Raw genomic sequence first — 56,916 nt, forward strand, 5'->3', positions numbered from 1 at the left:
CCGGGGGAGAACCGGCAGGTTGGGTTACAGGCGCGCGCGCAGGCTGGCGCCGAAGTAGCGGTCGGCATCGCGCGGGATCTGCAGGCGTTGTCCATCGGAAACGTTCAGCAGGACGTAGCTTTCATCGGTGATGTTGCGGACGTAGAACGTCAGGCGGTACTTGTCGTCGGCATCGGACAGGCCGAGCGAGGCGTTCCACTGTCCGTAGGCGTCGATCGGCCCGGATTCGCCGAGGTCCGAATACTGCTTGGAGACGTGGCGATAGTCGGTGTTGAGGTAAACGACCATGTTGCCGACGGGCCGCTCGTAGTCCGCACCCAGCGTATAGGTGAACTTCGGTGCCAGCGGCAGGCGGGTGCCGTCGCGGGCGTCCGGTGCATTGGTCAGCGGGTTCGGATTGAAACGCTTGACCTTGGCATCGGCATAGGCCGCGCTGGCGCGCAGGGTCAGGCCGGTGACCGGAACTGCCGTGAAGTCTGCCTCGAAGCCCTGGCTCTTGACCGTACCGGCATTGGTCAGGTTGGTGACCACTGCGCCATTGAGGAGCACGAAGTTGTTGGCCTGGAAACCGTCGTACTGGACCGTGAAGCCAGCAAGGTTAAGCTGGACCTTGTTGTTCAGGAACTGCGACTTGAGGCCGACCTCGAAGGCGTCGGAAGTTTCTTCGTCGATGGGCACCGCGTTGGTCGGCGCCGTGTGGTTGAAGAAGACGTTGAAGGCCGGGCCCTTGTAGCCGCGCGTATAGCTGCCGTAGAGCATGATGTCGCGGCTCGGGGTGAACTGTACGACGGCCTTGCCCGAAAGGTTGCTGTTGGAGCTCGATCCGCTCGAAACGTTGGTGCCGTTACCGCCGCCTGCAATCGTGCCGCCTGCCGGGTTGCCGGAAACGCCGGGTCCGGTTGCCGGAAGGCCGGTCGTCGCGTTCACGCCGGGCGCGCGAATATGGGTGAAGCTGAGTTCGTCCCAGGTGTAGCGCAGGCCGCCGGTAATCGCGAACATGTCGCTCAGGCGATAGGTCGCCTGGCCGAATACGGCATAGTTAGACGAGTTGACGTCGCTTGCCGAGCTGGCGGTCGGGAAGAGCGTATTGACCGTGTCATCCAGGTTGCAGGGCTGTCCGCCGGTGATGGGGTCGACCGGCAGGGTCGAGCTGGCGCAGGTGATGTCGCGGCGCGTGAAGTCCTGCTTGTTGTCCGAATGCCAGAGGAAGCCGCCGACCTGATAGTAGAACGGGCGCGACTGATCCGAGGCGATGCGGGCTTCGAAGGACATCTGCTGCGTCTTGACCACGCCGTTGTCGTGAAGCTGGGCCGTGCCGACGAGGGCGCGGGGCAGGAAGTCGCCCTCGCGGATTTCCTCGTTCCACCAGTTGCGGTAACCGGAGACGAAGCTCAGCGTGTGCGTGTCGGACAGGTCGATGTCGCCCGATGCGGTGAAGCTGTACTGCTTGTCGCGCGTGCGGGTGACAAGGTTGTGGTTCACGTAGCGCTGGTCCTCGCCCAGCGCGACGCCACCGGGAAGGCCGAGTTCGGCATCGAGCACGGTGCCGCGGCTTGCGCCGGTGACATCGGCGCAGCAATCATCGTCTGCATGGAAGTAGTCGGCGATGAAGCGCAGGCGGGCGATTGAACCGGAATAGTCGACGATGCCGCGAGCACCCCAGTGCTCGTAACCGTTCACCTTCTTGTTCTTGCCGCCGTTGATATTGGTGATGTTACCGTCATAGGTGCCGTAGAAGCCTGTGACACGGGCGCTCCAATCGCGCCCGAGCGGGCCGGATATGGACGAGCGCAGGCGGTATTCGTCGCCTTCGTACCACTCCGCCTTGGCTTCGGCCTTCAGTGTGTCGGTACCGCCCTTGGAGACGATGTTGACGAGACCGGCCGATGCGTTCTTGCCGAATAGCGTGCCCTGCGGGCCGCGCAGGACCTCGAGGCGGTCGGCATCGACGAGATCCATGAAGGCCTGGCCCGAACGGCTGAGGACAACGCCGTCGACGACAGTCGAGACGCTGGGCTCGGCGGCGATCGAGAAGGTAATGGTGCCCACACCGCGCATGACGATTGCGCTGTTGGCGCTTGTCGTGCCCTTGCGGAAGGTGACCGAGGGAACGATCCGCGTGATGTTCTCGAGGCTGGTCGCGCCGGTCTGTTCGAGCCGGTCGCCCGAGACAGCGGAAATGGCGATCGGAACGCTCTGCGCGTTTTCCTTCACCTTCTGCGCCGTGACGATGATTTCCTCGACTTCCTGCGCAGAGGCAAGGCTGGGGCAAAGCATCGCCATCGCACTTGTGGAAGCGGCGAGCGCCCACACGAACTTATGCCTGGAAACGTACATAGTTACTCCCCTCCCAATACGGGCTCGACTTGGTTTTCATTCGCTTCCATGCCGCCGTTGCGGAGCCTTCCGGAAGCGGGCCTTCATTGGCCCTTGCATTGCCAGTGTGTCCCCGGTATGTCAAGCGGTGTCATACGCAAACGCAGAAGCACAGGAAGTGCCGCGTCGGGCAGGGCGCAATTAGAGAGGAAATGCATTGGAAGTGCGTGTTCTGAACGCTGAAGACGGTTTCGACCTCGAGTATCGGGGGCGGGTGGTTCTGCGTCATAGACTCGCATGTCCAGCGCTGGACATTTCGCGCGGGAAGCCCAGTGTCGAAATGTACCGAGGCAATTTCTCGATTTCGGACGAGCCATCGGGTCGTGTAACTCCTGCACAATGGCGCAGGGTCGATGGGGGTGTTGAATTCCTTGAGGGTGGCGTGCCTTGCGCATCTCTGCGCATCGACGGCGCGGCCTTGCAGGTCGAGGCGCTCGTGCCGGGTTGCGACCGCATGACCATCAGGTTCCATGCGCAGCCCGGGGAGGCGGTCTGGGGCGGCGGCGAGCAGATGAGCTATCTCGCGCTCAACGGTTGCAGCTTCCCGATGTGGACCAGCGAACCGGGTGTGGGACGAGACAAGTCCACAGAACTGACCCGCATCATGGACGAGCAGGGCATGGCTGGCGGGGACTACTGGAATACCAATTATCCCCAGCCGACGTTCCTGACTTCGCGCTGGCTGGCCGTTCATCTCGATGCCGCCTGCTACAATGTCCTCGATTTCCGCGATCCCACCGCGCACTGCGTGGAGGTGTGGAGCGGAAGCGCGCGCTTCGAACTGTTCGGCGCCAGCGGGCCGCTGGAACTGGTCTCGATGCTTTCGGAAAGGTTCGGTCGTCAGCCGCCCTTGCCCGACTGGGCGATTGGCGGGGCCATCGTGGGGCTCAAGTCCGGGGCAAGCAGCTTCGACCGTCTGGAGCGGTTTGTCGAGGCGGGTGCGGCTGTCTCCGGGCTGTGGTGCGAGGACTGGGCCGGGATCCGCGAGACGAGCTTTGGCCGTCGCCTGTTCTGGGACTGGGTCGGGTCGGAGCGCAGCGAGGCGCGATATCCTGATCTCAGGGCATCGATCGCGGGGCTTGCCGAGCGCGGCATTCGCTTCCTTGCTTATGCCAACCCCTATCTCGCCGTCGACGGTACTCTTTACGAAGAGGCCCGGCAGGGCGGGCACTTCTGTCTGCGGCAGGACAGCGACGAGGTCTACCTGGTCGACTTCGGCGAGTTCGACTGCGGCGTGCTGGATTTCACCCGTGAATCGACGCGCGACTGGTTCGCCGAACGCATTCTGGGACGCGAGATGCTGGATATCGGTATTTCCGGCTGGATGGCGGACTTCGGTGAATACCTGCCGACCGATGTGCGGCTCGCCGACGGATCCGATGCCATGGAAGCCCATAACCGCTGGCCGGTCCTGTGGGCTCAGGTGAATGCCCAGGCTCTGGCTTCGCGTGGCAAGACAGGCGATGCACTGTTCTTCATGCGGGCCGGCTATTCCGGCGTGCAGGCCTATTGCCCCCTGTTGTGGGCCGGCGACCAGTGCGTCGATTTCACGCGGCATGACGGCATCGGGACGGTTGTGACCGCCGCGCTTTCATCGGGGCTGGTCGGCAATGCCTACAGCCATTCCGACTGCGGGGGCTACACATCGCTCCACGGCAATGTCCGCAACGTCGAACTGATGCAGCGCTGGTGCGAGCTTTCGGCCTTCGCGCCGGTCATGCGCAGCCACGAGGGAAACCGTCCCGACGACAACCTCCAGTTCGATTCCACGCCCGAATTGCTGAACTGCTTCGCGCGCTGGAGCAGGGTGCATGCGCACCTTGCTCCCTATGTCCGCCATTTGTGTCACGAGGCGCAAGGGGACGGCTTGCCCGCACAGCGGCCCCTGTTCCTTCATTATCCCGATGATCCTGAATTGTTTACGGTGCAGGATCAGTTCCTCTACGGTGCCGACATGGTCGTGGCTCCCGTGATCGAGGAAGGGGCCGAGGCGCGCCGGGTGATCCTGCCGGGAAGCGGTGTCTGGAGACATTGCTGGACGGGTGAGGATTTCGCGCCGGGTGTTGTCGAGGTTTCCGCTCCCGTCGGGCAGCCGCCTGTGTTCTATCGGCCGGACAGTGCCTTCGCGCAGCTGTTCGCCGGATTGAAAGAGGTGTTGAGGGGATGAGTGAGCGGGCGAATATCAGGGACGTTGCCGCGATGGCCGGGGTCGCCGTCAAGACGGTCAGCCGCGTCCTGAACGGGCATCCTTATGTGAGCGCGGATACGCGTGCGCGGGTCGAGGAAGCCATGCAGAAGCTCGACTTCCGCCCGAGCGTCGCCGCCCGCATCCTGTCCGGCTCGAAGTCCAACCAGATCGCCCTGATCTACGACAATCACAGCCCTTTCTACATGTTCCAAATTCAGACCGGATGCTGGGAACAGTGCAAGCAGCACAACATCCGACTGCTTGCCCAGCCGGTCGACGTGACCGATCCGACCGTCGGCGAGCAGGTGCGCGGTCTTGTGACCGAAACGCATGTCGACGGGATTATCCTGTCCTCGCCGGTGACCGACTGCGAGCCGGTCCTGCGCGCGCTCGAGGCGCTTGACCTGCCTTTCGTGCGGATCTCTCCGGGCACCAACCACGCGCTCACCAGCTCGGTGTTCATGGATGACACGCAGGCTGCCGACGACATGACGACCTACCTGATCAATCAGGGCCATCGTCGCATCGGCTTCATCAAGGGGCACCAGAGCCACATGGCCTCCGAAGACCGCCTCTTCGGATATCGCCGGGCACTGGACCGTGTCGGTATCCAGTTTGAACCCTCGCTCGTCTTCGAAGGCGAGTTCGATTTCGAGAGCGGCGTGCGGGCAGCGCAGTATCTGCTCGACCTGCCCGAAGTGCCGACGGCCATCTTCGCATCGAACGACGACATGGCCGCCGGCGTCCTTGCCGAAGCGCACAGCCGCGGGATCGAGATTCCGACTGAGCTGTCGGTCACCGGGTTCGACGATACGACCCTGGCGCGAACGGTATGGCCACCGCTCACCACCATTCACCAGCCCATGGCGGAGCTGGCCCAGACCGCGACCGAGATTCTCATCGCCGGTAACGAGATTACCCATCGCCGCTTGCCCCATTCCCTTATCGAGCGCGCATCCGTCGCGCCGCCTCTCAGGAAGACCATATGAGCCAATTGCCTGCCGTCCCTGCTGTCCGTCCTCTCGGCGCCAGCGGCATCGAAGTGTCCTCGATCGCCTGGGGCATGTGGCGCCTTGCCGAGGGCGGGCGCTCCGTCGCGGAAGCGGCCCGCCTCGTGAACGCGGCTCTCGATGCGGGGATAACCCTGCTTGATACGGCCGACATCTACGGCTTCGACGGCGCGGCCGGTTTCGGTGATGCCGAGGCGCTACTGGGCGAAGTGCTGGCCCAGGACCCGTCGCTGCGCTCGCGCATGGTGCTGGCGACCAAGGGCGGCATCTTCCCGCCGCTGCCTTACGATCAGAGCACTGCCTATCTCAACGATGCCATCGATGCATCGCTGCGCCGCCTGAAGGTCGAACAGGTCGACCTCTGGCAGGTCCATCGTCCCGACATCCTGACCCATCCGCAGGAAGTGGCACGGGCGCTTGAGGATGCCGTTGCGGCAGGCAAGATCCGCACGCTGGGCGTTTCGAATTTCACGATCCACCAGATTGCCGCGCTGGATTCGTTTCTTGGCACCAAGCTGGTTTCGACCCAGCCGGAGATCAGCCCTCTGCGCATCAACTGTTTCGAGAACGGTGAACTCGATCAGGCGATGATGATGGGCCTGCTGCCGCTGGCCTGGTCGCCGCTGGGCGGCGGGCGCCTCGCCAATCCGCAGAGCGAGCGTGACAAGGCGGTCGTCGCGGCGCTTGGCACGGTGGCCGATGCCCACGGCGTGTCAACGACGGTGGCGGCCTACAGCTGGCTCATGGCGCACCCGGCAGGCATCGTGCCGATCATAGGATCGCAGCAGGTTGAGCGGATCGTCGAAGGAACGGCGGCACTGAAGGTCCGCTGGACCAGACAGGAGTGGTACGGCGTTTTGGTTGCGGCCCGGGGCGTGCCTTTGCCCTGAGCCGAAGGCTCCCGCTGCAGCGGGTCTGAACGAGTGTAACGGCAAGTAGTGCTGGACAGAAAAACGTGCGCCCTGCCCGGGTGTCCCGGTGAACGCGCGCGTCCGAAAGAAGTGAGAGGAGATCGAAATGTCAGACCGGAAATGTGAAATCGCGTGGTTCTCCGCTTTGTGCGACGACGATTACGAATTTCTCGGGGTTCCTGATCCCCATCTCCAGTCGAGCTGGGAGCATTGCCGCAATATCGTCATGCGCGCCGAGGAAGGCGGCTTCGACAATATCCTGCTTCCCTCTGGCTATCAGCTGGGTCTCGACACTACGGCCTTCGCCGCAGCGGTGGCAACGCAGGTGCGGCGCATGAAGCTGCTCTGGGCCACCCGCATCGGCGAGGACTGGCCACCCCAGCTTGCGCGCCGCATCGCGACGCTCGATCGCATCCTCGGCCCCAATGCTTCGGGCACCGGCGGTCGCCTCAACGTCAACATCATTTCCTCGGACATGCCTGGCGAGAAGCTGGAAAGCGCGCCGCGCTATGCCCGCGCGACCGAAGTGATGAAGATCGTGCGCACGCTCCTTAATGGCCAGCACCTCGACCACGAGGGCGAGTTCTACAAGCTCAAGCTGGATCCGCCGCGCATCGGTACCCTCTCGGGCAAGTGCCCGGCGTTCTACTTCGGCGGCCTGAGCGAGGACGCGCGTGAATGCGCCGCCGAAGGCTGCGACGTCTACCTGATGTGGCCGGATACGATGGACAAGGTGCGCGAAACCATCGCCGACATGAAGGCGCGTGCCGCGCGGTTTGGCCGCAGTCTCAAGTTCGGATATCGTGTGCACGTCATCGTCCGCGAAACCGAAGATGAGGCCCGCCACTATGCCGATCGCCTGCTGTCCAAGCTGGATGACGAAGCGGGCAAGGCCATTCGCGAGAAGTCGCTCGATGCCAAGAACTACGGTGTCCAGCGTCAGGCGGAACTGCGCAGCGCTGCAGGCGGAGACGGCTTCGTCGAAGACAACCTGTGGACCGGCATCGGCCGTGCCCGTTCGGGTTGCGGCGCAGCGATCGTCGGTACGCCCGATCAGGTCCTTGCCAAGCTTCGCGCCTATCAGGACGAAGGGATCGAGGCGTTCATCCTCTCCGGCTATCCCCATGCGCAGGAGGCGGACCTGTTCGCACGTCATGTCCTGCCGCATATCCAGCACGGCCCGCTCGAAGCCTGACAGAGGGAAGCCAACGAGGTGAGCGAAGAGCTCTTCGACATTGCCGTTATCGGCGGCGGAGTGAACGGCTGCGGTATCGCGCGCGATGCCGCCGGCCGCGGCGCACGGGTCCTGCTGCTGGAAGCGCGCGACCTGGCAAGCGGGACGTCATCGGCATCGACCAAGCTCATCCACGGCGGTCTGCGCTATCTTGAGCATTACGAGTTCGGCCTTGTCCGGGAATCGCTCAGCGAGCGCGAGCGACTCTGGGCGATAGCGCCGCACATCATCTGGCCGCTGCGCTTCATCCTGCCGCACGTGAAGGGACTGCGGCCCCGCTGGCTGCTGCGCCTCGGACTGTTCGTCTATGACCATCTCGGCGGACGCAAGCGTCTGCCGGCAACGCGCTCGGTCGATCTGTCGAGGCATCCGGGCGGCAAGCCGCTCAAGGACGAATTCAACCACGCTTACGTTTATTCCGATTGCTGGGTGGACGATGCCCGGCTGGTGGTCCTCAATGCGCGAGATGCGGCAGACCATGGCGCGGAGGTCCATACGCGCGCCCGGGTCGAGGTGCTGTGCCGTGAAGGGGAAGGCTGGCGCATCGAAGCAGACGGCAAGACTTTCCGGGCACGAGCGGTCGTCAATGCGGCCGGTCCCGCAGTTCTTGACCTCCTGGGCCAGGCCGGTGAACAGTCCGAACGGCGCATGCGGCTCGTGCGTGGGTCGCACATCGTCGTTCCGCGCAAGTTCGAGCACGAATTCGCTTATTTCTTCCAGCTTCCGGACGGGCGGATATTCTTCGCCATCCCCTACGAGCAGGACTTCACGCTGATCGGCACGACCGACCGTGACCATCACGGAAGTCTCGAGGACGTTCGGGCCAGCGAGGAGGAGATCGCCTACTTGTGCGAGGGGGCGAGCCACTACTTCCGCGAACCGGTGACACCCGGCGATGTCGTGTGGACCTATTCGGGCGTGCGGCCGCTCATCGACGACGGTTCGGGCAAGCCCGAAGCAGCGACACGCGGCTATACCCTGGAACTGACCGACAGGGCCGAGGGGGCGCCGCTGCTCTCGGTAATGGGCGGCAAGATCACGACCTACCGGCATCTGGCGCAGGAAGCCGTCGACCTGCTGGGCGGGCGAATGCCGCAATTGGCGGACAGGCACTGGACCGACAAGGCGCCGCTACCCGGCGGGAACTTCTCTGCCGATGAATTGCCCGGAATGTTCGAAGACTACGCGGCCCGCTATCCGTTTCTCGAGCCTGCCTGGCTGCATCGTCTCCTGCGCAATTACGGGACGCTGATCTCCGACATCTTCGGCAATGCGAGGACGCTCGCCGACTGTGGCATGCACTTCGGACACGGGCTGACCGAATGCGAGGTTCGATACCTAGTACAGTTCGAATGGTGTCGCAGCGCGGATGACCTGCTCTGGCGCCGCACCAAGCTGGGCCTGCGTTTGACCTCGGAGCAGACCGAGAAATTACAGCAATATCTTGCGGAACTGACGCCTGCTTGAGTTTGGCTTGCGCTCGCCCATGCAGGCATTGGGACACGGGCTGCGACGGATTGAATTTAAGGGAGAGACACGGTGCAAGAGCGCCCCATTCTGGTCCTCGATGAAGGAACGACCTCGACCAGAGCCATATTGTACTCTGCCGACGGCAAGATACTGGGCGTGTCCCAGTCTGAACTGACACAGCACTATCCCGCGCCCGGCTACGTCGAGCACGATGCGAACGAGATCTGGGAGAAGACACTCGCGTGCGCCCAGGAAATGGTCGCGCGGGCAGGGGGCGCGGACCGGATTGCTGCCATCGGCATCACCAACCAGCGTGAAACTGTCGTTGCCTGGGATCGCCAGAGCGGCAATCCGGTCACGCGAGCGATCGTTTGGCAGGACCGTCGCACCGCGGACCGCTGCCAGGAACTGCGCGAGGCTGGCCACGAGAAGATGATCGGCGCACGGACCGGGCTCATGCTCGATCCGTATTTTTCCGCGACCAAGATGAGCTGGATCCTCGAACACGTGCCAGCGGCTCGCGAACTCGGGGACAGGCTGGCCTTCGGGACCGTCGAGAGCTGGTTGGTGTGGAAGCTTACCCGGGGTCTGCATATCACCGATGCCAGCAATGCCAGCCGGACCATGCTCATGCCATTGGAAGGCGTGGGCTGGGATGACGAACTGCTGGCGCTTCATGGTATATCGCGCGCCAGCTTGCCCGAAATCGTCGACAATGCCGGAGAATTCGAGAGGACGAGCCCCGAGCTGTTCGGGGGATCGATTGCCATCTGCGGGCTCGCCGGAGACCAGCAGGCGGCGACGATCGGGCAGAACTGCCTCTCCCCCGGCGATGTGAAGGCCACGCTGGGAACAGGCGCCTTCGTCCTTGCCAATACCGGCACGACGCCAAGGCTCTCGAGCCACAGACTGGTGAGCACTGTGCTCGCCCAGATCGGCGGGCAGCGCAGCTTTGCACTGGAAGGGTCGGTCTTCGTTGCAGGCAGTCTGGTCAAGTGGCTGCGCGATGAGCTGTGCATGGTCGGAACTGCCTGCGAAACGGAAAGTCTCGCCCGCTCGATCGCGGACAGCGGGGGCGTGTGCATTCTGCCCGCCCTGTCGGGTCTTGGCGCCCCGCACTGGCGCGCCGAAGCGCGCGGGGTCATTGCGGGACTGACTCATGGTACGGGGCGGGCGCATATCGTGCGTGCTGCGCTGGAGGCCATGGCGCACCAGATGCATGACCTGAAAGTGGCTTTCGATGGTGATGGTGCCGCATGGCTGAACCTGCGTCTCGACGGGGGCATGAGCGCTAACGACTGGATCGCGCAGGATCTTGCCGACATCCTTGATCTTCAGGTTGAAAGGCCGCTCGATGTGGAAACGACCGCGTTGGGAGCGGCCATGTTGGCGAGCGTGGGCTGCGGTATCTACGGCGGGCTGGAAGAGGCCGCGAGGATGCGTCCCGAAGTGACGGTCTTCAGGCCGGCCATGAAGTCCGAGATGCGCCGGACGCGCCTTGGCCTGTGGCACGACGTGCTTTCCTCCGAACTGGGCAAGGGCGTGTGATCGGTCGGGGCGCACTCCGGCGGTAGAATTGACATCGCCGCGGCAAGGGTCGAGTTTCTTCCCAGCGACAAAAGTCGCCGGAAATGCAGGAGAGACGACATGACCCTGCAGGCCGAAGAAGCGCCTGACCTGGGTGCTGCAAAGATCGGCGCGATCGCGCACCTCTATCGCGGAGAGGTGTACCGGTCGGCAGTCTGGCGAACCCGGCTGGATACCACCACGAATTGGTCGGTGGTGACCTTGGGGATTGCACTTTCCATCACTTTCGCCTCGCCCGACGCTTCGCCTCTGCCGCTATTGTTGGCAGGCATCCTGATCCTGTTCTTCTTGCTGCTCGAAGCGCGCCGTTATCGTTACTTCAATGTCTGGCGGGCCCGTTGCCGCTGGATGGAGACGCACTTCTTCGCCAGTTTTCTCAACGGCGATGATGCGCGGCACGAGGGGGACTGGCAGCAGACGCTTGCCCGTGACTACCTGCGCCCGCGCTATCATATCCCGCTGCAGGTCGCGATCGGCAGGCGGATAAGGCGCAACTACTTCTGGATCCTGCTCATCCAGACGACGGCCTTTGTCAGCAAGATCGTCGTCCATCCGACTCCGATCGAGCATGTGTCCCAACTCGCGCAGCGGTCAGCCATCGGACCCGTTCCTGGTGAACTCGTGCTGGGGCTGGGCGCGCTCTACTGTCTCGCCTGGGGTTGCATTGCGGTCTGGAGCTGGCGCGACGACAAGCGGCGCGCGGCGCACCGCGAAGACCACGTCGGGATGGGGTGAGCCGGATCGTCTAGCGGGCTTCTACCGCAAGGCGACGGCCTGTTACCAGCGTCTGGATGATGAAAAGGATCATCAGGATCGTTCCGACGGCGCCAACAAAGACATCGAAGCCCGATGTGGTGCCGAACACGCCCTTGCCGCTGCCCAGCACCATCATCATGAGCGTGAGGCCGATCAGCATGAAGCGCAGTTCGGTCGGCCCGGCAGAGAGGTAGGACAGCTTGAACTCGCCAATCACCCGCGCTGCCAGATAGGCGTGGATCGAGAGCAGGAGATAACCCACCAGCGCCACGGTCGCGATGTCCATGGCGATGTAGGGACTGGCCCCAAGACCCCAGACGATCAGCACGGTGGTCAGCCCGTCGCAGCTGTGATCGATGAAATAGCCGTATGCCGGTCTTTCGATCTTGCGGAAGCGGGCAAGGCTGCCGTCCATCGAATCCCCGAACCATTGCACCACGTAGCCGGCAATCGAAAGCCACAGCCACTGCCATGCCCAGTTGCTGGCGGCGTAGCCGGCGAAGGTCATGACTGCGCCGACAATGCCCAGCGCTGTTAGAATATCGGGCGTGATCCAGCTCGGCATGCGCGCGCAAAGCCATTGCAGGATGCGCCGCTCCGAGCGCGCCAGCAGGTTTTGCTGGATGCGCACCATCGGGCCGGCATGGGTCTCGGGATTTGAACTCATTCAGGTAACTTTCTGGGAGGCTCGCGGCCTCATTCTACGTCGTTTGCGCTGCAGCCTAGCGGTTTCTCTCCACTGCGCAATGCAGGCGCTGGCATCTGGACAGGAAATTCGGGCTTCTCAACCGGCTCAGAAGGACTGGCTGGCGAGGCGGCGGACAAGCTTGCTGACCATCAGTTGGCCGTGGGCTGAGCCCATGGCGACCGAAAGCAGTGTGCCCGGGAACGCGGCATCGTGCGCACCCAGGAAATGTGAGGCAGGTCTTGCGCCTCCCAGAAGGTGGAAGGCCAGGCCATAGACTTCGCTGCGACGTTTCCATTGCACCGAAGATCTGGGCGGGTTGGTCCATTGCCTGCCGCAGCGCGATGGAGGGTCGCGGACAACGCGGTTGGAGGTCACAGCTGCGCCTGACCGTCGGGCCAGTAAGGATACTGCGTGGTCCCCATTTCTTGCCGCAGTTTGCTGATGCGCCTTTCGTAGTGAGAGACGAGGTCGAAACGCGATCCGCAATGCTGGGGCGCTTCGTCATCCACTTTGCGCATGAGTGCAATTTGGTGATGATACAGAAGCTGATTGAGGTCCAAGACTGCTCTCCTTCATGCGGGAGCGCGATGGTCTCTCAGTCACCGATTTGCATAACGGGGCCGGCGATAAATCTACTGTAATCTAAAAGCGCTGCGATGGCTAGTGGAGCATAAAATTTCGTTGTCTTGAAATTTGAGAAAGAAAGCTCTATATGGCTTTCGCTACGTCGCTCCATGGCGAGATAATTTCCAGCTTCGGCTGCAATCTCGATTTCCTTTTCAGCTTCCTGGCAATCATTTCCCGGATTGCATTCAAGCATCGGGGCTGGGCAACGCTTTTTCAGGATTTATTGAAGTGGCCAAAGAAGAATTACTGACAATGGAAGGTTCGGTCGAGGAAGTACTTCCCGATGGACGTTTCGCCGTACTTCTGGACAATGAGCATCGGATCATCGCCTACACGGCGGGCAAGATGCGCAAGTTCAGGATCCGCACGGTGGCCGGAGACCGCGTTCACGTTGAAATGACGCCTTACGATCTCAGCAAGGGACGTATCGTGTTCCGTGAGCGTTCTCCCGGACAACCGGGGCCGGGCAAGGGACGTGGCAATTTCAAGAGGTAACCAGATAACAATAAGGGATGCGGCTGCGGCCGCTGTCAGAGGAATTGATGATCAATACCATTTCGGACGCATTTGGGCGTCCCCACAAGAAGAACGGCAGCGAAAAGCTGCCCTTTTCCATCAAGCATACGCTTGAGAAGACGCGCAGCTCACTTTCCGCGCAGGAGCTGAAGCTCCTCGTCGCGGCCATGGTGGACTGACACGCTTTACAGGTCGGGCGCTGCCCGGCCTGGGATTTCCATGAAATTCAATTAGCTGCATCGCAGGAGAGGCAAAGCGCCTGTCTCCTGCGTTGTCAGTTTTCGGCGATCCGGGCTTCCTGCGAATCCTCTTCGGATTGCGCGGTTTCCCTGGCTTCAAGTTGGGCACGTTCCCTGGCGGACCGTGTGGCCTCAAGCTTGCGGATCCTGTCGGACATCGCCTGCCAGGCGGCAGCCGAGCGCAACTCGCGTTCGCGAACGTTGTCGAGGCTGGATTGGTCGGCGGCGATTGTCGCAGCGCGGACTCTTTCGTCGCAGAAGGTGCGGGTCAGGCTCATATGAGGGTCTCTCCGCCAGATTTCACAAAGTATGAGAATGTCAGGGCTGTCCGGGGACAGCCCTGCACTTCGCGCGATCAGGCCTCGCGAAGGTTCGTTGCCGAAGCCTTGCCGTTGCGGCCGACTTCAACTTCGTAGGAAATGCGCTGGTTCTTTTCGAGCGTGTGCATACCTGCTGCCTGAACCGCAGACACGTGGACGAAGCTGTCATCGCCGCCATTGTCGGGGGAAATGAAGCCGAAGCCCTTGTCAGTGTTGAAGAATTTTACGGTCCCGATGGGCATTGGTGTTTCCTTTCAAGAAACGATGTTCCCGGCGCACAACGCGTGCAACCGGATCACGTCAAATCGTCAGAGAAAGGGAAATCGTCTCAGATGGGAAAATTGCCAAGGCAGGTGCCGGCTCAAAAACCAGAATTGTCGAAACCCGTCGCAAATTCGACGTGCGGTTTTGTAGCATGGAACGCTCAACAATACCATAAAATTCTCGCACGAAAATTATCGGATTAAATCTTCACAACGTTGGTTTGAAATCGCAACAATTTCGCATCGGTAATTTATATTTCACGATGATTTGGATGATAATAATATTAAAATGAAGTATTGTTTCCATGCCTTCCAGTGGCGTGGGGCTTTGCCTTGGCTCGACCGCCGCGCTAGACATGGGGCATGGCAGGATGCGGATGCGAACCTACTGCGGTTGAAACACGGGCCCAGCAACGCGTGCTGTGGCTGGCCCTTGCCCTGAATGCCGCGATGTTCGTGGCTGAAGTGACCACCGGCCTGCTGATAGGTTCGACAGCCGTTCTGGCCGACGGTCTCGACATGCTTTCCGACGCAACTGTCTATGCGATTGCGCTTGCGGCAATTGGACGTAGCCCGCGTTTCAAGATCAATGCGGCGACGCTGAGCGGTGTCCTGCTGCTGTCTCTCGGCGTCGGCCTGCTCTGGGAAGTCGTGCGCCGCTTCCAGGTGGGCGAAGCGCCCGAAGGCCTGTGGATGATGGCCGTTTCCCTTCCCGCACTTGCCGTGAACGTGATCGTCCTGCGCCTCCTCGCCCATCAGCGCAATAGCGAGGTGCATCTGCGTGCCGCCTGGATCTTTACGAGGGCGGACGTCGTGGCCAACGTGGCCGTGATCCTTTCGGGGCTGGCCGTCGTGGTGACGGGCATACGCTACTTCGATCTCGTCGTTGGCGCGGGAATCGGTCTTTACGTCATTCGCGAAGCGCTAGCGATCCTGAAGGATGCGCGGGCGGAAAGAGCCTCCACCACCTGACCTGCGTGCGCCGAAGTCGAGACCTGCTCGATTTCGGATGAACGATCCCGCGGCCCGGGCATTTAACAATGCGGACAACGTGGAGTATGCCCTCCTTATGGAGCACCAGGCCCTTGTTTTTGCACTGATCGGCGTTCTCGGGATCGGGGCGCAGTGGATCGCGTGGCGCACGGGGTGGCCGGCAATTGCGCTGATGCTTTTCGCTGGTGTCATCGCAGGTCCGGTCACCGGCCTCATCTTGCCGGAGCAGACCTTCGGGGAACTGCTGGAGCCGATGATCTCCGTCGCGGTTGCGCTGATCCTGTTCGAGGGCGGTCTCAACCTCAATTTTCGGGAATTGCGCAAGACCGAGGGCGCGGTGACGCGTTTAGTCCTGATCGGCGTGCCGGTCGGCTGGGGTCTCGGCGCCATTGCCTGCTACTACCTTGCCGGACTGGTCTGGCCCGTGGCCATCCTTTTTGCCGGCATTCTCGTCGTGACGGGGCCCACGGTCGTCCTGCCGCTGCTGCGACAGAGCAATGTCGCACCGCGCCCGCGGGCCATCCTCAAGTGGGAAGCGATCGTCAACGATCCGATCGGGGCGCTCTGCGCAGTCATCACTTACGAGTACCTGCGGCGGGCAGAAGCCGGGGGGACGCTGATCGCCGTCGTCGTCTCGCTGTTGGCTGCCGCTGTTGTGGCCGGATTGATCGGCTATGCGGTGGCGCGTCTGATCGCCTGGTCCTTCCCGCGCGGCCAAGTGCCGGAATACCTCAAGGCTCCGGTGCTGCTGGTGGCCGTGATCAGCACTTTCGTGCTGTCGAACGCCATCCAGCAGGAGACCGGCCTGCTAGCGGTAACGGTCATGGGCGTTGCGATCGCGAACATGCGGCTCGACAGCCTGCGGGACATTCATCCTTTCAAGGAGAACGTCACGGTCCTGCTGATTTCCGGCGTTTTCGTGCTGCTTTCGGCATCGCTGGATCTGGAAGTGCTGCGCCCGTTCGAGTGGCGCTTCATCGCCTTCCTCATTGCCCTGCTTTTCATCGTGCGGCCGGTGACGGTGCTGCTCAGCCTGGCCTTCAGCCGGTTGCCCTGGAACGAGCGCCTGCTGCTGGCATGGATCGCTCCGCGCGGTGTCGTCGCCGTGGCGATCGCCGGCCTTTTCGCCCTGCGCCTTGGCAAACTGGGCTATGCCGATGGCAGCATTCTGGTGGCATTGTCTTTCGCCGTGGTCGTCGCGACCATCGTTGCCCACGGGTTCAGCGTCCGGCATGTCGCGCGCTGGCTGAAGGTGACGGGCGTGCAGCGCAAGGGATTGCTGATCGTCGGCAGTACCCCGTGGAGCCTGGCTCTGGCCGAGCAGGTGCGCTCGCTCGAATTGCCGGTCACGATTTGCGACACGAGCTGGCAGCGCCTTTCTGCCACCCGGCAGGCAGGCATTCCCACCTATCACGGTGAGATACTTGCGGAGTCCACCGAGGAACGGCTCGATCTCACGCAGTTCCAGGTTCTGGTCGCGATCTCGCAGAACGAGGCCTACAACGCGCTGGTCTGCAACGAGTTCGCACCCGATTTCGGGCGGGATTCCGTCTATCAGCTGGGCGGGATGGGCGACGACGAGGATCACCGCAGCCTTCCTGAAGCCCTGCAGGGCCGCGCGATGTTCGCGTCAGGGCTCGGTGTAGAGGACATCATCGCGCGTGAGCAGGCGGGATGGACTTTCCGCAAGACCAAGATCAGCGATCGGTTCGATTTCTCGGACGCCCGCGCGGTGTTGCCAGAAGGAGGGGATATGCTGTTCCTATACCGCAAGGATGGGAAGATCCGCTTTTTCACCCATGCTTCACGTCCGGCGGCCGAGCCGGGTGACGTTATCGTGTCCTACGCCCCTTCGCGCCATCCGGAAGCATCGCCTTCCGGTCAGACAACACAGACAGAAGAGGCAAGCGCATGATGCTCCCGCGTGTCAGGGTCGGCAGACCGGCTCGGTTTTTTACTGCGGCTCTGGTCCTGCCGCTTTCGGCTTGTAGCGGTTCCGACCAGCCTGGCTTGCCCGAAGAGACAGGTTCTGCGGCCATCGAGGCGCCCGGCATTGCGGTGCAGGACAGCTCCCCTGTCGTGGACGTCGCGCCGAAGAAATCGATCCTTCGCCCCGACGTTGGCCCCTTGCCGGATACCGCGCCTTCGCTGCAGCCCGTGACGGTTACAGTACGCTTTCCCGATCAAGGGAAAGAGCCGGACGAAACGGGGCTGGCCGCCATCGACGAGCTTATCGACAATCCGACTTTCAAGGCAGGCGGCGCCGTCACGATCTGGGGACATACCGATTCCCGTGGCAGCGACGAGGCCAACCTCGCAGCTTCGAAGAAGCGGGCGGAGGCCGTGCGCGATCATCTGGAGAGGAAGGGTGTGGATGGCGGACGCCTGACGGTCATCCCTCTTGGGGAAAGCCGACCGATTGCGCCCAATCGCAAGCTTGACGGATCGGATGATCCAAAGGGGCGTGCGCGCAACCGGAGGGTGGAGATCCGCGTCGAGCCTCCCGTCAAGGATGTCGAGGAAGGCACCGGCGATCCTGCGACCATGGGCCCCAAACTGTCGCCCGAATAGCTTGTCCGGCTTGGCGCCATGATCCAGTCATTGCTTCATCGTGCTTGATTGCGGGATCTGCATCTGCGTGCTTCCCGACGTACCTGGTTGAGAGCACTAGTTAACGTTGAGACCAACCGCAATTTCACAGAGTTCGATTCTTGACTGTTTTTTCCTTCTAAATTTCCATAAATAAGTAATGTAATCAGTTATATCGATCCTATTACAGAATTGTAATCCGCGAATTTACCAAAGTTTATTTACCTAAAGAAGACACTCGTAGGACAAGAACTCGAGGTGTCTGCTTATGATACGTAGGTTCAAGTCCAGATATGGCGCGGTCCCCGTGCTGCTGCTCGCCGCTCTGTCCCCCTTTCAGCTGGCTTATGCCCAAACGGTTACCGGAACGATCGACGCCACGATAACCCTTGTGGCGGCTTGTGCAGTCAATGGCGATACGGCGACAAGCAATGTCGATTTCGGATCGCTCGATTTCGGGTCGGTCAGTACCTTTTTTACATCAACCGACGCCCAGGTCGACGGCAATGGATCCGGAAACATTTCGGTGCAATGCTCTCCCGGCTCCGATGCCACGATAACCATCGACAGCGGCGCGAACGACGCTGCGGTAGCCGGCGGCGGCAGGGCCCTGGCCAATGGCTCGGTCTACATACCTTACGACATCTATTCCGATGCCGGGTTCAGTACCGTCCTCAACAATGGATCGACGCTGTCCGTCACCGGCGACGGTACCGCACAGACGGTGCCGATCTATGGCCGCGCGGTGGGTGTCACCGGGCTCTCGCCGGGCACCTACACCGATACGATTTCGGTGACGCTGACCTTCTGAAGCGGGAGAGCGGAGCATGGGATATCGATGGCACCGCGCATCACGAATGGGGGCCGGACTGGCGGCCGTTCTATCCACTCCGGCCATGGCGGACACCACCACCACTTTCCAGGTTTCGGCCACGGTCGTCTCGGGCTGCGAGATCAACGGTGCCCTTGCATCGAACGGCGAAGTGCTCGGGCGATACGGCCAGCTCGATTTCGGAACCCATTCGTCGCTCTCCACCGATACCGCATCTGCAGCCATTGCCGCTGATGCCGGGCTGACGTTGAGCTGCACGCCCGGTATTGCGCTGTCGATGGCGTTGGGGGCAGGCCAGCATGGGTCTGCCACGCGCAACATGCAGGCAGCCGGGAGCAGCGATCTGCTACCCTACCGGCTTTACCGGGACCCTGCCTTCTCGAACGAGATGCAGATCGATCAGGCTTATGCGATCACATTCGCCGATCCGGAAGCAATCGCTTTGCCCATCTACGGAAGGGTGGTGTTGAGCGGCGACAAACCGCCGGACACCTACTCCGACACTGTCGTCCTGACGCTGAGCTGGTGATGGCCATGGGAGAGGCAAAATCACCAAAAGGCTTTGCGGCATTCCTCGTTGCGTCAGCCCTTGCGGTTCTGCCGCTGCGGGCCCCGGCCGCGACCGTCATGATCTGGCCGATCGATCCGGTCATTGGTGAGGGACGCGGTGGTACCGAACTCTGGCTGGAGAATCGTGGGGCGGCCGATGTCGTCCTGCAGATCCGTGTCATGCGCTGGACGCAGGAAGCGGGAAGCGACGTCCATTCCGATCAGGATGAAGTCCTGGCCAGCCCGCCGATGGTCAAGGTCGGTCCGGGCGTGCGCCAGCTCGTCCGCCTAGTGGCTGGTGAGCCGCTGCCACGGGACAGGGAGAGAGCTTACCGGGTCATCGTCGATGAAATCCCTGCCGTCGCCGACCGGCCCGAGGAAATGCAGACCGCAACCGCGCTGCGCTTTCGCATGCGCTATTCTATCCCGCTTTTCTTGGCCCCGGAGAAGGGCAAGGACAAGCGGGAACCCGCCATGCCGCAGGTGAGCTGTCGTCTGATCGATCAGGGGCGGACGGTGCAGCTGGCCAACTCCGGGTCGATGCACGCCAGACTGGCTGACGCCGTACTCGATGCGGGTCAGGAAACCGTGCCGATCGCGCCGGGGCTTCTTGGCTATGTACTGGCAGGCAGCACCATGGAGTGGGCCGTTCCGGGCAAGCCGGCTACGACCGGTGCATTGCGTGCCAAGGTCAACGGCGATGCGAAGCAGGTGGCGCTTGGTGCCTGCAAGCCGATTTAGATGGCGGGCGCCGAAGTTCCTGCTGGCGCTGGTCGCGGGTTTCTCCGCGTTCACTCCGACGTCGGCCCATGCCGATGATGCGCCCGCGCAGATGACACGCGGTGCAGATGTTTCGCCGGCCCTGCAGCTGCGGCTCGAACTGGTGGTGAATGGCCGGACAGCGAACCGTCTGATCCCCGTCACCTTGCAGGATGGACATCTTTCTGTGGCCGCGCGGGATTTGCGCGAGGCGGGCATTGACCGCGATTGGTCGATCGATTCCACGGTCGATCTTTCGGCTCAGGCGGGAATGACTGCCAAGTATACCGAAGCGGACCAGAAGCTCCTGCTGACGGTGCCGCCGCAGTGGCTTGAGGGCAGCCGTCTGGCCATTGCCGCCAAGCGCAGTCGTATCCTTCCGAAGAGCGATTTCGGCGTTCTGATCAATTACGATCTCTACGTCGCGCATTCGGGGCAGGACACCCATGGCTCGCTGTGGAGCGAACAGCGCCTGTTCGGGGGGCTGGGCATTCTCAGCAATACCGGGAGTATTTGGTTCGATACGTCCGGTGGGGCAAAGCGCTACCTGCGATATGAGACGCGCTGGACATACGTCGATGACGGGGCGATCCGGACATATGAAGCGGGGGATCTGGTTACCCGCACGCTACCTTGGACGAACCCGGTCAGGATGGCGGGCGCGCAGGTTTCGCGCGATTTCAGCGTCAGGCCAGACGTCGTCACATACCCGCTTCCCGGTTTCGCCGGTACGGCGGCGGTACCGAGCGCGCTGGAGCTTTTCGTCAACGGCTACCGCGCGGCAGCGACGACGGTGGAGCCGGGGCCATTCGTGGTCGACGAACTGCCGTACGTGAACGGCGCAGGTGAAGCGACCGTCGTCACTACCGATGCGCAAGGCAGGCAGGTGCAGACGTCCGCATCCTTCTATGTCGCGACCACCTTGTTGCGGCCGGGACTGGCCGATTATGCGTTCTCTCTGGGCAGGCTGCGCCGGGACTTCGGAACGAGCCGTACAGGCTACGGCGAATGGGCCGCTTCAGCATCCGGGCGGTTCGGCCTTACCCGGTTCATGACTATCGAGGCATCGCTAGAGGCTGCCGGCGATCACCGTCTGCTTGGCTTCGGCGGCGTACTGAAACTTGGCAATCTGGGCGTTGTCGATGCCTCGGCCAGTGCCAGTCGCCAGTACGGGCGTGACGGCAGCCAAGTGGCACTGGGCTACCAATACACCGGGCGCGGCTTTAACCTGATGGCCAGAGCCGTGCGGCGGAGCCCGGATTATACCGACCTCTCGAGTGTTGCAGCCAGGGACTATCGTTTGCCTTCCCGCCAGTGGCAGGCGCAGGCGAACGTCATACTGGGCAGGGAACTGGGCAACCTGGCTGCGAGCTATGTCGAAACGCGTCAGGGGGATCAGCGCTTCCGGCTCGCGAACCTGTCCTATTACAAGTCTCTCTGGGGCCGCAGCAGCCTGCATCTGTCTGCAGTGCGTGACATCGAGCGTGGGACGACCAGCGCCATGGCGCAATGGGTGGTTCCGCTTGGGCGACAAGGAAGCGCAGTCGCCGGGATCGAGAGGACGCCGCGCGGCAATGCGCGCGCCGTGCTTGACTACGGCAGGGCGGTGCCGAGCGAAGGGGGGCTGGGGTGGTCGGCCGGCGCCTCCCATGCGAGCGGCGAGCGCGATCGCTATCGCGGGGACCTCACGTGGCGCAACAGTGCCCTGCAAGTGCAGGCTGGGGCATTCGGTACGGGGACGCAGACGACCGGTTGGGGCGAGCTTTCCGGTTCTCTGGTGATGATGGATGGCGGCATCTTCGCGGCCAATCGCATCAATGACGCCTTTGCCCTCGTTTCCACCGACGGGGTGGCGGGCGTGCCCGTTCATTACGAAAACCAGAAGGTCGGCACGACCGACGCCAAGGGGCACCTGCTCATTGCGCGCGTTCCGTCATACTATGCCGCCAGCTTTGCCATCGATGCGCGCGACCTGCCAGCCGATGTGCAGGTGCCGTTCACGCGACAGCGTTCCGCCGTGAAGAACGGCAGCGGCCGTCTCCTGCATTTCCCGGTTTCAAGGAGCAGGGCTGCCCATGTTCTGCTGGTCGGGGAGGACGGCGCACCGCTTCCGGCAGGATCGAAGGTCACCTCGGCAAGTGGAGAGGAGACCTGGGTCGGTTTCGATGGCCGGGCCTACCTTGAGAATCTGCAAGACGACAATCGGCTCTCTGTCATGAAGGCGGACGGCACACGCTGTCAGGTGGCGTTCGAATACCTTGCCAAGGACCCCGGGGTGGACCGCGTGGGACCATTGCCATGTCGATAGACGCCTTGCGCCCTTCAAGGCGGATCGGCCTTGCGCTGTTTGCCTTCCTGTTCTGGTTTGTCGTTCCGAACCCGGCGCGCGCTGCCTGCTCGGCAGCGTCGGGTTCGGTCAACCTCGGTAGCGCGAGTTCCTTTACTGTCGCGGCCAGCGCACAGACGGCAGGCGGAGCGACCGGGTTCTCGTGCACCGGAAGCCTCCTTTCGATCGCCTCTACCAATACGATCACGGCGACGATCGCCAGCGCGACCAACAGTCAGGGCACGCAGCCGCGACTTCACGATGCCGCGACCGGGGATTACATTCGCTACGATATCTGCAAGGACTCCTCTTGCAGTGCGACTTATGCGGTGGGCGGCTCGATTACATGGAGCAGTACGACGTTCCTCGGCATCCTCGGCCTGTTCAACGCGACCGGCGGTACCCTGCCGATCCATATTCGCACGCAGCCCGGAACCCAGGTGGCCGCAGGGACCTATACCGGCACGATCTCCATCGACTGGACGTGGCACCTGTGTTCGGCCGGCGCAGCCACGCTATGCATTTACGACGATGGAGCGACTTCGAGCACGGTCATCGTGGGCATGACGGTCAGTGCAGACTGCACCCTGTCCGCGCCCACTGCCGATTTCGGAAGCGCGGCCTTTGTCGGCAGTTTCGATCCGGTCGCCCAGACCATCACCATCCGCTGCAGCAAGGATGCGTCCTATACCGTGGGCATCGATGACGGGCAGAACTACTCTGGCAGCCGGCGCCTTGGAAATGCCGGTAACTACATCGCCTACGAGATCTACTACCCGCAAGGTTCAACCGGCCGCTGGGGACACCTGGGCACGGAACGTCGCAGCAGTGCGGAGGCGACGACCAATGCCGGGACTTATACCGGAACCACGGATCAGACCTATACCTACCGAGCGGAAATCCTGAGCGGCCAGTCGACCCCGCCTCCCGGGACCTACACGGACACCTTGACCATCGATGTGCAGTTCTAGCCTGTTCGGGTCAATCTGAAGGACAGGCCGGTTTCGCTTGCCATTGATAGGCTTCGACCGTTTCCCCGCGCGGCATGTAGGTCACTTCGAATTGCCTGCCGTCCCGCTCAATCTGCAGGGTCAAAGTCGCATTCTGATCCGCTTGCATGGCGTCCTGCGGAAAGCGATTGCGTATCCTGTCGCCGTTGCGCAGCCCGGCTGCCTCTGCCGCCGATCCCGGCTTCAGGCCGCTGACAATGCGATCCGGAGTTGTCAGGATCAGCGGATCGAACCCGAGATCGAAACGGCGCAAGGGTTTCGTCACACGTTCGAAGCACGGGCCGAAAGCGTCAGAGGGTGGCAGCACGCCAGCTCCGCCCAGCATCGCATCGAACTGCGACAGGCCCTGCGTCCCCAGTTCCTGGCCCATCAGCTCTTTCCAAAGCGCCATGTCCATGGGGTGACCGGCGCGGCGCACGGCCAGCATCTTGCGGACGATGTCGTCCAAGGAGCGTTTGCCCTGCGAAGCGGCCCTTATCTGGGCATCCACCGTTGCGAAATAGAGGGAACCGCGATCATAGGGCAGCACACGTATCCGGGTGTCCTTCCAAAAGCCGGCGGGTATCTCGTCGTTGGGCGTGTCGATCAGGGCATTGGTGTAGTAGCGCGCCGCCGTGGCGTTGAGATCGTCAAGGAAGGCCTGCCTGCCGATCAGTCCGGCCCGGTAAGGCAACATGCGCTGGTAATGGACGGCCAGCCCTTCACCGAACCAGGAGAGCGCAAGTCCGCCGGGAGCATCCATCGAGTTGCTTAGGGAGTTGATCCATGAATGGACCATCTCGTGTGCTAGCAGGCTTTCCAGATCCTCCAGCGTCGTCTTGTCACTGAAGGTGAAGGCAAAGCTGTCGGTCAGTCCGATGCCGCTGCCGGGGTTCAGTCGGTTGGTACGCGCAAAGACCCCGAAGCTGGCCGGCCGCTGATCGAAGAAGTCCCCGTAGAATTGCTGCAGGCGGGCAGCCCAGCCCATCAGCTCGGTACCGTCGAAGCCGAATTGTCCCTGCCAGGTGCCGAAGAATGCGCCGCGGGAGAACGTGCCGACCTTTCCCGCCATGTAATAGCTCGATGCGATCTCCTCGACGCTCCATGGCTTGCTGGAGCGACTGTCTCCCGGGCCGAGGCTGGACACACCTTTGGCTCCGGCGCCGGCGCGCGAAAGGTCCCAGTGCACGGACACGTTTCGCGCAATCTCGTCTGCCGGCAGGGCCAGGAAGGCATTACCGCCTCCTGACAGACCCCCATCGCTGGCGCGCAGCTCGTATTGCGGTCGCGCCTGTTCCGGCTGCTGGGGATCGATGAGGACGCGATAGGCAATTGTCACAGGACCTGAGATCGCGCGCTGCGCCAGCCACGTGCGCTGCGTGTTGTCTGCGTCCAGCTTGCTGTCATGCGCTACGACAGGGACAAGGCCGCGCGCGTCGCTGAAGGCAAGCGCTGCGATCGCGTTGGCCGAGGTCTCTACCGTGTTCGCGGTGACTGCCATGCTTGCCAGCGCCGCGTCCTGCGGCGGATCCTCGAACCGGATGGCAACGTCGAGCCGGGTCAAGGCACCGTTCTCGTCCGCGATTGGCGCAAGCCAGATCGAGAGATCCGGTGCCTCCGCAGCACGGACCGTGCAAACGGGCGTTGCGGTCAGCAGACCGGCGGTGAGTGCGACGAGGCTGTAGCTAAGCGATTTCATCGAGGCAGGCTATCAGGCCGGGTGGCCAACGGTCTGTGCAAACTGCTCCCCGATTCTCTCGACCTGTGCATGAATTATGCGCACATCACGCGGGTAGCGAGGGCAGGGGCAGACGGTGTGTGCACTTGAGTTCCGACAGCGTCGCGGTTGAGCGTACGTCCTCGACGCCGGGCAGGCGCAGCAGGGTGCGGAATGTAAAATTCTGGTACCAGCCGATGTTGGGTGCGAGCACCTTGAGCATGACGTCGAGTTCGCCGAACAGGGTGTAGGCTTCGAGAATTTCCGGGATTGCCTCTATGGCATGGACGAAGCGGTCGCGATCTTCGTCCGAAAGCCGGGACATCTTGAGCTGGGCGAAGATGAACATGCTTTCGCCGAACTTTTCGCGATCGAGAATCGCGACGGTGTGCCGGACGTATCCTTCATCCTTCAGGCGTTGCATGCGCCGCCAGCAGGGTGACTGCGATAGCCCGACGCGGTCGGCGATTTCGCTCGAAGATTCCGACGCATCGATCTGCAGGCGATCGAGGATTTTGATGTCGAGCCGGTCCAATTCGCCAGGCAAGATTATGCTCCCTGAAGGTCTTTGTTGACTTGAACATGCCATGGATCGGGCGGGAAGCGCAACAAAGCGTGAAATATTCCCGTGATAGGCGCTATCACCGATGCTCGGAGACGAAACTACCAGGACCAGAGAGGCGGCCCGGACTATGAAACGCAGCGAACTGGCGGTCTTTGATGCCGAAGACGTGCGCGACCTGCTCGATTACCCTTCGTGCATCGGCGTCGTTCGTGAAGCCATGAAGGCCCTTTCGCGTGGGGAGACGCGGCAACTGCTGCGAACGATGATCCATATGGGCGAAGGGCGAACTTTCGCGCAGATGCCCGGTGCCCTGTCGGATGACGGTATGTTCGGGGCCAAGATGATCAGCGTGTTCGCCGAGCCGGACAATCCCGGCGTGCGTCGCCATCGCGGCCTCGTGACCATGTTCGAGCCGGTCGAGGGCAAGCCAGTCTGTGTCGCCGATGCTGAAGAGATCACCCATATTCGCACTGCGGCGGCCACGGCGGTGGCGACCCAGGCGCTGGCCCGCAGCGATTCCAGGGTGCTCCTGTTAATGGGAACGGGTGGGCAGGTTCATTCCCATCTTCAGGCCATGCCGCTGGTTCGTGATTTCGAGCGAATCCTGATTTGGGGACGTGACGAGCGAAAGGTGGGCGCCGTGATCGACGACTGGTCCTCGCGCTTGCCTGTGGAACCGGCGGGCGAGGCCGAGGCCGCCGTGGGCGAGGCGGACGTGATCTGCACGTTGACTGGAGCGCGCTCGCCCATTTTGTTGGGTGAGTGGCTGCAGCCCGGCACTCACGTCAACATCGTGGGGTCCAGTGGCCCGGGCCCCGTCGAAGTCGACAGCGCGCTTGTCGCGGCTTCCCGCTTCATCGCCGATAGCCGGGCATCGGCGCTGGATGCAGCAGCGGAATTTCTCGTCGCCAGGGCTGCCGGTCTGGTCGGGGATGACCACATTGTCGCGGAAATCGGCGAAGTCCTCCTTGGCCTGGTCCCGGGCCGACGCAACGATCGGGAGATCACGGCCTACAAGTCGCTTGGCCATGCCGTGCAGGATCTCGCAGCCGCTGCCCACATCTATACGTCTCACACAAAACGGAACTCGATCTGATGAAATTCAACCGTCCCGCCGCACTGCGCCTGCTTGCCTGTTCCGTTATTGCCCTGAGCGCGGGTGCCCTCCATGCAGAGGAGCAGCGCTTTGCCGTCATCGATAACGGCGAAAACGTGGGGCACGTTTATGCCGACATCGATGGCAAGACCATTTCCATCGACCACGACGTCAAAAGCAATGGGCGCGGGCCCACCATGCACGAGACGATCGTGCTGGACGACAAGGGATTGCCGCAAGGCTGGACGCTCCTGGGCACCTCGACATTCGGCAACGAAGTAGACGAGCGTTTTGCGGCGAAGGGCAAGCGCCTGACCTGGACGGATACGACCGGCAAGGGCGCCATGCAGGTCAAGGAGCCGACGCTCTATGTCGCGCAGGAAGGCAGCCCTTTCTCGTTGGGTATCTATGCCCGCGCGCTGCTGGCCGATGCGGACCATACCTTGCAGGCGGCCCCGGGGGGCGCGCTGTCGCTTGAGGAAGAAGCGCCTGTCACCCTGGGGGGCACCCAATACCGGTCCTACCTGGTCAAGGGTATCGGCCTGACGCCGGACGCGATCCTCCTCGACCATCAGGATCAGTTGGTCGCTGCCTATTCGCCAACTCACGTTACCGTGCGGGAAGACCTTGCGTCGTCCGCGCAGGAGCTGGGCACGATCGCGGCCACGCGGTCGGCCGAGCGATTTGCGGCGATCCAGAAGAAGGTGGCCCACAATTACGGGATGCCGATCCGGATCCGCAACGTGAGGGTTTTCGATCCGGCGAGCGGCACACTGGGTGAGCCGGTCTCGGTCGTGGTGTTCAAGGGCCGCATCGCCTCGATCGAACCGCTGGACAGCCCGCCGTCGCCCGAAGAAGCGCTGGTGGAGGGCGAAGGCCGTACCGTCATTCCCGGCCTGCATGACATGCACGCCCACGTCTCCCTGCAGTCGGCGCTGCTCTATATCGCCTCGGGTGTCACTTCTGTCCGCGACATGGGCAACGACAACGCCTTCCTTCTCGACCTGACGGACCGGATCGACCAGGGCGAAGTGGCCGGACCGCACATCATTCGCAATGGCTTTCTGGAAGGCCGCAGTCCCTATTCCTCGCGCAACGGCTTTATCGCCGACAGCGAGGCCGAGGCACTGGACGCCGTGCGCTGGTACGGGGCCCGCGGCTACTGGCAGATCAAGATCTACAACAGCTTCCATCCCGAATGGGTGCCGGCAGTCGTGAAGGAGGCCAAGAAGCTCGGCCTTGGCGTCACCGGGCATATTCCCGCATTCACCAACGCCGATGCGATGATTGCGGCTGGCTACGACGAGGTGACCCACATCAACCAACTGATGCTCGGCTGGGTGCTCAAGCCCGAAGAGGATACGCGCACGCCCCTGCGGCTGACGGCCATGCGCCGGACTGCGGGTCTCGACCTCCATTCGCCGCGGGTGGCCCGGACGCTGGACACGATGCAGGCCAAGCACATCGCGCTCGATCCGACCGCGGTGACGCTGGAATTGCTGATGCTGGCACGTAACGGCAAGATCAATCCGTCTGTCGCCGGCTATTTCGATCATCTTCCGGTCGGCATGCAGCGCGTTCGTCGGCAGGGCATCGCGCCGATCAGTTCGCCGCAGGTTGCAGCCGAATACGACGGCGCATTCGAGACGATCAAGGCACTCTTGTTCGACCTGCACAAGCGCGGTGTCACCCTGCTCCCGGGAACCGATTCCGACATGGGGCTTTCGGTACACCGCGAGTTGCAGATCTATGCCGAGGCCGGCATTCCGGCTGCAGATGTCCTGCGCATCGGGACGCTGGATGCGGATAGATACCTACACCGCGATCAGGCGTTCGGTTCTGTCGAGAAAGGCAAGTACGCCGATTTCGTCCTGCTGGACGGCAATCCGCTGACCGACATGAGCGCGCTGCATCGCATGGCGATGGTGGTGAAGGGCGGGACCATCTATTACCCCTCGGAGATCTGGAGCGAAGTGGGCGTTACGCCTTTTGCGGCGGCGCCGAAGATCGTCGTGCCCCAGATCGCGCCGAAGCCGGTGGCGCTAATCCACGGGCAGGGCGCAGAAGCGCATGAGGACTTCGCATTCTGAAAAGATGAGATTGGATGGGGGCTGCCTCGGGCAGCCCTTCTTTACCGGACTTACTTGCGCCGCAGCCAGTACCAGGCGGCGCCCAGCAGGCCCCAGACCAGCAGAAGTGCATAGGGCCGCCAGTCGGCTTCGAACCCGACCATCACTAGGGCTGCGGCACAGATCGCACCTGCTCCGGCAAGCACAGTCATGCGTCGGCGCGAAGGGCGGAAGCTGGCGCTGGCATGAAGCTCGGGATGACCGCGTGCGACGCGCAGGGCGCAAAGGCAGATGCTTGCGTACTTTACCAGGTTGGGAATGTTGACCGCCAGGAACAGGAACGTCAGTTCCATCGGCAGCAGAAGCCCGGCGCATCCTATCGCAAAGACCGCGAGCAGGGCGATGTGGGGCACGTGCCAGCGCGGGTGTACGCGGGCCAGGGCTCGTGGCAACACGCCGGCCTGTGCCATCGCGAAGAGGCTGCGGCTGAACATGGTGAAGATGGCGTTCAGGCTTGTGCCGATCGCCACGATGGCTGCGACGACGATCACCGGCACGGCCAGCGGTCCCATGAAGCGCTTCGCCACGTCGAGGATCGGCGCCTGGCTTGCTGCAAGCGGCTCGGCACCCATGACCGTCAGGGAGACGAAGGCGACCGCGGTGTAAAGCAGCGTTGCCGAACCGATGGCAAGGGCAATGCCCAGGGGAATGTTGCGGCGTCCTTCGGCGACTTCCGAGCCGGCTTCGGTGGCCGCTTCGATGCCGAAGAACAGCCCCATCAGCAGCGGAGCCGCGGCAATCGCGCCATGGATGCCATGGGGAAGGAACGGCTCCAGCCGGGCCGGTTCAACAGCGGCGATGCCGCCCCAGAGCGTGAAAAGCGCAAAGAGGATGACGAGCGCGCCGATCATCAGCGTCTGCGCGCGGGCCGCGATGTGAACGCCGAACAGGTTGGCAAGCAACGCGAGGAGCAACACTGCGAACATGGTCGGCTTGACCGGTAGGGGGACAAGCATCGAGACATAGCGCACGAGGACTAGGGCCAGCACGACCATCGCCCCCATGTTGGCGATGATGCGCATCCACGCGATGAAGAAGCCGAGTGCCGGATGAAGATAGCGAGAGGGCCAGACGAAACTTGCGCCCGAAACCGGGTCGGCTGAACCGAGAAAGGCGTAGCTTACCGCGATCAGGTACATCGGCAGAGCGGCGACCAGGACTGCGAGCAGCATCGCGGGCCCGGCAAGTGCGGTGGCCGGTGAAATCGCCGAGAAGATCGATACGCCAACGGCGGTGCCCAGGCCCATGGACACGACGCCCCACAGGCCGATCCCCTTGCGCAAGGCGTGGTCGGGAGTGCTCACCGGCAGGTATCCGCCTTCACGAAGGTGGCAAGGTCCGACTGGAAACGCGCGCGACTGATGTCATCGGAATAGAACACGTGGCCGCCGACATAGCGCTCGTTGCGATAGCGACTTTCAGGAAGGCCGGACTGCGCGAAGAGGTAATCCGCAGCGCCGATCGTCGTCGTGGTGTCGTAGATGCCGGTGCCGACGAAAAGGCGCAGGCACTTGTTCGTCTCTGCATGCCTTTCCACGACCGACATGAACGGCCAGTCGGCAAAGGGGGAATCTGCGCTGCCGTAGCTCCATTCGCCCTCGAAGCGCGCAATCACCTTGTAGCGGTCTGCGCCCGGAATGTGCAGGGACGCGGAAAGGTACCTGAGCATGGCATTCTGGTAGGCATCTGAAATCGATGAAGCGGGATCGCCCGGCATGAAAGTCGCCACATCGTCGGGACGTCTGACGACATATCGCGCGTCGTAACGCCCGGTGACTTGTCCCTCGCTGCGAAGCAGTTCGACGCGGAAGCGTTCCTTGGAAATGCGCAGGTCGTTGGCCAGGTAGAATGCGGCGGGAATGCCCGTCAGGTCCTCAAGGCGCTGAGCCAGGCGCGCGCGGTCGGCTTGCGGAAGGTCGCGCCCCCTGTACAGGGCGGGCAAGTATTCGTTGCGGGCAAATAATGCGGCTTCGGCCGTGATCGTCTCGGCGGTACAGGACGATTTCAACTTGCCGTGATAGCAGGCGATTGCGGCGAGCGTGGGCAGCGAGACGGCATAAGTGACGACGTTGTCGGGACGCTGCGAGGTCTCGATCATGTTGAGCGCCTGCCCAAGCAGGACGATGCCCCGCATGTTCGCGGAAAGACCGAGTTTGTCCAGGGCATCGAGCATGCCGACGGCGCGGATCGTGCCGTAGCTTTCACCGAGCAGATAGATCGGGGCCCCGCGCCGACCATGACTTTCGAGCCATTGGCGAACCAGATCGGCCGCCGCCGCCGCGTCGCCTTCGACCGACATGTAAGGCGTGAACGCCGATCCCTCCGGGCGGGTCGAGAAGCCGGTTCCCGGCGGATCGATGAAGACGATGTCCGCCAGGTCGTAGATCGACGTCGGACCGGTCACCGAACCGACAGGCGCATTCGCACTTGCCGCCGGATCTTGCGCCACATGCGCCAGCGAAGGGCCGAGCAGCCCCATCTGCAGGTATGCTGAGGATGCGCCGGGGCCGCCGTTGAAGGCGAAGATGACCGCACGATTGGCCGCAGGCTTCTCCCGGGTATAGGAGAGATAACCGGCAGTGGCGGGGGCTGCCCCGGTGCCTGCAGAGACGGTGTAAGTCCCGCTTTCGACGTGTAGCGGTTTCGCGAAGCCTTCCGGCTTGGCCTGCGTATCAAGAAGGACCTTTCCGGACTGCGGTTCTTCCGCCTGTACCGTCATTGATCCGCACATCACTGCAATTGTTGCCAGCGCGGTGAACGCATGAATGCGCCGCCGCGCTGGCTCGGTGCGACCCGAGGAATGCAGTGATGCCTTGATCATGTCCTGTGCTTCGTCCGGTTCTGCTCGCGGTAGGTCAGGAGACTGTCCGTAAGCGCCTGAAGCCCATAGTCCAGTCGCGAAGGCTCCATCGCGAAACCGAGGCGGACATGGCCCGGTGCGCCGAAGTATTCTCCGGGCGCCACCAGAACTCCGCAGCGGTCGGACAGCCAGCGCGAGAAACCGAGGGTATCGGAGATGCCGACAAGGCGCGGGAACGCGATGCAACCATGTTCGGGCAATGCGCCTTCGACCAGCTCGTGCTCGCGCCAGTGATCATGATAGGATTCGATGATCGGACGGGCCTGGGCCAGAACCGAGAACGTGTTCTCGCGAAAGTCGACGGGATCTTCGACAACCAGCGCGGCTATGCAGTGGGCAAGGTTCGAGATCGCAAACTCGACCTCGCTTGCCAGATCGCGGATCGGTGCGACGATAGCGGCATCGCCGACGATCCAGCCGCAGCGCAGGGTGCTCAGCCCATAGATCTTGGTCAGGCTGCTGACGGAAAGAAACCGTTCGGAAATGCCTTGGGAAGCCGCCGGGGTAAATTGCTCGCCGGCATAAGGACCGTAGACTTCGTCGAATACGAAGACGACATTGTGCCGCTCGGCAATGTCCGCAAGCGCGTTGAGAGTTTCGCGTGCAATCGGGATGCCGGAAGGGTTGTGCAGATTGGAAAGGACGACGAGCCGTGTCCTCGGCCCGATCGCTGCTTCCAGCGCCTGTGGATCGACGGCGAAGTGGGGAGCAGGTCGCTCGAAAGTATCGACGGCATGGCCGGACGAGGCTGCGAGATTGGCAAAAAGATCGAAACAGGGATTTTCGACCAGGATGCGATCGCCGTTGGTGAGAAGAGCGCGGTAGATCAGGGAGAGGGCACCGGTCGCGCCGGTGGTGGTTAGCACCTGGTCCTCCCCGACCCGGTATTCCTGCGCCAGCGCGGCAACGAGATAGGGATTCCCGCGGACGAAAGTACTGGCGTAACGCGAGGTGACCTTCTTCTCGAAGCCTTCGAGAATGACCTCGCGCAGCAGCGTCGTGGGCTCCGGCACCGAGCTTTCGAACAGGCTCACCAGCAGGTTGCGCGAGTTGCTGTTGCGGACGATCGATTCCCTGATCCACCGGGCATATGACGTACTGGTTCGGAGGGAGGGGCTTGCCGCCATTGTGATCGTGTCTGCCGGATAGATTGGGGGTGAGTTGACCAAGGCGACGCCGGGCGTTGGGAGGAGAGTTTAGCCCGGCGCCGCCAGCCCGTTACATCTTCAGCTTTGCGCCTACCCAGAAGCGACGTCCGAGGATGTCGCCATAGGCAATCTGCGGGTAGGACGGCTGTTCGTCGGTAAAGTTGTCGATGCCGGCGCGGAAGGTCATGCGACCGGTATCCCACTGCATCGAGATCGAGTGCGTCAGGTTGCTGTCGAGCCGCGGATTGGGATTGTTCTCGATCGTGGCGTAGTAATCGGCCCGCGTCGCATCGAGATAGTAGGCCTGATAGCTCACCTTGACCGGACCCTTCGTCCAGTCGAGGTTGAAGCGGCCTTCCCAGGTCGGCTTGAGATAGGTGTTGTCGGTGCGCGTGAAGGTCTCACCCGTCACCGATGTGGTCAGCAGCGTGTTGTGCGTCGCATTCACGCCCAGGTGGATGGTGCCCAGATTGCCCGGCATGAAGACGTAGTCGAGCGCATAGACTTCACCGCGGTACTTGACGACGCCTGCATTGAAGGTCGTCGAAGTGCCGGTGACGATCGTGCCGCCGGGGCTCACGCCATCCGACGCGGCAAGCCGGGTGAAGGCGTTGCAAACCGCGGGGTCCGGATCGGTATTGTCATAGCAGGTCGCAGTGAAGTTCTCGGTCACGAAGGACGACAGGCCGTCCTTCAGATCGATCTCGATGCGATCCGCGCTGATCGTCAGGCCGGGGATGAACGCCGGCTGCAGGACGATGCCGTACGTGAAGGTGTCCGAAATCTCGTTGCGCAGGGCCGGGTTGCCGCCGGTGGTAATGGTCGCGCGTTCGAAGTTCTCGGCCGGGTCCTGGAAATTGGCGAGCCGGTCGGCGGCGCTCAAGCCGGCATTGGTGCCGTCGGCCTCTACGCCGTAGTTCGGGTTGGCTTCGAACAGGGCAAGACAGTTGGCATAGCGAACCGAAGGATTGGGGCCGCTGGTGATGCGGTCGGAATCGCACGGATCGGCGCCGACCGAGCCAAGTTGGGTCGATGAAGGCGCGAACAGCTGCGCCAGCGTGGGAGCGCGGAAGTTGCGGCTGCGCGAGACGCGAAGGGTAATGCCGTCGACCGGCTGCCAGCGCAGGCCCAGATCCCAGACCTGCTCCTTGCCGGCGATGGAATTGTCGACAAGGCGGCCCGCGGCACTGGCTTCGAGCATCTTGACGACGGGAACGTCCATGGCCCGGTCGACCAGCGGGATCAGCAGCTCGGCCGAGACCTCATCGGTGTTGTACCCGGCTGACTGGCCGACTTCCATCGTGCCGCCGCCGAACAGGCCCTGCTGGTTGGCAGCCAGCGGCGTGTACCGGGCCTTTTCGTCGCGGTGCTCGTAAGCCACGCTGAACTTGGCTGCGCCGGCAGGCAAGAAGAACAGGTCGCCCCCGAAGGTCGCGAGCAGGTCGACCTGCTCGTTGACATAGTCGAGCCCGGCGCGGACGCTGACGTATTTCTGCGCATCGGCACTGACATTGCCGTTGCCGAACGGATTGATCGGCGCGCAGGACGGATCGTCGTTCGCGGTATCGGCATCGGCGTTGATCGCGCAAACGATGTTGCCGCCCGAAAGCACGGCATTGATGGCATTGCTGTACTTGGCGTTGTCGACTTCCCAGCGCCGCTGCGAACCCTTGACCCGGGCATAGCTGCCCGAAACCGACCAGTAGAAATCGCGATCGCCGACCGAGAAGTCCCCGTCTGCACCGAGGAGCGCCCGGTAGGTGTCGGTCTTGTATGTCTGAACGTTGTCAGGGGTCAGGTCGTAGAAGTACTTCGAGAGGAACAGAGGCGCCCCGAAGGCAAAGCCCGGATTGGCTGCCGAAAGTGTCGCCTTCGCGGAATCGCTCAGATAAGGGTTGTTGATCGTGAAGATCACCGGCCCGGCGTAAGTACCATAGTTGAGGATCGTGCGGCTCTGGCCCTGGGGAAGTTCGGTGCCCTCGGTACGGGCGTAGAGCAGCTCGGTGCGCACGGTGATGGCATCGGTCAGGTCATAGTGGGCGATGACGTTGCCGGTGAAGCGCTCGAGGCCCGTACGCAAACCCACCAGGTTGTTGTAGGCGAAGCCGTCGCCGCCGCTGGCGAAGGGAATGCCGACCTGGCTGCCCGGGTCGAAGGCCACGAGGTCGCCGCTGGGGGCGAACTGCAGAGGCGTTCCGTCCAACTGCGTGAGGAAGCGCGTGAAGGGCGCAGGCGTATTGAAGACGACGCCGTTCGAATTGAATTCCCAGAAGCGCGCGTCGAGCAATTCCTTGCGCGAGGGAAGCCCGTCATTGGGCCCGGTGTCGTTGGGGTTGGTGACGGTCAGTCGGCCCAGCGCGGAAAGCGGCCGTGCATCGTAGCGCAGAAGCGGGGACTTCGCGTAGTTCAGATCGATCGCGATATTGCCGCGATTATCGGCAAAGTTGGTGCCGGCGGTGCCGCGGAAGCTGTACGTGTGATAGTCGCCACGCGACGAAATGCCATTCTGAGCGTCGAGTTCGATGCCTTCGAAGTCCTGCTTGAGGACGTAGTTGACGACACCGGAGATCGCATCGGAACCGTAGACGGCGGCGCCGCCGCCCTGGACTACTTCGACACGTTCCAGCAGGCCGAGCGGGATTATGTTGGCGTCGACCTGCGCGTCGCCCTGTCCGGTTGCCGCCGAAGTTGTGACCATGCGGCGGCCGTTGAGCAAGGTCAGCGTGCGCCCGGTGCCAAGGCCGAAGAGGTTGGGATACTGCTGGCCCGATCCGCTGCCTTCTCCCGAGCCGTCGGCTTGGGCCAGCATCGGGCTGTTCGACGTGAGCTGGTTGAGCGCCTGCGATGCGCTGGTGTAGCCTCGATCCGAAATGACCTGCGCGTCGACGATGTCGAGCGGGGCGCTCTCTTCCGCACGGTCACGCCGGATGCGCGAACCGGTGACGATGATTTCGCCGGCATCGTCGCTCGCGACGGTTGCCGAAGCGATGTCCTGAGCGAATGCGGGCGCTGCGCTCGCAAGCCAGGCGGCTGTCGCGGTGGAGACCAGAAGCGCGGTTACCCCGGCGCTGTGGTTGCGGACTTGAGACTCCCTGCTGATCATCGAACTACCCCTCATGTTCCGTCTGCAATACGGCTTGTCTGGAAAGCAGATTAATCGAGATCGCGAGGCAGGATGTTGCGAACTTGTGCTGAAGGGGTATGGCCTGTGCATTGCGCAATCGACGATCCGGGCCTTTGAGAAATTTTTATTCCAGCTTTCGGGCATCGTCCGCATTGGTGTAGAACGATTTGAGGTCATCTGCAAATTGCACAGCCTCTGACGAATCCTCGTACATCATGTGGCCGCCGCGATAACAGTGGGTGTCGATCTGCTTCGCCAGTGGCGCAGGAAATCGATTGGCTGCCTCGCGATTGGCCGCGCATCCATTGAGTGAATCGTAGAGACCTGTGGCGACAAGCACGCGCATGGTCGGCGACATTTCCAGCGCGCGCAGGACCCAGGGCTGCGATGGGCTTGGCGGTCCTTCACCCGCCATGGCCCGGGCAAGGGACTCCTTCGTGATCGGGGCCTGATCGTACTGCCAGTCTCGGCCCACCGGCAGTGCCGGAACTTCGATGCCGGCGTACTTGCCGTCCCGGAATCCCAGGGCCCGGCGATAGTAGGCAAGAACTGCATCGGCACCCGAGTCTCCTTCCTCGGCTTGGGTTCGGCGCATGTCGAAGATGCCCAGAGTCTTGCCCTCGTCGGCCAGCAGTCCCTGGCGAAAATCGCGCGGTGAAACCCAGAGCGTGGCGCTATCGATCCGGCTCGGCGCCAAGCCCATGAACCGTGCAAGACCGGTCACGACTTCCTGCCGTTGCCGAAAAGTGAGCGATTGTGGGGCGGCAAGGGCGGGGTACCAGACGTCCCGCGCCCACAGTTCCGAACTGGCGAGGGCGCCGGCGGGATCGGCAGACAAGGACGTATCGAGCTTGCCGAGGGCAAGGGCGGTCGCCGTGCGATTGGGCAAGGTGAGGGCTCGCATCAGGGCGCGATCCCGCTCCTCACCCATGGGAATGCCGCCGGAGATCAGTGCTATGCCGGCAACGGGCTGGCCGACCTGCAGAAGGGCTTCGGCGACGCCCGATGCCCTCCAGGTGCCGAAACTTTCACCAACCAGATAGAGCGGCGAGGCGGTGCGGCCCTGCGCAGCGAGGAAGCGACGGATGAATTGCGCGGTAGCGGCGATGTCGCCCGTTGTCGAATAAAGCGTCCTGGCCGCCTCGTCCGAACTGGCGCGGCTGAAGCCGGTTCCGGCGGGATCGAGAAAGACGAGATCGGCTGCGGGCAGGGGGCTGTCGGTATTGTCCGCCAGCTGGCCGGCTTGCAACGTTTTCGGGCCGAGCGCCCGGAAGTGCAGAAGTCGGGAATCCGCCCCGGGGCCACCGTTCCAGACGAAGGCGATCGGCCGCGGCTCATCCTTGTCCGAAGGCAGCATATAGGCCGTGTAGAACAGGTCCGCCAGTGGTGCATCCCGTGTGTCGGTAACGCGGATCGTTCCCGCGCAGGCGGTATATTCGACCGGACCCTTCTCCAGCGTGAGGATAGTTTCGGATCGCGTCGCATCGCCCGGGCATGACGGCGTCACCTGTCCCGCTTCGCCCCGTCCCGCTTCATTTCGCAATGGCGCAACATGTTGGCAGGCTGCAAGAGCGCCCAAAGCCAGAGACACGGTCAGGATGCGATAGGATTTGACGGGCATGGCTGATCTCTTGCTGCGGATTGTCATGGCAGACTAGCGCCAGTGGTGCGGCAATTTTATGCACGAGTTGGCCTGAAGGTACGGATCGCATTCGGGTTTCTGGCATCTCGGCGCCAGGATGCGCTCAAATTCCGCAATTCTTATGCGCAAGTCTTTCCCTAGGATGTGGAAATGATCGAGCGTCCCGATTCGCAGCAGTCCAAAATGTCCCGCAGGAATGTTCTGCGCGGTTCGGCCATGTTGCCGCTTGCACCTGCGCTGACGGGTGGAGCCTTGTCGGCAGCGAGCGTTTCGCCGACTACATCGGCTACCGCTTCGCTGGCGCGACCCGGCGAATTTGCGCCGATGGACAAGCTCTACCTCGACTCCGGCACGATGCATCCGGTCCCGCTGCCGGCGAAGGCGTCGCTCGACGCCTATCTTACCGCGCGTGCCGAAACGCGCTCATGGCCGACCGAGGAAGTGGAAGGCCGGATCAAGACCGCCTTCGCGCGATTGATCAATGCAGCTCCTGAAGATCTTGCATTCGTGCAGAGTACGACGGCGGGCGAGCAGCTTGTTGTCGAAGCCCTCGATCTGCCCGCTGCAGGGGGTAGCGTGGTGACCGACACGCTGCACTTCTTCGGCTCGTTCTGGCTGTATGAGCAACTTGCGAAGCAAGGGGTCGATGTGCGCTGGATCAGGCCTGTCGACGGCCGCATCGATCCTGAAGCCTACGAAAAAGCGATTGGGCCCGGTACCCGCCTCGTCAGTCTTTCGCTCGTGTCGACCTACAACGGCTTCGAACACGACCTCGCCCGCATCTGTGAAATCGCGCATGCTCATGGCGCCATGGTCTATGCCGATATCATCCACGCCGCAGGGACTGTGCCTATCGACGTGCGGGCGAGCGGCGTCGATTTCGCTGCCAGTGCCAGCTACAAGTGGCTCATGGGCGATTTCGGGCTCGGTTTCCTCTACGTTCGGCCCGACCGCCTGAAGGATCTGAAACGTCCGCGCTTCGGCTATTACCAGCTCGAACGGTTCAGGTCTCACGTCTACCCCTACGACAGTCCCGGGGAAACCGTCGCCGACATGGCCCCGCGCGACGACGCTGAGGGCATGTTTGCGATGGGAACGCGTTCGCACGGCGTCATGGCGCAGCTCGACTGGTCGCTGGCGCGCTTGCTCGAACTGGGCGTCGACCGGATCATGGCGCATCGCCAGCCTATGCTGCAACGGCTTCACGAGGCCTTGCCGCGCAAGGGCTATCGCGTCGCAACGCCTCGCGAATGCCGCAGCCCTCTGTTCACCTGTGTCTTGCCTGATGCCTACAAGCGCCTGTCCGAGCCGCTTGGGCAGGCGGGCCTGCACATCACGCTGAGCCGCAATCGCTTTCGCGTCTGTCCTTCCTGGTTCAACTCGATGGACGATATCGAACGACTCATCGACGCCTTGCCCATCCAGAAACCGGAATAACCAGCCCTATGCATTTCAGGCCCCTGCGTGCCAGCGTGATCGCGCTGAGCCTTGCCGTGATCCCTTCGGCATCCGTTTTCGCGCAGGACGAGAGCCTGCCGATGCCGCCGGTTTTCCTCAAGGCGATGGAAGCGATGGTGGAGCGCGACGCGCCGAGCGAGCGTGTCGTGACGACACGCCACAAGGGTGAATTCGGCGGTCGGTCGCTGCGCTACGATGCCATCGTGACGGAAAGCCCGGTCACCAACGACAAGGGCGAGAAGGCTGCTGTCCTTGTGACTTATGCCTATGTCGCGCGCAATGCCGGGCAAGCCGCGAAACGGCCGGTCCTGTTCATCTTCAACGGCGGCCCGGGCGCGTCCTCCTCGCCCCTGCATCTTTCGGCCTTCGGGCCCGTGCGTATTGTCGATAAGGAAGGCGGACAGCCTCGCCTTGCGAACAACCCATTCAGTCTGCTCGACGTTGCCGACCTCGTCTTCATCGATCCGCCCGGCACCGGCACGAGCATGCCGATCAAGGGCATCGATGCGACGAGCCTGTTTTCGGTAGATGGCGATGCACGGGCCGTTGCCGATGTCGTTCAGCGCTGGCGCGAGGCCAATGGGCGCACCGATTCCCCCTTTGCACTGGTGGGCGAGAGCTACGGGACCGCGCGTGCCCTTGCCATCCTCAACGCCGAGAACAAGGCCGATCAGCCATTGCCCGATGGCGTGGCGCTCCTGTCCCTTTCGATCGGAGACAGCAGCGGGCCAATCGTTTCGGACGTCACGCTGCTGCCGACCCTTGCCGCGGTTGCCTGGTATCATGGTGCGGTCGACCGGCAGGGCAGTTCGATCGAGGAGCATTTCGCGCAGGCCCGGGCCTTTGCGGAAGGCGACTATGCCAGGGCCCTGATCGCAGGTGCATCGCTTGCCCCTGCCGAACGTGCGCGGATCGCGCAGCGCCTGTCGGGTTTCATCGGCCTGCCTGCAGCGAAGCTGGAACAGGACGGACTGCAACTCGACAAGCCAGCGTTCATGCTCGGACTGCTGGCCGACAAGGGATTGCGGACGGGTCAACTCGACGGCCGGGCGACGAGGGCCATCGCCGAGTCCAACATGCACCCGCCTTTCGACGATCCGTCGATGACACTTGGTGCAGAGACCGGCGGCCTCATTTCCGAATATATCGAAAAGCAGCTCGGCTATGCTCTGCCGAGCCCATACCGAACGCTCAACCTCGGGATCAACTTCAAGTGGAACTGGGGGCGCGGAGAAGTCTACAGCACCGTGCGCTTTGCGCCTTATCTGGCCAAGGCGATGGAGGCCAAACCCGGCCTCAAGCTGATGACCGTTGGCGGATACTACGACATCACCACTCCGATTGCGGCAGGCCTGTTTGCCCTGGATCATGCCGGAATCGGCCCTGACAGGCGGACCTCGAAAGCCTATGCTGCGGGTCATTCGGTTTTCGAGGACGAGGGCGAACTGGCACGCCTCGCTGCTGACATGCGAACATGGGCGAAAACCCTCGGGAAACCTTGAGAGGCAGGTCCTGCGGCGGGTCTTGCTGCGCGATCGAAGTAATGCTCTCGCGCCGGTAATTGGCAAGCATTGCAAAGCCTGCTGCAGATCCCATCTTGATGGGGTGAGAACAGTCAGGAGGCGAAGAAGTCATGCTTATCGCCGTTGATGGTCCTATCGGATCGGGGAAAGGTTCGATCGCCAGGGGACTCGCGTGGCATTTTCAGGTGCCGTACCTCAAGACCGGGTTGCATTACCGCGCAGTTGCGCGGCAGGTCATCCTCAACGGGGGCTGTGTCGATAACGAGGACGACGCGCTGGCGGCCTGCGATTTTCCGATGGGGTTGTTGGGTGAGCCGCACTTGCGCTCCGAACTGGTCGCGGACCTGGCCAGTCGCGTCGCTGTGTTCCCCTCGGTGCGGCAGGCCCTGTTCCAGCGACAATGGGTCTTTGCGCACAGGAAAGGTGGCGCTGTCCTTGAAGGCCGCGACATCGCCACCGTTATCGCGCCCGATGCCGATGCGAAGATCTTCGTTACCGCCAATCCCGACATACGCCTGCGCCATCGCTTCAATGAGCTGCTCGAGATGGAATACCCCATCGAGCTCAAGGAACTGGCTGCTGAAGTCACCGCGCGCGACTTCAGGGACGAGAGCCGCGAGCAGGCGCCCCTGCGCATGTGCAGGGATGCGATCCTGATCGACACGTCGGCTCTATCCCCGCGCGACGCGATCTCGGCGGCAGTCGACCGGATCCGCAAAGGATACCGCAACCAGCTGCATTGAGAACTGTGTAGCGGTCCGCTCCCGCACAGGAATGATCGACAAGGTTCCGGATGATGCGCAGTTGTAGCCGACAGGGCTCAGCCGAGCTCCGAGCGGACCCCGCCGAGCGGTAGGGGCGCTCCTTCAGTCTCCAGTTCATCCACTGTTGCCAGGGCCATCGCGCGATAGGCCGGCAGGACCTGCGGGCAATGTTCGACAAGGGCTGCGATATGCCGGCCGATCGTTTCGCGGTCACCTCTCAGCACCGGACCGGAAAGCGCATCGAACCCACGTGCAAGGCTGTTCTCCAGCGCAGCGCGCACGAGCGGGGCCAGCATGGCATAAGGTTCGGCCACTCCCGCGGCGGAGAGGATGTGCGAGGAACCGGCCAGCAGGGTCACGAGGTGATTGGCCGCGTGGCACAAGCCTGCGTGGTATAGAGCGCGGCGGTCCTCGGTGATCTCCGCTGCGACGCCTCCCAGCTCGGCGACGATCTGCCTGGCCATGTCCCACGCGCGGTCGCTAGATCCGGTGATAGCGAAGTAGGCGCCTGTCATTCGCGTTACTTCCTCCTGCGGATTGCCGGTGAAAGTCATGGCCGGGTGAATCGCCGCGGTCAGCGCGCATTTTTCGCGCAGGGGATCGAGCACGGCTGCGCCGCTGCGGCCGCTGACATGGAAGACGAAGGGCATATGTCCGGCAGGGATGAGGGTTGCCATCTTCTCGATGACAGAGGCGACAGCATCGTCGGAGACGGCGATCGCGATGATGTCGCTGGCTTCAACGAGATCGGCCATCGTATCGCTTGCATGGGCCTGCCTTCCGATCCGCGATACGGCCTCTTCGCGTCCGGTGGCGGTACGCCCCCAAATCAGCGGCGGGGACAAGGTGTTTGCGCCGAGGCCAAGCGCGAGCGCCTGAGCGACGCGTCCCGTGCCGATAATGCCGATCCGGCGATTTGCAGAATTGCCCGTCATGCCCGCGCTGTACCAGCCTGATGGCCGTTCATGCGAGAGGAGATTATTGTTTCTTAACCCAGGTGGGCAGGGCTTACCGGTTCTGCCGGGGCAGCATTTGCCAGGGGCGATACAGCAGCCGGTTTGCGTGCCTTGAGCCGTCCTCCGCTCAGCATCTCGGCCAGGCCCGGCGCGCACCATTGCAGGAACCGTCCGATGGCAACGATACAGACGAGCACCATGACCGGCTGAAGCAGCAGGTAGACCGGATAGGCTGGCGCCCCGAGCTTTCCGAAGATCTGGCCGAGCAGCGGGCCAGCCAGCCACATGAAAACGAGGTGACCGCAGAAGATGAGGAAAGCGAAAGGCTCTATCTTCAGAAGCAGGCTGCGGGCTGGCGACTTCGCAAGAGCCCATGCCAGGCGCCAGAAGAACAGCGATGCCGTGACGCGCATCACTATGTCGAAGCTGGCGATCAAGGCGCCGGTTCTGGGCATATCGGGCGCCATGACCAGCCAGAGCTGAACCGGCAAAAGTACCGCAAAGGGAGCGATGGCAAGGCCGAGCGGCCAGGCCGCCGCGCGTTCGGCAAGGCCGGCGCGGCGGGCGGCGATCCCGAGGCCGAAGAACATGACAATGGCCGGGCGCAGGATCAGCGGCGCGCCGAATCCGAACACCTGACCAGCTGCAGCCAGTGCGATCACCAATGCCAGAGACCGGCCGCTCATGCGCAACAGCATTGGCGCCATGACCATGCACACGAAAAGGTCGCGCAGGAACGGCATCTGCACGTTGACGTCGGGATTGCGGGTGAGGATGAAGACTTCCTCCAGAACCCAGCTGACCGAAGGCGGCGTCGGGGCGGGAAGGGTGAACAGCCAGGCGGTTCCGCAGACCAGCACGAGCGCTATCACGTTCCATGCAATCATCGGCACGACGATCGTGCGCGCCTTGCGTTCGACATGTGCCAACCAGTTGCGCGTTCTGGGTGAGCCGGCAACGAGCCAGCCCGAAATCAGCCCGAGCAGGGGCACTGCGCTGCGCCCGAAGGCTTCCATCAGGAACCAGCGCAGGTTTTCCTGCGCCGTTCCGCGAGCCAGTTCGAGATCGTGGCCGCCGAGCCCTGTCCAGGCGTGAACGTACACAACGCCCAGGATGCAGATCACCCGGGCGATGGAAATCGCATCATGGCTCAGGACGGCCCGTGAGCCGAACCTGTCGACAGGACGAGTTTCATGAATTCGTGCGGACAAGTCATCCAATCCCGGTTCTCGAACCGTTGCACGAAGAGCAGTTGGACGCGAATTGCCACTGAAATCTGGCACGCTGCCCGGGAAATCGGGTGAGACGCCCAAGCTGTGCAGCTTGGGCGCTAACCATCCATCTCGCGGAAATCAGCGACTGCTGACCTGCGGTCAGTACTTCACGTTGCGGGTGAAGCCCCCGTCGACCGTGAGGTTCACGCCCGTAATCCAGGAGGCGCGAGCCGAGGCCAGGAACAGCACGGCATCGGCGATCTCGTCCGGGCGGCCGAAGCGTCCGGCAGGATGTTTGGTGCGGTTTGCCTCGTAGTAATCGGGCATTTCCTTTTCGAGGAAGCCCCAGCTACCGTCCGGAATGTAGACCGGACCAGGGCAGACACAGTTACAGCGAATGCCGTCTTTCATGTAATCGATAGCAAGCTGATGCGTGTAGTTGATCAGCGCGGCTTTCATGGCGCCATAGCTCAGGCCGGCTTCGCCGAAAGCGTGGTTCTCGATGGCGGTGATCGTCGACATCTGGACGAAAGCGCCAGCGCCGGCTGCCTTCAGGTGGGGCAAGGCTGTGTCGAACATTGCGACGGCGGACAGCAGGTCGACGTTGTAGTTGATGTCCCAGCCCTTGCGGCTGCGGGGGATGCCGCCCAGTGCGCTGGCGTTCGAGACGACGATGTCGATCCCGCCCATGTCCGAAGCGGCCTTTTCCACCCATTGGGTGACCTGGTCGAAGTAGCCGCAGTCTACTACCGAACCATAGACCTCGCCTCGCGAGGACAGCGCTGCCACGGCATCTTCCACGCCGTCACCATGGAGTGGGTTGGCGAACACGCTTTCATCGCTGGGATTGTTCTCAACCGAGCGCGCACGCCGTCCGCAGAACGAGACTATCGCACCCTCGTCGAGGAACTGCTCGACAATCTTGCGCCCGATGCCGCGGGTGGCAGCGCTGACGATTACCTTCTTGCCCTTCAGCTCGAGGTCCATTCTTCTCTCCCGATTTGCTGTTATCGCGCCGGCTCAGATCGGCTCGACGTTGTCGTTTTCGTGTATTTCCATGATCTCGAAAATGTTGCCGAAGTAGTCGCGACCGTAAGTGGCTGCGTACCCGACCTTTTTGCCGTTCTCGTCGACCGAGATTGTCGAGAGATCGGGCGGCGTGTGAAACGTCAGGCCGGCTTCGACCATCTTCTCGTATACCGCCTGGATGTCGTCCACCTGCAGCCCGATGTGGGTGTAGCCGTTAAGGTTGACGGGACGGTTCGCGTCGACTGGCGGCGACTTGGGGCTGAGATATTCGAAGACTTCGATATTGACGTTTTTCAGGCGGGCCATGAACGACTTCGCCGACGACCGGTCCAGCCCGACGATGGCGTCGATCCACGCATTGCCCGGTTCCCACTCGGCCGTGGAGACTTCCTCGGCGCCCAGCAGATCGATGTAGAACTTGCGGGCAATGCCGATGTCCGGGACCGACAGGGAGACATGATGGACTGCCTGGAGGTGCTCTTTCACTTGAGGCCCTCCAGATACTTGTCGAGCGTATCGTGCAGGTGGCGGATGCGCGATTCCTGGTAGATCGACAGGGTCTCGGCTCCCTTGCCGCTCGCGTACATGCCTTCGCGCTGCCAGCGCATGATGTCGGTATCCTGATCGAGCACGCTGGCCAGAAACGCGTCCATGCTTTCAACGGCAGTGAAGCTGTCGTGTTCACCGATTACCTGGACTTCGGCGACTTCGTAGTCTCCGTCGAGCGGCTTGGGATGAAGGACGTACTGGTCGAAAGTGGAGCGGTCGCGGTCGTGACCGTCCGGCCTGAATTGCTGGACGAGGCACAGGCCCGGCGCCGGATAGACGAGCAGGTTCGGGAAGACGTGGTACTTCAGCGAGTCGATCATCTCCGGCACTGAATGGTTCGAGTAGTCGAGGCCGTACTGGTCCTGCATCTGTTCGCGAAGCTGCTGCGCCATGACCCAGCGGGCGGTCTTGCCTTCAGGCACTTTCGCGCGATCGCCCACCATCTTGCCATCGCCCACCAGCATCGTGTCGAGCAGGTCCTGCTGGCTCATCTGCTGTCTGGAGGTCGGGCTGGGGGATGCCATCGCGCACAGATCGCGGCTGACGTGATCCGAGAAGATATCGTGCTGCATGTTGTGGTCGCCCACCACATTCGTCATCTCGGGGTGAACGTAAGGGGTGTGGTAGGCCTCCATGAAAGCTTCCATCGACAACTTCCAGTTGCCCGGCAGATGCTTGCGCACATGGGTTGCGACATACCAACCGGTGAGGTCCCAGTTCTTGAAGTGCTCCGGCAGCACCTCGAGGTAATCGACCAGCGGCGCAGCTTCGCTATCGAAGTTGATGAAGATCATGCCGTTCCAGCTGGCCACCTGAACTTCGGCAAGACCTGCACGCTCGCGATCGACCTGGGGGAACTCGAAGTCGCAGGGAATGGCTTTCAGCGAGCCGTCGAGGTTCCACTGCCAGTTGTGAAACGGACAGGTGATATTGGCCGACCAGCCGCAGGAGCCCGATGCCTTGAGCTTGGTGCCGCGGTGGAGGCAGGAATTGTAATAGGCTTTCAGCCCGCTTTCACTGCGAACGATCAGAACGGACATGCGGCCGATGTCGTAGACGAAATAGTCGCCGACTTCCGCGACATGTTCCTCGCGGCAGGCGAATTGCCAGACACGCTTCCACATGCGCTCCATCTCAAGTTCGAAGAAGTCGGGATCGGTGTAGCGCGCAAATGGTATGTCGCGCAGGTTCTGCGTCGGATTCGACTGCTTTGCGAGAACCTCGGGCAATTCTCCGTCACGTCTTGCTACGTCGGCCCAAGTATTGCCCGGATAGCGATCGCGCATGATCTTCTGGATATCGTTCATGAGCCTTGTCCTCTCCCAAGAGTAAAGCTACAAAAATGAATATGAACTCATGTTCTGTTTGATCGGAGAATGAAGGGAGATGCGGCGTGGGTCAACAAGGCAAAAGGATAGGGTGGGGCCGGAAAGCCGGTGCGGCCGAATCGACATGCTCACTCAGCCGTCAGAACTGCATCCCGAATTCGATTCAGCGCGCGCGCCCTCCTGAGTGGAATCGGGGGCGACCCGGGAATTTCGCATGCGCGGCAACGGCGGCAAGTCAGGAAGCTTGGTGCGCGGGGTGCCGTTATTCCTCTATGCCCAGATACCGCAGGGACATCTTGAATGCCTCTTCAGCAAAGGCCGTGTCGGTTACTTTCAGACCCTCGCCCAGTTCGCCACCTGCCGGCAAGACCGACCAGACTACGGCGCCCCGGATAATCGAATGGAGGTAAAGCACCTGCCTGCGCAATTGCGCCGCATCGCGCTCGGGCATCTTCTCAACGAGTCGGTCGGCGATCAGGCTTGCGACGATTTCGTTGGCGCCGCTCTGGTCCTTGTGCACGTTCGGGTCTTCCAGCCGTCTGCGCTCGATCAGGCGAAGCAGTCCGGAATCGACGGTGAAGGCACTGAAGACGATGTCGAGGTGAAGTCCGATCAGTTCTCGCGGGCTTGCGGCAAGCGCTTCGGCAGAGGTGCAAAGCTCGCTGATCTCACGCATCCGGCAAGTTCGGTATCCCGATACTATCGCCGTCAACAAGGCCTCCTTGTCGGCGAAATGCTGGTAGACGGTTCCGACCGGGACGCGCGCATGCTTGGCAATATCGGATACGCGCGTGGCATCGAAGCCGGATTCCGAGAACAGCGTCACGGCCGAGGTCACGATGCGGCTGAGCGAATCCCGGCTGCGCTGCTGCTGGGGCTTGGTGAAAATCTCGCTGCTTTCCATCCAGCGGACGGGGTCCTGCTCGAAGGCGATGGAGCCAAACGGGGCGTCGGATACACGATGCAAAATCACTTCAACGACCTAGCGGGGCGCGGCCGCCTTGACCAGCGCTGCCGAAACCGGGGCGCACCTGACACATTCGCGAAGTGCAAGCGACAGCCAGTGCGTGGATAACGCCAGTCGGGAGAGACTTATGCAAACAACCCAGGTCACTGATTTTGAATTGATCGCGCAAGGCTTCGATTTCGTGGAAGGACCGCGCGTATCACCCGAGGGCGACATCTGGTTTGCCGACCTCACAGGCACTGGCGTGTTCCGCCAAAGGGCCGGGCATGAACTGGAATCCATGATCCCCGGAAGACAATGGGTAGGCGGAATCCTTTTCGACGAATCGGGAATGGTTCTGTGCAGTGGACGGGACGGAATCGTCGCCCTCGATCCGGACAGCGGAAAGACGCGCGAGATACTCACCCACATCGAAGACAGGCCTGTCATCGCGGTCAACGATATGGAAGGAGACGGGCGCGGAGGGTTCTTCGCCGGGACGATCGATTTCGTTTCGATCATGGAAAAGGGTGAGGCCCCTTCGCCGGGGCTGTTCTTCCACATGTCGGCGGACGGCGCGATTACGGTTCTGCGCCGGGATGTATTTGCGTCCAACGGGATCGCCATGAGCCCGTGCGGAAAGTGGCTCTATCACTCAGAGACTTCGCGCGGTATCTGGCGCTATCCGCTGGGACCGGATGGCATGCCGGGCGACGCAGAGCTGCTTGTCGGACTGGAGGACAGCGACGGTCTGGTCGCCGATGAGCAGGGCAATCTCTGGCTGGCTTGCTGGAGCAGCGGAAAGCTCATGCAGTTTTCGGCTGATGGGACGTGTCTTGGAGCCTTGGGTTTCCCCTATCCGCATATAGTCAGCCTTGCCTTTGCCTCGGACGATCCATCGAGTCTGGTCATCGCGACAGGCGGTAACGCCGATGTCCCGCAGGCCGGTGCCGTACTGAAATTGCAAGTCGATGTCCCCGGACTGCCCGGCGCGCTGACTCGGTTGAAGGTTCTGGAGGAAGATCTGTGATCGAACTTGAAAAGCTGGACCAGGGCATTGCCGTCCTTACGCTGGACCGCCCGCAGTCGGCCAATGCACTGACCTTGCCCATGGTTGCGCGCCTGCGCTCGACCATCGCGGCGTTGAATGACGACAGTCAGGTTCGCGTCCTTGTGCTTGCCGCTCGCGGCAAGGCGTTCTGCGCCGGTCTCGATCTCAAGGAAGTGCTCATGGGCGAAGACGCGCCGCAGGGCCCGATCGAGAACATGGACCTGCAGGAACGGTTCGCCGGATTGATGAGCGAAGTGGCAGGCGCCAGGTTCCCGGTCGTCGCCGCGATCAATGGTGCGGCGGTGGGAGCCGGGATGGGCCTTGCATTGGCAGCCGATGTCAGGATCATGGGGCCAGGCGCAAAGTTCCTCGTAGGCGCGGTCAAGGTTGCGCTGAGCGCGGGCGAATGCGGCATCAGTTATCACCTCCCGCGCCTGATCGGTGGCGGAAGGGCTTTCGAAATGATGCTGACCGGCCGCGCTGTCGATGCCGGCGAGGCCCATGCGATTGGCCTTGCCACGACACTGGCGGGTGAGGAAGACCTGCTTGACGCTGCTTTGAAGGTTGCGCGGCAGATCGCTGCCAACAGCCCTTATGCCATCAAGCATACCAAGCAGGTCATGCACGCGAACATCGATGCGCCCGGCCTCGAGGCGGCACTGGAATTGGAAAACCACGTCCAGTGCCTTGCTCTTGGAACCGAAGACTTCAGGGAAGCCTGCCGGGCATTTGCCGAGAAGCGCGTGCCGCAGTTCACGGGGCGTTAGGGGGCGCAGGCCGTGTGGTCAGGCGACGACAGCGAATTCTCCAGCCATTGCCTTGCTTACAAGGGAGACGGCACGCGCGACATAGTCGGCCTTTTCGCCGACCGGGGCGACGTAGTGCATGGCTTCTTCCGCCTCGCGCATCGAGGCTCCACGTGCGATGAGCCATGTCGCAAGGTACTGCGAAGCAAGGCAGCCACCCGCCGTTGCCACGTTGCCGTTCACGATGAAAGGAGCGTCGACGACGTTGACACCGGCTTCGATGACCCAGGGCTTGGTGGTCAGGTCGGTGCAGGCGGGCAAGTCGCCGATCAGGCCGAGCCGGGCGAGAAGCAGGGTGCCGGAACATTGCGCGCCGATGATCTGTCGCGCGGGATCGAGGGTGATCTGCGCCAGCAGCCCGGCATCCTCTGCAATTTCGCGCGTCCTGATGCCGCTGCCGATCAGCACGGCATCGGCCTCGGCTGCGAATTCCAGAGGCTTCTGGCGGTGAACAGTCACACCGTTCATCGACGTGACCTGCTCGTGCGGCGAAGTGATGTGCGCCGCCCAGCCACGCGCCTTCATGCGATTGAGGATGGCGGCCGCCACGAACGAGTCCAGTTCATTGAACCCATCGAAGGTGAGGACCGCTATCTGCACGAATGTCTCCTGTTGGCATGTTCACAATGATCCGGGCGCCATGGCACGAAGATGGCCATTATGCACGTCGGGACTGAACCCGGGTCACTGATGACGATGAACTACGCACATGCCGCGGTGAGCATCGTGCATCGGCAATGCGCTGTCTGGATTTGCGTGTTGTGACGTTCGCACGATGGCGAATCGCTTTCTTGAACGGCCTCCACCGGAGGTGGGGTGATTGACGGTTTCGGGCGTCGGTTCCTCGGTCGGAGGACCGGTGCTGCAAATGCGCGCAGCGACAGGGCGCGTAATCATGAGAGAGGTGAATTAATGGCGCTCAAGACCAGGATTACCGAACTGCTGGGTATCAAACACCCCGTTGTCCAGGGGGGCATGATGTGGGTCGGTCGTGCCGAATTGGCCTCGGCGGTTTCCAACGCCGGCGGTCTTGGCATCCTAACGGCGCTGACCCAGCCCACGCCGGACGACCTGCGTCGCGAGATCGATCGCTGCCGGTCGATGACCGACAAGCCCTTTGGCGTGAACCTGACGATCCTGCCTTCCGTCAGTCCACCGCCTTATGCCGAGTATCGCAAGGCGATCATCGATAGCGGCATCACCATCGTCGAGACTGCGGGCGGCAAGCCGCAGGAGCATATCGACGATTTCAAGGCTTACGGCATCAAGGTCCTGCACAAGTGCACGTCGGTCCGGCACGCGCTTTCGGCTGAGCGGATGGGGGTGGACGTTATCTCGATCGACGGCTTCGAATGCGCCGGGCACCCGGGAGAGGACGATGTGCCGGGGCTGGTCCTGATCCCTGCCGCTGCGGACAAGGTGAAAGTGCCGATGCTCGCGTCCGGCGGTTTTGGCGATGGGCGCGGGCTTGCTGCGGCGCTGGCACTGGGCGCAGACGGTATCAACATGGGCACTCGTTTCTGCGCCACGCGCGAAGCGCCCATCCATGAGAACGTCAAGCAGTTCATCGTCTCCAACGATGAACGCGCAACGAACCTCATATTCCGCAAGTTCCGCAATACCGGGCGTGTCGCCAAGAACAGCGTATCGGACAAAGTCATCGAGATTTCTGCAGCTCCCGGTGCCGAGTTCAAGGACATCCAACCTCTCGTGGCCGGTGCGAAGGGGCGGCTGGCGCTGGAAACCGGCGATCTCGATGCCGGGCTGGTCTGGGCGGGGCAGGTTCAGGGGCTGATCCACGACATACCGAGCTGCGATGAACTGGTGGACCGGATCGTGACCGATGCGGAACGGATCATTCGCGGCCGGCTTGGGGCGATGCTGGAGGGCTAATACGCGCAGGTCCCGCCCCGGTCGGTCTGGCGGCCGCAGGATTGCGCAGACGCGTGCCCCTGCTAAGGCGTTTCGCCATGCCAAGACGTAAGGATATCTGGACTTGCGGGATCGCAATGCAGCCGGTCGAAGCGGTGCTGGAATCCGGCATCGCCGCGGACAAGGTGCGCTGGCTCGGTGCCGAACCCGAGTTTACATTCCTTGCCGATCCCTTCGGATATCGCTTCGGCGACCACCTGCACCTTTTCGCAGAACAGTACGATTATCGCACCCGGCATGGTGTCATCGAAAGGCTCACCTTCGATGGCGGCTTCGACCTTGTGGAACGCAAGCTCGTCCTGCGTGAGCCCTGGCATTTGTCCTATCCTTTCGTGTTCGAAGGGGAGGGGGCCACCTGGATGTTGCCTGAAGCGCACCGCTCGGGCCGTCTGACACTCTATCGTGCCTGCGGCGAGCTTGAGGACTGGCGCGCGGAATGCGAAATCGCGCTTGATTGCGTGCCGGTCGATGCCTCGATCCTGCGCTACCGGGATCGCTGGTGGCTGCTCTATTCATCAGCGGCAAGCAAGGCCGACAAGCTCGGCTCGCTGCATGTCGCCTGGGCTGAAACACTATGCGGGCCATGGACGCCGCATCCCGGAAACCCCGTCAGGCTGGACAGGGCTTCCTCACGGCCCGGCGGGACGCCGGTGCTGCTTGGTGACAGGATCATGCTGCCGGTGCAGGACTGTGTGCGCACCTATGGCGCCGCGATCCGGCCCTTGTGGATCGACCGGCTGGACGAGAACGGCTTTCAGGCCGAGGCCGGAACACCGCTGACGGTGCCAGCCGATGCGCCGCAGCCTTGCGAGGGCATGCACACGCTGACGGCGTGCGGGGACGTTACCCTGTTTGACGTGAAGACGGTCGATCGCTCGCTTGCCGGGTTGGCGCTCGATCTTCGCCGCTCGCTGGGTGGATTCGCTGCCAGATAGCACGGCCCTTCGCTTCGAAGCGTTGCTTGGAAAAGCGGTCGAACATGTCAGCGCGTGCGGCCTTGCCCATCGCGGCCAGAGCGCTTGGATCGGACAGGGCTTGGCGCAGGGCCTTGGCCAGCGCATCGACGTCGCCCGGCGGTGCCAGCCAACCATTGCGCGTCGGAGCGATGGAGAAAGGTAACTCGCCCACGCTCGATGCAATCGTCGGGAGCGCCGCTGTCAGCGCTTCGTGAGCGGCAATGCAGAAACCTTCCGAACGCGAGGGCTGCAGGTAAAGGTGCTGGCCGGACAGGAAACCGCGCGGGTCGCTGGTATAACCGGCAAGCCTGAGGTTGGTTACGCCAGCTTGCGACGCCTGCGCCATCAGGGCGCTGGCCTGGTCGCCGTCGCCGGCGATGACGATTTCCACCGGGACGGGTGGTTCGAAACCTTGGGTACGCAGGCGCGCCAGTGCGTCCACCAGCACATCATAGCCCTTCACCGGGTGAAGCCGGCCCAGACTGCCAAGGCGCAGCGGTTCTCCCGGCGTCCATGCCTTCGCTTCGGGCATGGCGGGATCGGCGAAATAGATCGGCCAGGTCTCGAGGCGTCCGGCTGGAACCTTCAAGCGCCTTTCGGTGAGTTCGGCGACCGATTGCGAGTCCGCCACCCAGAGCTGGGCTCGGCCCTGCAACTGGCGCATGAGCCGCCGGTTCCACGGTTTGAGAAATGCTGCATGCTGCCATGAAACCACCGGCAGGCCGAGCATGGGGCCAACGATCAGCCCGAGGATCGTGGCGCGGCTGAGCGATGTCCACAAGTGGGTCGCTCCCCAGCTACGCACTTCCTTCATGAGCCACCGGGCGGCGGCGAAGTGGTCGGTCTCACCGCCATCGCGCACCGCCGGTTCGAGCCCGGCGGCGACTATCGGTGGCAGCGCGCGGCCGTCACGACGGGTGAGCGCGAAGACGCGCACATCGGCACCGGCGCTGCGCAGGACTTGCGTTACCGCGGGAACCGGCAGGGCCGCTCCACCACCTTCGACGGAGTTGATGACATAGGCGATGCGCGGACGGGTCATAGCTTCCTGCTGCTGTGCCAGACGAAGTAGACCAGCAGGCTGCTGGCCAGCAGGGCTTGCCCCACGGCCTGGATGCCTGCGCCCATCAGTCCGTAGCGGTGGAGCAGCCAGGGCAGTACCGGAAGGAAGACGAGGCTGGAAAACAGGTTGGCGCTCATCGATCGGGCCGGGTGACCCAGCGCAGAAATCGCCGAAGTGCAGGATGGCCCGATGAGGGCGATCCCGCGTGCGGCGACCAGCACGACCATCAGGCCAGACGCAGCGGCGAAGGCCGGGCCTGCCAGAAGTCCGACTATGGCAGCAGGGAAGGCCGCGACGATCACCACAACCGGAAGCGCGGCGAGCAGGCTGATCCCGACTACCTTGGCAAGGGTCTGGCGCAGCGGCTTGCCGCCGCCGCCGCCGGCGACGATGTGGGCCAGCTCAGCGTAAGAGGTGTTGCCCAGGATCTGTGCGGGCTGGGCAATGATGACGGTGGCGCGCTGGGCGACCGCGAAGAGGCCGGCCGAGGCAGGCCCCATGATCCAGCCGATGATGAGCGGTGCGATCCGTCCGGCCAGTTCGCTCAGCGTGACATCTGCATTGCTGGCGATCAGGAAGCGCCAGATGCCAGGGTTGTCCAGCGCGACGTCACCTGCCTGCGGGTTCCACAGGCTCGCGCCGAGGCGGCGGGCGGCGAACCACAGACCCATCGCCCACAGGACCGCGAATTCGGCCAATGCCGCCAGCAGCCAGACGACGAGGAAGGACTTGATGCCCCATCCGAAGGCAATCACGATCAGCGCGCCGCCGAGGCGGACGATGGGCTGGACGAGGTTATGAAGCCCGATCAGGTCGAACCGCCCGATCAACTGGAGATAGCCCGAAGGGGTCGAGCGGATCGAACCGAGCACGGCGAAGGAATAGACCTGTGCGAAAGCCATGGCCTTGGGCGGCCAGCCCAGCTGCGGCCCGACGAACTGCGCGAGCGCCATGGCAGAAACGATGGCAAGAGCGCCGGCTGCCAGTTCCACTCCGGCGCCAAAGCGCAGCAGCCGGCCGAGCCGGTGGTTGTCGCCTTCGCGATCGGCCTCTGCACCGTAGCGCACGATGGCTTGCCAGGAGGGAAATTCGATGATGCCGCAAACCGTCGTGACATAGGCGTGGACGAGCACGAGCACGCCGTACTCGGTAGGGCCGAGAAAGCGCGTTGCCAGAACAAGGTAGACGAGGCTGATCAGGCCCGCCCCGGCCTTGCCCCCCACGACGAGTCCTAGTCCTTTGAAAATACGCTGTATTCGGCCGACGTGCGGCTCGACATCAGTAGGCAAGTGGGAATCCCGGAATTGGTCAGTTTCGGCCTGCGAGGCGGGGCCCATTTGCAACAAATGTGTGCCCATGACCAGAGACTAGATGCGCTTGCCGTGATCAGGCCGATACGAGGTACAGGTGGCGCCGGGATTTCTCGCGCCCATGTGCGAAGTCGACGATGGCCATGGCGGCCCTGACCGAGGAAGGCGTGTTGGTCAGGTCGAAGCTTTCGGCAAACATCTCTTCCTGAATCCGGCGATAGTGCGTTTCGTGCAGTTCATCGGCGCGAGAAAGGGCTGCCGGAAGCTGGTCGGGACTGACGATCACTTCGCCGGCATGCCAGTGGTGGAAGTTGGCATCGCCCATCCAGTCGTGCCGTTGCGAGTTGAGGAAGATGCAGGGGCGCGGCCGCAAAAGGAACTCGTAGATCTGGCTGCTGGCATCGCCGAGGTAGATGTCGGCGCCCAGGGTATAGGTCATGTCGGTGGAGGCGCGGCTGCCCAGATCGACATGGATGTTGTCGCCGCGAAGGAAGCGCTGCGGGATTTCTCCGGCCCGGTCGATGGTCAGCTTGTCGATCGTCACGACGAAACTGCGCTGGAACAGCATGACATGCGGCGCGAAGATCAGGCCGAGACGATCGTTGTCGACGAAGTGTTCGAAGACGCGGTGGCCGTGCCTGTACCACGAGGACAGGTGGGGCGATGGATGGGGGTTGTAGATCACGGTCCGCTGCGTGTCCGCCATGAAGCGATGCGGCTTCTTGTCGCGGGTGAGGTCGAACTTGGGATAGCCCACGATGGTGATGGCGTCAGGGGAAACATGGGCTTCCCGGATCAGGCGCTCGCGGATCTTGCGCCCGGAACACAGGACGTGATCGAAGCCCGCACTGGCCCTGTCGAAGCCAATGGCCCGGTCGCCTGCGCCGTGCCGGGTATGGATGATCGCAAGGTTATCGAGACCGTAACGCGTCTTGAGCAGGAGCGAGGTCTTCTCGGCGACCACGAGGACGTCGAGGCTTCGGAAGAAGTCCAGGTTGTCTCTGTATATCAGGATCTTCCGGGCAGGAATGACTTTGCCCAGCAGCGTGTCGAGACGGCGCGTCGCGGCGCAGGGCTCAAGCTGCACATGCTCGATCCGGGTGCCGATCCGGTCTCCGCCGATGCGCATGACTTCCCGGGTCAGCGCAGCATTGGTGGTGGCGACGACGATCTCGCCGTCGAAGCCTCCATCGGCGAGCGCCAGCGCGATCGGCAGACTGTGGGCGATCTGATGGATTTGGTCGTGGTTGAACAGGAAACCGATGCGCATGGTTCAATGACGCCGCGCCTTTCCAAAATCCACATGGCAGGTTTCACATTTTTTTCCCCGGATAGGGATTGGGGCCTGAGTGCGCGGGAGATTTCCCTCTCAGCTGAGGAGAGGACGGCCCGGTGGCGTCCTTGGGGCAGAGCTATTGGGAACCGGATCGATGAGGATGCTTCGCCTCGCCGCCGTGGCGGCGGTGTTCAGCGTATTGGCTGTCAATGTGGCAGGCGGAGCGCCTGCGGCCGTCGTGCCTGTGACCGGGGCGTCCGTCCCTGGCGAACCTTCTTCCGAACTTTCCGTCATGACCTACAACGTGAAGGGCCTGCCCTGGCCGGTCGCCTTGGGACGCTCCTCTGCCTTGCTGGAGATCGGTCGTCGGTTCCACCACTTGCGCGCGCAAGGAAAGCAGCCCCACGTCGTACTGTTGCAGGAGGCATTCATTCCCGAAGCGAAAGCCCTGGGCGCGATCGGCGGCTATCCCTACATGGTGACCGGGCCGCAACCGCGCGATTCATCGGCTGTGCCGACTCCGTCGCTCGATCAGGATTTCCGCGCCAGGGTCCATTGGGGCAAGGGTGAAGGCGAGGGAAAATGGGTGGATAGCGGGCTGGTCATCCTGTCCGATTATCCCATCGTCGCGGCAGCCAAGATGGCCTTCCCGCAAGACGCCTGCGCCGGGTATGACTGCCTTGCAACCAAAGGTGTCGTGCTGGCACGTATCAAGGTTCCCGGCGTCGACAAGCCGGTGACTGTCGTGGACACCCATCTCAATTCCCGCCACGCATCGGGCGTCTCTACGCACCGCGCCAACGAGGCCTATGTCTGGCAGATCGGGGCACTGCGCCAGTTCATTGCAGAGAAGGTCGATCCGGGATCTGACGTCATTTTCGGGGGCGACTTCAATCTGGGACACGACAGCGATCGCCTTGCAGCCGCAGCGCAAGGCGGCGGTCTTCTTCCCGGAAGTCATGAAGCCATAGCGACGATCTGGGGCCGGGCCGATCCGCCCTCGGACACCGATCTCAACTTCGTCCGCGACCGCGCGAAGGACAAGGAATACTTCCGGGCGGGGAAGGGAGCGCAACTGCATCTGACCGGTGTCGAGGTTCCCTTCGGTGCAGGCGCGGGTGGTTTCTCTTTGTCGGACCACCTGGGGTTCGTCGCCGACTTCAAGCTTCGCTGACGTTACCAAATTCCTGTCGCATTGTGCCAGGCATCGCGCGACAGGCGGCACGACCTGCCAAAAACCGTTACTAATTGC

At 62.6% G+C, this 56,916-nt stretch carries 51 protein-coding genes; 27 read left to right on the forward strand and 24 right to left on the reverse strand.

Going from position 1 to position 56,916, the window contains the following annotated elements; genetic code table 11:
• Window positions 1-24 precede the first annotated feature (24 nt).
• Window positions 25-2,337 (reverse strand): TonB-dependent receptor, encoded by a 2,313-nt coding sequence (locus SPHV1_RS07025; RefSeq protein ID WP_054945327.1) that lies wholly within the window; start codon window positions 2,335-2,337, stop codon window positions 25-27.
• A gap of 196 nt (window positions 2,338-2,533) precedes the next feature.
• On the opposite strand from SPHV1_RS07025, the gene SPHV1_RS07030 reads away from it, so the two are divergent.
• From SPHV1_RS07030 to SPHV1_RS07060, 7 genes are all read left to right on the forward strand, one after another.
• The gene (locus SPHV1_RS07030; protein WP_054945328.1) at window positions 2,534-4,543 is read left to right on the forward strand and encodes an alpha-glucosidase; all 2,010 of its coding nucleotides are present in this window, start codon (window positions 2,534-2,536) and stop codon (window positions 4,541-4,543) included.
• Window positions 4,540-5,553, forward strand: coding sequence for a LacI family DNA-binding transcriptional regulator (locus tag SPHV1_RS07035; protein ID WP_054945329.1), 1,014 nt, complete (start codon window positions 4,540-4,542; stop codon window positions 5,551-5,553). The genes SPHV1_RS07030 and SPHV1_RS07035 overlap by 4 nt, the downstream gene beginning before the upstream one ends.
• Complete coding sequence (locus tag SPHV1_RS07040) at window positions 5,550-6,464, forward strand: aldo/keto reductase family oxidoreductase (protein ID WP_054945330.1); 915 nt, start codon at window positions 5,550-5,552, stop codon at window positions 6,462-6,464. Before SPHV1_RS07035 ends, SPHV1_RS07040 begins: the two co-directional genes overlap by 4 nt.
• Window positions 6,465-6,591: 127 nt before the next feature.
• On the forward strand, window positions 6,592-7,680 hold the full coding sequence (locus SPHV1_RS07045; protein ID WP_054945331.1) for an LLM class flavin-dependent oxidoreductase: 1,089 nt from the start codon (window positions 6,592-6,594) through the stop codon (window positions 7,678-7,680).
• Window positions 7,681-7,698: 18 nt separating this feature from the next.
• Complete coding sequence (locus tag SPHV1_RS07050; RefSeq protein ID WP_054945332.1) at window positions 7,699-9,186, forward strand: glycerol-3-phosphate dehydrogenase; 1,488 nt, start codon at window positions 7,699-7,701, stop codon at window positions 9,184-9,186.
• A 72-nt stretch (window positions 9,187-9,258) separates the two neighbouring features.
• Window positions 9,259-10,737 carry a glycerol kinase gene (locus SPHV1_RS07055; RefSeq protein WP_054945333.1) on the forward strand — a complete coding sequence of 493 codons (1,479 nt, stop codon included), beginning with the start codon at window positions 9,259-9,261 and terminating at the stop codon, window positions 10,735-10,737.
• Window positions 10,738-10,836: 99 nt separating this feature from the next.
• Window positions 10,837-11,511 (forward strand): DUF2270 domain-containing protein, encoded by a 675-nt coding sequence (locus SPHV1_RS07060; RefSeq protein WP_054945334.1) that lies wholly within the window; start codon window positions 10,837-10,839, stop codon window positions 11,509-11,511.
• Between the two features lie 10 nt (window positions 11,512-11,521).
• On the opposite strand, the gene SPHV1_RS07065 is transcribed toward SPHV1_RS07060, so the two are convergent.
• The 4 genes from SPHV1_RS07065 to SPHV1_RS24900 form a co-directional block, all read right to left on the reverse strand.
• Window positions 11,522-12,199, reverse strand: a complete 678-nt coding sequence (locus SPHV1_RS07065; protein ID WP_054945335.1) for a CDP-alcohol phosphatidyltransferase family protein — start codon at window positions 12,197-12,199, stop codon at window positions 11,522-11,524.
• Window positions 12,200-12,325: 126 nt separating this feature from the next.
• On the reverse strand, window positions 12,326-12,595 hold the full coding sequence (locus tag SPHV1_RS07070) for a hypothetical protein (protein WP_139384001.1): 270 nt from the start codon (window positions 12,593-12,595) through the stop codon (window positions 12,326-12,328).
• On the reverse strand, window positions 12,592-12,780 hold the full coding sequence (locus SPHV1_RS07075; protein WP_054945337.1) for a hypothetical protein: 189 nt from the start codon (window positions 12,778-12,780) through the stop codon (window positions 12,592-12,594). Before SPHV1_RS07075 ends, SPHV1_RS07070 begins: the two co-directional genes overlap by 4 nt.
• A 35-nt stretch (window positions 12,781-12,815) precedes the next feature.
• Window positions 12,816-13,040, reverse strand: coding sequence for a hypothetical protein (locus tag SPHV1_RS24900; protein WP_156367277.1), 225 nt, complete (start codon window positions 13,038-13,040; stop codon window positions 12,816-12,818).
• A gap of 35 nt (window positions 13,041-13,075) precedes the next feature.
• Here SPHV1_RS24900 and infA point away from each other — a divergent pair, with 35 nt between their 5' ends.
• The gene (gene infA, locus SPHV1_RS07080) at window positions 13,076-13,342 is read left to right on the forward strand and encodes a translation initiation factor IF-1 (protein ID WP_039858122.1); all 267 of its coding nucleotides are present in this window, start codon (window positions 13,076-13,078) and stop codon (window positions 13,340-13,342) included.
• Between the two features lie 47 nt (window positions 13,343-13,389).
• Window positions 13,390-13,542, forward strand: coding sequence for a hypothetical protein (locus SPHV1_RS07085; RefSeq protein WP_156367278.1), 153 nt, complete (start codon window positions 13,390-13,392; stop codon window positions 13,540-13,542).
• A 95-nt stretch (window positions 13,543-13,637) separates the two neighbouring features.
• On the opposite strand, the gene SPHV1_RS07090 is transcribed toward SPHV1_RS07085, so the two are convergent.
• Both SPHV1_RS07090 and SPHV1_RS07095 read right to left on the reverse strand, forming a co-directional pair.
• A complete protein-coding gene (locus tag SPHV1_RS07090) occupies window positions 13,638-13,880 on the reverse strand; it encodes a hypothetical protein (RefSeq protein WP_054945339.1) in 243 nt (80 codons plus the stop codon).
• A 77-nt stretch (window positions 13,881-13,957) separates the two neighbouring features.
• Window positions 13,958-14,164 (reverse strand): cold-shock protein, encoded by a 207-nt coding sequence (locus SPHV1_RS07095; protein WP_007014604.1) that lies wholly within the window; start codon window positions 14,162-14,164, stop codon window positions 13,958-13,960.
• Window positions 14,165-14,548: 384 nt separating this feature from the next.
• Between SPHV1_RS07095 and SPHV1_RS07100 the strand changes: the two genes are divergently transcribed.
• The 8 genes from SPHV1_RS07100 (at window position 14,549) to SPHV1_RS07135 (ending at window position 23,204) form a co-directional block, all read left to right on the forward strand.
• Window positions 14,549-15,157 carry a cation diffusion facilitator family transporter gene (locus tag SPHV1_RS07100; protein ID WP_054945340.1) on the forward strand — a complete coding sequence of 203 codons (609 nt, stop codon included), beginning with the start codon at window positions 14,549-14,551 and terminating at the stop codon, window positions 15,155-15,157.
• Between the two features lie 97 nt (window positions 15,158-15,254).
• Entirely contained in the window at window positions 15,255-17,093 is a 1,839-nt protein-coding gene (locus SPHV1_RS07105) for a sodium:proton antiporter (RefSeq protein ID WP_054945413.1), read from the forward strand.
• Window positions 17,090-17,749 carry an OmpA family protein gene (locus tag SPHV1_RS07110; protein WP_231634561.1) on the forward strand — a complete coding sequence of 220 codons (660 nt, stop codon included), beginning with the start codon at window positions 17,090-17,092 and terminating at the stop codon, window positions 17,747-17,749. The genes SPHV1_RS07105 and SPHV1_RS07110 overlap by 4 nt, the downstream gene beginning before the upstream one ends.
• Before the next feature lie 286 nt (window positions 17,750-18,035).
• Entirely contained in the window at window positions 18,036-18,578 is a 543-nt protein-coding gene (locus SPHV1_RS07115) for a spore coat U domain-containing protein (RefSeq protein WP_231634562.1), read from the forward strand.
• Window positions 18,579-18,594: 16 nt separating this feature from the next.
• Entirely contained in the window at window positions 18,595-19,128 is a 534-nt protein-coding gene (locus SPHV1_RS07120; RefSeq protein WP_231634563.1) for a spore coat U domain-containing protein, read from the forward strand.
• Window positions 19,129-19,133: 5 nt separating this feature from the next.
• Entirely contained in the window at window positions 19,134-19,889 is a 756-nt protein-coding gene (locus SPHV1_RS07125) for a molecular chaperone (RefSeq protein ID WP_054945416.1), read from the forward strand.
• Window positions 19,870-22,215 carry a fimbria/pilus outer membrane usher protein gene (locus SPHV1_RS07130; RefSeq protein ID WP_231634564.1) on the forward strand — a complete coding sequence of 782 codons (2,346 nt, stop codon included), beginning with the start codon at window positions 19,870-19,872 and terminating at the stop codon, window positions 22,213-22,215. The genes SPHV1_RS07125 and SPHV1_RS07130 overlap by 20 nt, the downstream gene beginning before the upstream one ends.
• Window positions 22,206-23,204: a spore coat U domain-containing protein gene (locus SPHV1_RS07135; protein ID WP_082430888.1), complete on the forward strand. Its 999-nt coding sequence runs from the start codon at window positions 22,206-22,208 to the stop codon at window positions 23,202-23,204. Before SPHV1_RS07130 ends, SPHV1_RS07135 begins: the two co-directional genes overlap by 10 nt.
• A 10-nt stretch (window positions 23,205-23,214) precedes the next feature.
• Here the strand turns inward: SPHV1_RS07135 and SPHV1_RS07140 are convergent, their stop codons facing one another.
• Window positions 23,215-24,921, reverse strand: a complete 1,707-nt coding sequence (locus SPHV1_RS07140; protein ID WP_082430890.1) for a peptidase M61 — start codon at window positions 24,919-24,921, stop codon at window positions 23,215-23,217.
• Between the two features lie 85 nt (window positions 24,922-25,006).
• Entirely contained in the window at window positions 25,007-25,486 is a 480-nt protein-coding gene (locus SPHV1_RS07145) for an Lrp/AsnC family transcriptional regulator (RefSeq protein WP_054945343.1), read from the reverse strand.
• Window positions 25,487-25,631: 145 nt separating this feature from the next.
• On the opposite strand from SPHV1_RS07145, the gene SPHV1_RS07150 reads away from it, so the two are divergent.
• The gene (locus SPHV1_RS07150; RefSeq protein ID WP_054945344.1) at window positions 25,632-26,600 is read left to right on the forward strand and encodes an ornithine cyclodeaminase family protein; all 969 of its coding nucleotides are present in this window, start codon (window positions 25,632-25,634) and stop codon (window positions 26,598-26,600) included.
• On the forward strand, window positions 26,600-28,690 hold the full coding sequence (locus SPHV1_RS07155; protein WP_054945345.1) for an amidohydrolase family protein: 2,091 nt from the start codon (window positions 26,600-26,602) through the stop codon (window positions 28,688-28,690). The genes SPHV1_RS07150 and SPHV1_RS07155 overlap by 1 nt, the downstream gene beginning before the upstream one ends.
• A 50-nt stretch (window positions 28,691-28,740) precedes the next feature.
• Here SPHV1_RS07155 and SPHV1_RS07160 read toward each other — a convergent pair whose 3' ends face one another.
• The 5 genes from SPHV1_RS07160 to SPHV1_RS07180 all read right to left on the reverse strand — a co-directional run bounded on the left by SPHV1_RS07160 (window position 28,741) and on the right by SPHV1_RS07180 (window position 37,482).
• A complete protein-coding gene (locus tag SPHV1_RS07160; RefSeq protein ID WP_054945346.1) occupies window positions 28,741-30,033 on the reverse strand; it encodes an APC family permease in 1,293 nt (430 codons plus the stop codon).
• Window positions 30,030-31,550, reverse strand: coding sequence for a septum formation initiator (locus SPHV1_RS07165; RefSeq protein ID WP_231634565.1), 1,521 nt, complete (start codon window positions 31,548-31,550; stop codon window positions 30,030-30,032). The genes SPHV1_RS07160 and SPHV1_RS07165 overlap by 4 nt, the downstream gene beginning before the upstream one ends.
• Window positions 31,547-32,716 (reverse strand): pyridoxal phosphate-dependent aminotransferase, encoded by a 1,170-nt coding sequence (locus SPHV1_RS07170; RefSeq protein ID WP_054945347.1) that lies wholly within the window; start codon window positions 32,714-32,716, stop codon window positions 31,547-31,549. The genes SPHV1_RS07165 and SPHV1_RS07170 overlap by 4 nt, the downstream gene beginning before the upstream one ends.
• A gap of 91 nt (window positions 32,717-32,807) precedes the next feature.
• A complete protein-coding gene (locus SPHV1_RS07175) occupies window positions 32,808-35,840 on the reverse strand; it encodes a TonB-dependent receptor domain-containing protein (RefSeq protein ID WP_054945348.1) in 3,033 nt (1,010 codons plus the stop codon).
• A 145-nt stretch (window positions 35,841-35,985) separates the two neighbouring features.
• Window positions 35,986-37,482 carry a peptidase S10 gene (locus SPHV1_RS07180; protein ID WP_054945420.1) on the reverse strand — a complete coding sequence of 499 codons (1,497 nt, stop codon included), beginning with the start codon at window positions 37,480-37,482 and terminating at the stop codon, window positions 35,986-35,988.
• Window positions 37,483-37,686: 204 nt separating this feature from the next.
• Between SPHV1_RS07180 and SPHV1_RS07185 the strand changes: the two genes are divergently transcribed.
• From SPHV1_RS07185 to SPHV1_RS07195, 3 genes are all read left to right on the forward strand, one after another.
• Entirely contained in the window at window positions 37,687-38,940 is a 1,254-nt protein-coding gene (locus SPHV1_RS07185) for an aminotransferase class V-fold PLP-dependent enzyme (protein ID WP_231634566.1), read from the forward strand.
• An 8-nt stretch (window positions 38,941-38,948) separates the two neighbouring features.
• Window positions 38,949-40,463 (forward strand): peptidase S10, encoded by a 1,515-nt coding sequence (locus SPHV1_RS07190; protein ID WP_231634567.1) that lies wholly within the window; start codon window positions 38,949-38,951, stop codon window positions 40,461-40,463.
• Between the two features lie 131 nt (window positions 40,464-40,594).
• Window positions 40,595-41,227: a d(CMP) kinase gene (locus SPHV1_RS07195; protein ID WP_054945350.1), complete on the forward strand. Its 633-nt coding sequence runs from the start codon at window positions 40,595-40,597 to the stop codon at window positions 41,225-41,227.
• Between the two features lie 77 nt (window positions 41,228-41,304).
• Here SPHV1_RS07195 and SPHV1_RS07200 read toward each other — a convergent pair whose 3' ends face one another.
• The 6 genes from SPHV1_RS07200 to SPHV1_RS07225 all read right to left on the reverse strand — a co-directional run bounded on the left by SPHV1_RS07200 (window position 41,305) and on the right by SPHV1_RS07225 (window position 47,297).
• On the reverse strand, window positions 41,305-42,183 hold the full coding sequence (locus SPHV1_RS07200; protein WP_054945351.1) for a Rossmann-like and DUF2520 domain-containing protein: 879 nt from the start codon (window positions 42,181-42,183) through the stop codon (window positions 41,305-41,307).
• A gap of 53 nt (window positions 42,184-42,236) precedes the next feature.
• Window positions 42,237-43,403, reverse strand: a complete 1,167-nt coding sequence (locus SPHV1_RS07205) for an acyltransferase (RefSeq protein ID WP_082430901.1) — start codon at window positions 43,401-43,403, stop codon at window positions 42,237-42,239.
• Window positions 43,404-43,577: 174 nt separating this feature from the next.
• Window positions 43,578-44,405 carry an SDR family NAD(P)-dependent oxidoreductase gene (locus tag SPHV1_RS07210; protein ID WP_054945352.1) on the reverse strand — a complete coding sequence of 276 codons (828 nt, stop codon included), beginning with the start codon at window positions 44,403-44,405 and terminating at the stop codon, window positions 43,578-43,580.
• Window positions 44,406-44,438: 33 nt separating this feature from the next.
• On the reverse strand, window positions 44,439-44,933 hold the full coding sequence (locus SPHV1_RS07215; RefSeq protein ID WP_054945353.1) for a VOC family protein: 495 nt from the start codon (window positions 44,931-44,933) through the stop codon (window positions 44,439-44,441).
• Window positions 44,930-46,303: an aromatic ring-hydroxylating dioxygenase subunit alpha gene (locus tag SPHV1_RS07220; protein ID WP_231634568.1), complete on the reverse strand. Its 1,374-nt coding sequence runs from the start codon at window positions 46,301-46,303 to the stop codon at window positions 44,930-44,932. Before SPHV1_RS07220 ends, SPHV1_RS07215 begins: the two co-directional genes overlap by 4 nt.
• A gap of 283 nt (window positions 46,304-46,586) precedes the next feature.
• Window positions 46,587-47,297, reverse strand: a complete 711-nt coding sequence (locus tag SPHV1_RS07225; RefSeq protein ID WP_231634569.1) for a TetR/AcrR family transcriptional regulator — start codon at window positions 47,295-47,297, stop codon at window positions 46,587-46,589.
• A 121-nt stretch (window positions 47,298-47,418) separates the two neighbouring features.
• On the opposite strand from SPHV1_RS07225, the gene SPHV1_RS07230 reads away from it, so the two are divergent.
• The gene (locus tag SPHV1_RS07230) at window positions 47,419-48,300 is read left to right on the forward strand and encodes an SMP-30/gluconolactonase/LRE family protein (protein WP_082430892.1); all 882 of its coding nucleotides are present in this window, start codon (window positions 47,419-47,421) and stop codon (window positions 48,298-48,300) included.
• Window positions 48,297-49,088 carry an enoyl-CoA hydratase/isomerase family protein gene (locus SPHV1_RS07235; protein WP_054945355.1) on the forward strand — a complete coding sequence of 264 codons (792 nt, stop codon included), beginning with the start codon at window positions 48,297-48,299 and terminating at the stop codon, window positions 49,086-49,088. Before SPHV1_RS07230 ends, SPHV1_RS07235 begins: the two co-directional genes overlap by 4 nt.
• An 18-nt stretch (window positions 49,089-49,106) precedes the next feature.
• On the opposite strand, the gene SPHV1_RS07240 is transcribed toward SPHV1_RS07235, so the two are convergent.
• On the reverse strand, window positions 49,107-49,727 hold the full coding sequence (locus SPHV1_RS07240) for a DJ-1/PfpI family protein (protein WP_054945356.1): 621 nt from the start codon (window positions 49,725-49,727) through the stop codon (window positions 49,107-49,109).
• A 312-nt stretch (window positions 49,728-50,039) separates the two neighbouring features.
• Between SPHV1_RS07240 and SPHV1_RS07245 the strand changes: the two genes are divergently transcribed.
• Window positions 50,040-51,020, forward strand: a complete 981-nt coding sequence (locus tag SPHV1_RS07245; RefSeq protein WP_054945357.1) for a nitronate monooxygenase family protein — start codon at window positions 50,040-50,042, stop codon at window positions 51,018-51,020.
• Window positions 51,021-51,097: 77 nt separating this feature from the next.
• On the forward strand, window positions 51,098-51,994 hold the full coding sequence (locus SPHV1_RS07250; protein ID WP_054945358.1) for a hypothetical protein: 897 nt from the start codon (window positions 51,098-51,100) through the stop codon (window positions 51,992-51,994).
• Here SPHV1_RS07250 and SPHV1_RS07255 read toward each other — a convergent pair.
• The 3 genes from SPHV1_RS07255 to SPHV1_RS07265 are packed head-to-tail and all read right to left on the reverse strand — an operon-like array spanning window position 51,903 to window position 55,658.
• On the reverse strand, window positions 51,903-53,057 hold the full coding sequence (locus SPHV1_RS07255) for a glycosyltransferase family 4 protein (protein ID WP_054945359.1): 1,155 nt from the start codon (window positions 53,055-53,057) through the stop codon (window positions 51,903-51,905). The genes SPHV1_RS07250 and SPHV1_RS07255 overlap by 92 nt on opposite strands.
• Window positions 53,054-54,415 (reverse strand): lipopolysaccharide biosynthesis protein, encoded by a 1,362-nt coding sequence (locus SPHV1_RS07260; protein WP_231634575.1) that lies wholly within the window; start codon window positions 54,413-54,415, stop codon window positions 53,054-53,056. The genes SPHV1_RS07255 and SPHV1_RS07260 overlap by 4 nt, the downstream gene beginning before the upstream one ends.
• 49 nt (window positions 54,416-54,464) lie before the next feature.
• Window positions 54,465-55,658 (reverse strand): hypothetical protein, encoded by a 1,194-nt coding sequence (locus SPHV1_RS07265; protein WP_054945361.1) that lies wholly within the window; start codon window positions 55,656-55,658, stop codon window positions 54,465-54,467.
• A 160-nt stretch (window positions 55,659-55,818) separates the two neighbouring features.
• Here SPHV1_RS07265 and SPHV1_RS07270 point away from each other — a divergent pair, with 160 nt between their 5' ends.
• Window positions 55,819-56,838: an endonuclease/exonuclease/phosphatase family protein gene (locus SPHV1_RS07270; RefSeq protein ID WP_369817877.1), complete on the forward strand. Its 1,020-nt coding sequence runs from the start codon at window positions 55,819-55,821 to the stop codon at window positions 56,836-56,838.
• The last annotated feature ends 78 nt before the right edge of the window (window positions 56,839-56,916 follow it).

The sequence above is a fragment of the Novosphingobium sp. KN65.2 genome (assembly GCF_001368935.1).
Lineage (GTDB): Bacteria > Pseudomonadota > Alphaproteobacteria > Sphingomonadales > Sphingomonadaceae > Novosphingobium > Novosphingobium mathurense.

What these genes read in the sequence shown, in the direction of transcription:
- SPHV1_RS07270 (WP_369817877.1), top strand. Translation starts at nt 55,819, where the DNA reads ATGAGGATGCTTCGCCTCGCCGCCGTGGCGGCGGTGTTCAGCGTATTG.
- SPHV1_RS07195 (WP_054945350.1), top strand. Translation starts at nt 40,595, where the DNA reads ATGCTTATCGCCGTTGATGGTCCTATCGGATCGGGGAAAGGTTCGATC.
- SPHV1_RS07090 (WP_054945339.1), bottom strand. Translation starts at nt 13,880, where the DNA reads ATGAGCCTGACCCGCACCTTCTGCGACGAAAGAGTCCGCGCTGCGACA.
- SPHV1_RS07110 (WP_231634561.1), top strand. Translation starts at nt 17,090, where the DNA reads ATGATGCTCCCGCGTGTCAGGGTCGGCAGACCGGCTCGGTTTTTTACT.
- SPHV1_RS07175 (WP_054945348.1), bottom strand. Translation starts at nt 35,840, where the DNA reads ATGATCAGCAGGGAGTCTCAAGTCCGCAACCACAGCGCCGGGGTAACC.
- SPHV1_RS07230 (WP_082430892.1), top strand. Translation starts at nt 47,419, where the DNA reads ATGCAAACAACCCAGGTCACTGATTTTGAATTGATCGCGCAAGGCTTC.
- SPHV1_RS24900 (WP_156367277.1), bottom strand. Translation starts at nt 13,040, where the DNA reads ATGCTTGAATGCAATCCGGGAAATGATTGCCAGGAAGCTGAAAAGGAA.
- SPHV1_RS07250 (WP_054945358.1), top strand. Translation starts at nt 51,098, where the DNA reads ATGCCAAGACGTAAGGATATCTGGACTTGCGGGATCGCAATGCAGCCG.
- SPHV1_RS07265 (WP_054945361.1), bottom strand. Translation starts at nt 55,658, where the DNA reads ATGCGCATCGGTTTCCTGTTCAACCACGACCAAATCCATCAGATCGCC.
- SPHV1_RS07180 (WP_054945420.1), bottom strand. Translation starts at nt 37,482, where the DNA reads ATGCCCGTCAAATCCTATCGCATCCTGACCGTGTCTCTGGCTTTGGGC.
- SPHV1_RS07165 (WP_231634565.1), bottom strand. Translation starts at nt 31,550, where the DNA reads ATGATCAAGGCATCACTGCATTCCTCGGGTCGCACCGAGCCAGCGCGG.
- SPHV1_RS07105 (WP_054945413.1), top strand. Translation starts at nt 15,255, where the DNA reads ATGGAGCACCAGGCCCTTGTTTTTGCACTGATCGGCGTTCTCGGGATC.
- SPHV1_RS07045 (WP_054945331.1), top strand. Translation starts at nt 6,592, where the DNA reads ATGTCAGACCGGAAATGTGAAATCGCGTGGTTCTCCGCTTTGTGCGAC.
- SPHV1_RS07065 (WP_054945335.1), bottom strand. Translation starts at nt 12,199, where the DNA reads ATGAGTTCAAATCCCGAGACCCATGCCGGCCCGATGGTGCGCATCCAG.
- SPHV1_RS07170 (WP_054945347.1), bottom strand. Translation starts at nt 32,716, where the DNA reads ATGGCGGCAAGCCCCTCCCTCCGAACCAGTACGTCATATGCCCGGTGG.
- SPHV1_RS07040 (WP_054945330.1), top strand. Translation starts at nt 5,550, where the DNA reads ATGAGCCAATTGCCTGCCGTCCCTGCTGTCCGTCCTCTCGGCGCCAGC.
- SPHV1_RS07100 (WP_054945340.1), top strand. Translation starts at nt 14,549, where the DNA reads ATGGCAGGATGCGGATGCGAACCTACTGCGGTTGAAACACGGGCCCAG.
- SPHV1_RS07115 (WP_231634562.1), top strand. Translation starts at nt 18,036, where the DNA reads ATGATACGTAGGTTCAAGTCCAGATATGGCGCGGTCCCCGTGCTGCTG.
- SPHV1_RS07210 (WP_054945352.1), bottom strand. Translation starts at nt 44,405, where the DNA reads ATGGACCTCGAGCTGAAGGGCAAGAAGGTAATCGTCAGCGCTGCCACC.
- SPHV1_RS07125 (WP_054945416.1), top strand. Translation starts at nt 19,134, where the DNA reads ATGGGAGAGGCAAAATCACCAAAAGGCTTTGCGGCATTCCTCGTTGCG.
- SPHV1_RS07140 (WP_082430890.1), bottom strand. Translation starts at nt 24,921, where the DNA reads ATGAAATCGCTTAGCTACAGCCTCGTCGCACTCACCGCCGGTCTGCTG.
- SPHV1_RS07035 (WP_054945329.1), top strand. Translation starts at nt 4,540, where the DNA reads ATGAGTGAGCGGGCGAATATCAGGGACGTTGCCGCGATGGCCGGGGTC.
- SPHV1_RS07120 (WP_231634563.1), top strand. Translation starts at nt 18,595, where the DNA reads ATGGGATATCGATGGCACCGCGCATCACGAATGGGGGCCGGACTGGCG.
- SPHV1_RS07060 (WP_054945334.1), top strand. Translation starts at nt 10,837, where the DNA reads ATGACCCTGCAGGCCGAAGAAGCGCCTGACCTGGGTGCTGCAAAGATC.
- SPHV1_RS07190 (WP_231634567.1), top strand. Translation starts at nt 38,949, where the DNA reads ATGCATTTCAGGCCCCTGCGTGCCAGCGTGATCGCGCTGAGCCTTGCC.
- SPHV1_RS07135 (WP_082430888.1), top strand. Translation starts at nt 22,206, where the DNA reads ATGTCGATAGACGCCTTGCGCCCTTCAAGGCGGATCGGCCTTGCGCTG.
- SPHV1_RS07255 (WP_054945359.1), bottom strand. Translation starts at nt 53,057, where the DNA reads ATGACCCGTCCGCGCATCGCCTATGTCATCAACTCCGTCGAAGGTGGT.
- SPHV1_RS07245 (WP_054945357.1), top strand. Translation starts at nt 50,040, where the DNA reads ATGGCGCTCAAGACCAGGATTACCGAACTGCTGGGTATCAAACACCCC.
- SPHV1_RS07200 (WP_054945351.1), bottom strand. Translation starts at nt 42,183, where the DNA reads ATGACGGGCAATTCTGCAAATCGCCGGATCGGCATTATCGGCACGGGA.
- SPHV1_RS07150 (WP_054945344.1), top strand. Translation starts at nt 25,632, where the DNA reads ATGAAACGCAGCGAACTGGCGGTCTTTGATGCCGAAGACGTGCGCGAC.
- SPHV1_RS07155 (WP_054945345.1), top strand. Translation starts at nt 26,600, where the DNA reads ATGAAATTCAACCGTCCCGCCGCACTGCGCCTGCTTGCCTGTTCCGTT.
- SPHV1_RS07095 (WP_007014604.1), bottom strand. Translation starts at nt 14,164, where the DNA reads ATGCCCATCGGGACCGTAAAATTCTTCAACACTGACAAGGGCTTCGGC.
- SPHV1_RS07025 (WP_054945327.1), bottom strand. Translation starts at nt 2,337, where the DNA reads ATGTACGTTTCCAGGCATAAGTTCGTGTGGGCGCTCGCCGCTTCCACA.
- SPHV1_RS07085 (WP_156367278.1), top strand. Translation starts at nt 13,390, where the DNA reads ATGATCAATACCATTTCGGACGCATTTGGGCGTCCCCACAAGAAGAAC.
- SPHV1_RS07185 (WP_231634566.1), top strand. Translation starts at nt 37,687, where the DNA reads ATGTCCCGCAGGAATGTTCTGCGCGGTTCGGCCATGTTGCCGCTTGCA.
- SPHV1_RS07220 (WP_231634568.1), bottom strand. Translation starts at nt 46,303, where the DNA reads ATGAACGATATCCAGAAGATCATGCGCGATCGCTATCCGGGCAATACT.
- SPHV1_RS07260 (WP_231634575.1), bottom strand. Translation starts at nt 54,415, where the DNA reads ATGGGCCCCGCCTCGCAGGCCGAAACTGACCAATTCCGGGATTCCCAC.